The 56,709-nt window shown below is 62.1% G+C and carries 62 protein-coding genes (1 of these 62 cut by a window edge); 19 read left to right on the forward strand and 43 right to left on the reverse strand.

What is annotated here, in order from left to right; genetic code table 11:
• On the forward strand, positions 1-32 hold the 3' portion of the coding sequence (gene purE, locus VKS22_01850; GenBank protein HLW69342.1) for a 5-(carboxyamino)imidazole ribonucleotide mutase. It extends 460 nt beyond the left edge of the window; the window shows 32 of its 492 coding nt (coding positions 461-492); the start codon falls outside the window, past its left edge; the stop codon is at positions 30-32.
• Positions 33-105: 73 nt separating this feature from the next.
• Here purE and VKS22_01855 read toward each other — a convergent pair whose 3' ends face one another.
• The gene (locus VKS22_01855) at positions 106-1,008 is read right to left on the reverse strand and encodes an alpha/beta hydrolase (GenBank protein ID HLW69343.1); all 903 of its coding nucleotides are present in this window, start codon (positions 1,006-1,008) and stop codon (positions 106-108) included.
• A gap of 159 nt (positions 1,009-1,167) precedes the next feature.
• Here VKS22_01855 and VKS22_01860 point away from each other — a divergent pair, with 159 nt between their 5' ends.
• Positions 1,168-1,950 carry an SDR family NAD(P)-dependent oxidoreductase gene (locus VKS22_01860; protein HLW69344.1) on the forward strand — a complete coding sequence of 261 codons (783 nt, stop codon included), beginning with the start codon at positions 1,168-1,170 and terminating at the stop codon, positions 1,948-1,950.
• A gap of 3 nt (positions 1,951-1,953) precedes the next feature.
• On the forward strand, positions 1,954-2,445 hold the full coding sequence (locus VKS22_01865; protein HLW69345.1) for a PKD domain-containing protein: 492 nt from the start codon (positions 1,954-1,956) through the stop codon (positions 2,443-2,445).
• Between the two features lie 9 nt (positions 2,446-2,454).
• On the opposite strand, the gene VKS22_01870 is transcribed toward VKS22_01865, so the two are convergent.
• Positions 2,455-3,177: an SDR family NAD(P)-dependent oxidoreductase gene (locus tag VKS22_01870; protein ID HLW69346.1), complete on the reverse strand. Its 723-nt coding sequence runs from the start codon at positions 3,175-3,177 to the stop codon at positions 2,455-2,457.
• Between the two features lie 146 nt (positions 3,178-3,323).
• Between VKS22_01870 and VKS22_01875 the strand changes: the two genes are divergently transcribed.
• Together VKS22_01875 and VKS22_01880 are read left to right on the forward strand one after the other, a co-directional pair.
• On the forward strand, positions 3,324-4,553 hold the full coding sequence (locus VKS22_01875) for an MFS transporter (protein ID HLW69347.1): 1,230 nt from the start codon (positions 3,324-3,326) through the stop codon (positions 4,551-4,553).
• A 5-nt stretch (positions 4,554-4,558) separates the two neighbouring features.
• On the forward strand, positions 4,559-4,966 hold the full coding sequence (locus tag VKS22_01880) for a CopD family protein (GenBank protein HLW69348.1): 408 nt from the start codon (positions 4,559-4,561) through the stop codon (positions 4,964-4,966).
• A 3-nt stretch (positions 4,967-4,969) separates the two neighbouring features.
• On the opposite strand, the gene VKS22_01885 is transcribed toward VKS22_01880, so the two are convergent.
• Entirely contained in the window at positions 4,970-6,157 is a 1,188-nt protein-coding gene (locus VKS22_01885) for an alanine--glyoxylate aminotransferase family protein (GenBank protein ID HLW69349.1), read from the reverse strand.
• Between the two features lie 164 nt (positions 6,158-6,321).
• On the opposite strand from VKS22_01885, the gene VKS22_01890 reads away from it, so the two are divergent.
• From VKS22_01890 to hemB, 5 genes are read left to right on the forward strand one after another with little or no spacing between them, the layout of a single operon-like run.
• The gene (locus VKS22_01890) at positions 6,322-7,770 is read left to right on the forward strand and encodes an FAD-linked oxidase C-terminal domain-containing protein (GenBank protein ID HLW69350.1); all 1,449 of its coding nucleotides are present in this window, start codon (positions 6,322-6,324) and stop codon (positions 7,768-7,770) included.
• Between the two features lie 9 nt (positions 7,771-7,779).
• Positions 7,780-9,036: an FAD-binding oxidoreductase gene (locus VKS22_01895; GenBank protein ID HLW69351.1), complete on the forward strand. Its 1,257-nt coding sequence runs from the start codon at positions 7,780-7,782 to the stop codon at positions 9,034-9,036.
• 10 nt (positions 9,037-9,046) lie between these two features.
• Positions 9,047-10,402: a heterodisulfide reductase-related iron-sulfur binding cluster gene (locus tag VKS22_01900; protein ID HLW69352.1), complete on the forward strand. Its 1,356-nt coding sequence runs from the start codon at positions 9,047-9,049 to the stop codon at positions 10,400-10,402.
• A gap of 52 nt (positions 10,403-10,454) precedes the next feature.
• The gene (cobA, locus tag VKS22_01905; GenBank protein ID HLW69353.1) at positions 10,455-12,023 is read left to right on the forward strand and encodes a uroporphyrinogen-III C-methyltransferase; all 1,569 of its coding nucleotides are present in this window, start codon (positions 10,455-10,457) and stop codon (positions 12,021-12,023) included.
• A gap of 38 nt (positions 12,024-12,061) precedes the next feature.
• Positions 12,062-13,033 carry a porphobilinogen synthase gene (hemB, locus tag VKS22_01910; protein HLW69354.1) on the forward strand — a complete coding sequence of 324 codons (972 nt, stop codon included), beginning with the start codon at positions 12,062-12,064 and terminating at the stop codon, positions 13,031-13,033.
• A gap of 51 nt (positions 13,034-13,084) precedes the next feature.
• Here the strand turns inward: hemB and VKS22_01915 are convergent, their stop codons facing one another.
• The 4 genes from VKS22_01915 to VKS22_01930 form a co-directional block, all read right to left on the reverse strand.
• A complete protein-coding gene (locus VKS22_01915; protein ID HLW69355.1) occupies positions 13,085-13,315 on the reverse strand; it encodes a hypothetical protein in 231 nt (76 codons plus the stop codon).
• A gap of 74 nt (positions 13,316-13,389) precedes the next feature.
• On the reverse strand, positions 13,390-14,172 hold the full coding sequence (locus VKS22_01920) for a hypothetical protein (protein ID HLW69356.1): 783 nt from the start codon (positions 14,170-14,172) through the stop codon (positions 13,390-13,392).
• 80 nt (positions 14,173-14,252) lie between these two features.
• Positions 14,253-14,603 carry an Hpt domain-containing protein gene (locus VKS22_01925; GenBank protein ID HLW69357.1) on the reverse strand — a complete coding sequence of 117 codons (351 nt, stop codon included), beginning with the start codon at positions 14,601-14,603 and terminating at the stop codon, positions 14,253-14,255.
• A 45-nt stretch (positions 14,604-14,648) separates the two neighbouring features.
• Positions 14,649-15,038, reverse strand: a complete 390-nt coding sequence (locus tag VKS22_01930) for a response regulator (GenBank protein ID HLW69358.1) — start codon at positions 15,036-15,038, stop codon at positions 14,649-14,651.
• A gap of 312 nt (positions 15,039-15,350) precedes the next feature.
• On the opposite strand from VKS22_01930, the gene VKS22_01935 reads away from it, so the two are divergent.
• From VKS22_01935 to VKS22_01960, 6 genes are all read left to right on the forward strand, one after another.
• A complete protein-coding gene (locus tag VKS22_01935) occupies positions 15,351-16,643 on the forward strand; it encodes a cellulose synthase operon protein YhjQ/BcsQ (protein HLW69359.1) in 1,293 nt (430 codons plus the stop codon).
• 16 nt (positions 16,644-16,659) lie between these two features.
• Positions 16,660-18,018 carry a CpaF family protein gene (locus tag VKS22_01940; GenBank protein ID HLW69360.1) on the forward strand — a complete coding sequence of 453 codons (1,359 nt, stop codon included), beginning with the start codon at positions 16,660-16,662 and terminating at the stop codon, positions 18,016-18,018.
• A gap of 192 nt (positions 18,019-18,210) precedes the next feature.
• Positions 18,211-19,140, forward strand: a complete 930-nt coding sequence (locus VKS22_01945; protein HLW69361.1) for a type II secretion system F family protein — start codon at positions 18,211-18,213, stop codon at positions 19,138-19,140.
• A gap of 85 nt (positions 19,141-19,225) precedes the next feature.
• Entirely contained in the window at positions 19,226-20,167 is a 942-nt protein-coding gene (locus VKS22_01950) for a type II secretion system F family protein (GenBank protein HLW69362.1), read from the forward strand.
• Between the two features lie 244 nt (positions 20,168-20,411).
• A complete protein-coding gene (locus VKS22_01955; protein ID HLW69363.1) occupies positions 20,412-21,623 on the forward strand; it encodes an aspartate aminotransferase family protein in 1,212 nt (403 codons plus the stop codon).
• Positions 21,624-21,628: 5 nt separating this feature from the next.
• Positions 21,629-22,741, forward strand: coding sequence for a HAMP domain-containing sensor histidine kinase (locus tag VKS22_01960; GenBank protein HLW69364.1), 1,113 nt, complete (start codon positions 21,629-21,631; stop codon positions 22,739-22,741).
• A 183-nt stretch (positions 22,742-22,924) separates the two neighbouring features.
• Here VKS22_01960 and VKS22_01965 read toward each other — a convergent pair whose 3' ends face one another.
• From VKS22_01965 to VKS22_02110, 30 genes are all read right to left on the reverse strand, one after another.
• Entirely contained in the window at positions 22,925-23,161 is a 237-nt protein-coding gene (locus VKS22_01965; GenBank protein HLW69365.1) for a hypothetical protein, read from the reverse strand.
• A gap of 17 nt (positions 23,162-23,178) precedes the next feature.
• Positions 23,179-23,781 carry a hypothetical protein gene (locus VKS22_01970; protein HLW69366.1) on the reverse strand — a complete coding sequence of 201 codons (603 nt, stop codon included), beginning with the start codon at positions 23,779-23,781 and terminating at the stop codon, positions 23,179-23,181.
• A gap of 13 nt (positions 23,782-23,794) precedes the next feature.
• Positions 23,795-24,421: a hypothetical protein gene (locus VKS22_01975; protein HLW69367.1), complete on the reverse strand. Its 627-nt coding sequence runs from the start codon at positions 24,419-24,421 to the stop codon at positions 23,795-23,797.
• A gap of 128 nt (positions 24,422-24,549) precedes the next feature.
• Entirely contained in the window at positions 24,550-25,383 is an 834-nt protein-coding gene (locus tag VKS22_01980; protein HLW69368.1) for a phage tail protein, read from the reverse strand.
• A 5-nt stretch (positions 25,384-25,388) separates the two neighbouring features.
• Positions 25,389-26,558 (reverse strand): baseplate J/gp47 family protein, encoded by a 1,170-nt coding sequence (locus VKS22_01985; protein ID HLW69369.1) that lies wholly within the window; start codon positions 26,556-26,558, stop codon positions 25,389-25,391.
• Positions 26,559-26,623: 65 nt separating this feature from the next.
• Positions 26,624-27,091 carry a GPW/gp25 family protein gene (locus VKS22_01990; protein HLW69370.1) on the reverse strand — a complete coding sequence of 156 codons (468 nt, stop codon included), beginning with the start codon at positions 27,089-27,091 and terminating at the stop codon, positions 26,624-26,626.
• A 39-nt stretch (positions 27,092-27,130) separates the two neighbouring features.
• On the reverse strand, positions 27,131-27,700 hold the full coding sequence (locus tag VKS22_01995; protein HLW69371.1) for a phage baseplate assembly protein V: 570 nt from the start codon (positions 27,698-27,700) through the stop codon (positions 27,131-27,133).
• Positions 27,701-27,708: 8 nt separating this feature from the next.
• Positions 27,709-28,737: a contractile injection system protein, VgrG/Pvc8 family gene (locus tag VKS22_02000; GenBank protein ID HLW69372.1), complete on the reverse strand. Its 1,029-nt coding sequence runs from the start codon at positions 28,735-28,737 to the stop codon at positions 27,709-27,711.
• A 284-nt stretch (positions 28,738-29,021) separates the two neighbouring features.
• Positions 29,022-29,678, reverse strand: coding sequence for a phage tail protein (locus VKS22_02005; protein ID HLW69373.1), 657 nt, complete (start codon positions 29,676-29,678; stop codon positions 29,022-29,024).
• Positions 29,679-29,732: 54 nt separating this feature from the next.
• Positions 29,733-30,209 carry a hypothetical protein gene (locus tag VKS22_02010; GenBank protein ID HLW69374.1) on the reverse strand — a complete coding sequence of 159 codons (477 nt, stop codon included), beginning with the start codon at positions 30,207-30,209 and terminating at the stop codon, positions 29,733-29,735.
• Between the two features lie 1,193 nt (positions 30,210-31,402).
• A complete protein-coding gene (locus VKS22_02015) occupies positions 31,403-31,699 on the reverse strand; it encodes a hypothetical protein (protein ID HLW69375.1) in 297 nt (98 codons plus the stop codon).
• A gap of 148 nt (positions 31,700-31,847) precedes the next feature.
• Positions 31,848-32,366: a phage major tail tube protein gene (locus VKS22_02020; protein ID HLW69376.1), complete on the reverse strand. Its 519-nt coding sequence runs from the start codon at positions 32,364-32,366 to the stop codon at positions 31,848-31,850.
• 61 nt (positions 32,367-32,427) lie between these two features.
• Complete coding sequence (locus tag VKS22_02025; protein HLW69377.1) at positions 32,428-34,182, reverse strand: phage tail sheath subtilisin-like domain-containing protein; 1,755 nt, start codon at positions 34,180-34,182, stop codon at positions 32,428-32,430.
• 78 nt (positions 34,183-34,260) lie between these two features.
• Complete coding sequence (locus tag VKS22_02030; protein HLW69378.1) at positions 34,261-35,088, reverse strand: Gp37 family protein; 828 nt, start codon at positions 35,086-35,088, stop codon at positions 34,261-34,263.
• A gap of 12 nt (positions 35,089-35,100) precedes the next feature.
• On the reverse strand, positions 35,101-35,559 hold the full coding sequence (locus VKS22_02035; protein HLW69379.1) for a DUF1320 domain-containing protein: 459 nt from the start codon (positions 35,557-35,559) through the stop codon (positions 35,101-35,103).
• Between the two features lie 88 nt (positions 35,560-35,647).
• Entirely contained in the window at positions 35,648-36,604 is a 957-nt protein-coding gene (locus VKS22_02040; GenBank protein ID HLW69380.1) for a Mu-like prophage major head subunit gpT family protein, read from the reverse strand.
• A 31-nt stretch (positions 36,605-36,635) separates the two neighbouring features.
• Positions 36,636-37,334: a hypothetical protein gene (locus tag VKS22_02045; protein ID HLW69381.1), complete on the reverse strand. Its 699-nt coding sequence runs from the start codon at positions 37,332-37,334 to the stop codon at positions 36,636-36,638.
• A gap of 83 nt (positions 37,335-37,417) precedes the next feature.
• Positions 37,418-38,551: a phage protease gene (locus tag VKS22_02050; protein ID HLW69382.1), complete on the reverse strand. Its 1,134-nt coding sequence runs from the start codon at positions 38,549-38,551 to the stop codon at positions 37,418-37,420.
• A gap of 71 nt (positions 38,552-38,622) precedes the next feature.
• Positions 38,623-40,026: a DUF935 domain-containing protein gene (locus VKS22_02055; protein HLW69383.1), complete on the reverse strand. Its 1,404-nt coding sequence runs from the start codon at positions 40,024-40,026 to the stop codon at positions 38,623-38,625.
• Between the two features lie 191 nt (positions 40,027-40,217).
• Positions 40,218-41,774 (reverse strand): hypothetical protein, encoded by a 1,557-nt coding sequence (locus VKS22_02060; protein HLW69384.1) that lies wholly within the window; start codon positions 41,772-41,774, stop codon positions 40,218-40,220.
• Between the two features lie 59 nt (positions 41,775-41,833).
• Positions 41,834-42,388: a phage protein Gp27 family protein gene (locus VKS22_02065; protein ID HLW69385.1), complete on the reverse strand. Its 555-nt coding sequence runs from the start codon at positions 42,386-42,388 to the stop codon at positions 41,834-41,836.
• A 2-nt stretch (positions 42,389-42,390) separates the two neighbouring features.
• Positions 42,391-42,708, reverse strand: a complete 318-nt coding sequence (locus tag VKS22_02070) for a hypothetical protein (protein ID HLW69386.1) — start codon at positions 42,706-42,708, stop codon at positions 42,391-42,393.
• Positions 42,705-43,058, reverse strand: coding sequence for a hypothetical protein (locus VKS22_02075; protein HLW69387.1), 354 nt, complete (start codon positions 43,056-43,058; stop codon positions 42,705-42,707). The genes VKS22_02070 and VKS22_02075 overlap by 4 nt, the downstream gene beginning before the upstream one ends.
• 245 nt (positions 43,059-43,303) lie before the next feature.
• Positions 43,304-43,540 (reverse strand): hypothetical protein, encoded by a 237-nt coding sequence (locus VKS22_02080; protein HLW69388.1) that lies wholly within the window; start codon positions 43,538-43,540, stop codon positions 43,304-43,306.
• A gap of 27 nt (positions 43,541-43,567) precedes the next feature.
• Positions 43,568-43,891 (reverse strand): hypothetical protein, encoded by a 324-nt coding sequence (locus tag VKS22_02085; GenBank protein HLW69389.1) that lies wholly within the window; start codon positions 43,889-43,891, stop codon positions 43,568-43,570.
• Complete coding sequence (locus VKS22_02090) at positions 43,885-44,283, reverse strand: hypothetical protein (GenBank protein HLW69390.1); 399 nt, start codon at positions 44,281-44,283, stop codon at positions 43,885-43,887. Before VKS22_02090 ends, VKS22_02085 begins: the two co-directional genes overlap by 7 nt.
• A gap of 51 nt (positions 44,284-44,334) precedes the next feature.
• Positions 44,335-44,649 carry a hypothetical protein gene (locus tag VKS22_02095; protein HLW69391.1) on the reverse strand — a complete coding sequence of 105 codons (315 nt, stop codon included), beginning with the start codon at positions 44,647-44,649 and terminating at the stop codon, positions 44,335-44,337.
• Between the two features lie 68 nt (positions 44,650-44,717).
• Positions 44,718-45,269 carry a glycosyl hydrolase 108 family protein gene (locus VKS22_02100; protein HLW69392.1) on the reverse strand — a complete coding sequence of 184 codons (552 nt, stop codon included), beginning with the start codon at positions 45,267-45,269 and terminating at the stop codon, positions 44,718-44,720.
• A 24-nt stretch (positions 45,270-45,293) separates the two neighbouring features.
• Complete coding sequence (locus tag VKS22_02105) at positions 45,294-45,776, reverse strand: hypothetical protein (GenBank protein HLW69393.1); 483 nt, start codon at positions 45,774-45,776, stop codon at positions 45,294-45,296.
• Between the two features lies 1 nt (position 45,777).
• Positions 45,778-46,155, reverse strand: coding sequence for a helix-turn-helix domain-containing protein (locus VKS22_02110; GenBank protein ID HLW69394.1), 378 nt, complete (start codon positions 46,153-46,155; stop codon positions 45,778-45,780).
• Between the two features lie 128 nt (positions 46,156-46,283).
• On the opposite strand from VKS22_02110, the gene VKS22_02115 reads away from it, so the two are divergent.
• The 3 genes from VKS22_02115 to VKS22_02125 all read left to right on the forward strand — a co-directional run bounded on the left by VKS22_02115 (position 46,284) and on the right by VKS22_02125 (position 50,216).
• Complete coding sequence (locus VKS22_02115) at positions 46,284-46,955, forward strand: S24 family peptidase (protein ID HLW69395.1); 672 nt, start codon at positions 46,284-46,286, stop codon at positions 46,953-46,955.
• Between the two features lie 255 nt (positions 46,956-47,210).
• Positions 47,211-48,116, forward strand: coding sequence for a bifunctional 5,10-methylenetetrahydrofolate dehydrogenase/5,10-methenyltetrahydrofolate cyclohydrolase (locus tag VKS22_02120; GenBank protein ID HLW69396.1), 906 nt, complete (start codon positions 47,211-47,213; stop codon positions 48,114-48,116).
• Between the two features lie 3 nt (positions 48,117-48,119).
• The gene (locus VKS22_02125; protein ID HLW69397.1) at positions 48,120-50,216 is read left to right on the forward strand and encodes an APC family permease; all 2,097 of its coding nucleotides are present in this window, start codon (positions 48,120-48,122) and stop codon (positions 50,214-50,216) included.
• A 274-nt stretch (positions 50,217-50,490) separates the two neighbouring features.
• Here VKS22_02125 and VKS22_02130 read toward each other — a convergent pair whose 3' ends face one another.
• The 6 genes from VKS22_02130 to dnaE form a co-directional block, all read right to left on the reverse strand.
• The gene (locus VKS22_02130) at positions 50,491-50,703 is read right to left on the reverse strand and encodes a hypothetical protein (protein HLW69398.1); all 213 of its coding nucleotides are present in this window, start codon (positions 50,701-50,703) and stop codon (positions 50,491-50,493) included.
• 64 nt (positions 50,704-50,767) lie between these two features.
• Complete coding sequence (locus VKS22_02135; GenBank protein HLW69399.1) at positions 50,768-51,337, reverse strand: HNH endonuclease; 570 nt, start codon at positions 51,335-51,337, stop codon at positions 50,768-50,770.
• Positions 51,330-51,455: a hypothetical protein gene (locus tag VKS22_02140; protein ID HLW69400.1), complete on the reverse strand. Its 126-nt coding sequence runs from the start codon at positions 51,453-51,455 to the stop codon at positions 51,330-51,332. Before VKS22_02140 ends, VKS22_02135 begins: the two co-directional genes overlap by 8 nt.
• A 55-nt stretch (positions 51,456-51,510) precedes the next feature.
• Positions 51,511-52,347, reverse strand: coding sequence for a DUF3883 domain-containing protein (locus VKS22_02145; protein HLW69401.1), 837 nt, complete (start codon positions 52,345-52,347; stop codon positions 51,511-51,513).
• Complete coding sequence (locus VKS22_02150) at positions 52,340-52,849, reverse strand: DNA cytosine methyltransferase (protein ID HLW69402.1); 510 nt, start codon at positions 52,847-52,849, stop codon at positions 52,340-52,342. The genes VKS22_02145 and VKS22_02150 overlap by 8 nt, the downstream gene beginning before the upstream one ends.
• 224 nt (positions 52,850-53,073) lie before the next feature.
• Positions 53,074-56,580 carry a DNA polymerase III subunit alpha gene (dnaE, locus tag VKS22_02155; protein HLW69403.1) on the reverse strand — a complete coding sequence of 1,169 codons (3,507 nt, stop codon included), beginning with the start codon at positions 56,578-56,580 and terminating at the stop codon, positions 53,074-53,076.
• Positions 56,581-56,709: the final 129 nt, after the last annotated feature.

The following is a 56,709-nucleotide window of genomic DNA, read 5'->3' on the forward strand; positions in this document are numbered from 1 at the left end:
AGGAGGTGCTGGCGACCAAGCTGCCCGAGTGATTTTCGTCAGCCGGGCCTGAAACCGACTTGTCTAGCGTTTGACCTGGTTCGCGGGACTTCCTTCGCGAAGGACTCAGGACAGGCTGCTGGCGCGGCTCGGCGTCGATTCGTCCAGTATCTCGACAAACTCGATAATTGCCGCGGCAGTAGCCGCCGGGTTGTCGAGCGGGACGTGATGATGGGCGTCGGGAATCTGTTTGAAGCGGGAGCCTGGAATCCGCCGATGCATGGTGCGTGCAACCCGCGCAGTCAAGAGGGTGCTATGCTCGCCGCGCAGAATCAAAGTCGGTACGCGGATATTTTTCAGCGGAAAGCGCAGATGACGTTTCCATCCGGGGAGCATTTTGCGAGTTTTCGGATCGAAACGAAACGCCCAGTTGCCGTTCGGCAATCGCTCAGCGCCTTTGAGCGCGAGGTCGGCCAGTCGCTCGCGCGAGAGATTATCGCCGGGCGGCGACAGGCGAAATCTGCGGACCAGCTCTTCCGGGGTGCGAAACTCCGGACGCCCAAGATGCTGTTTACGCCACTTCCATCGCCACTTGAGGCGCGTGAGCAGTGGCGGACCGCCGTGCGGAGAATCGACCAGGATCAGAGCGATGACCAATTCCGGGCAATCGGCAGTGACGCGCTGGGCGACCTCGCCACCCATCGAATGGCCGACGAGCACGACCGGCCGGCCGAGGTGATCGCGGAGGAACGCCTTGACGTCACTGATGTGATTGCCGGCGCCGTAAACCTCTGTCCATGTGCTGAGGCCATGACCGCGCAGGTCGAGAGCAAGCACCCGCCCGTAACGATTGAGCTGCGGCGCCACGTGATCCCACCAGTGCGCATGGGCCGAGCCACCGTGGCACAGGACGAAGATGCGGTCCGCGGCGTCGCCACCCCAATCGAAGTAATGCAGACGCAGGCCGTTGAGTTGGGCGTAGCGGCTGATCGGCGCCGCTGCGGCGGTAGCCGCGGGTTCTTGAGGCATGAGGAGATAGCCTAATCGAGCGGCGACTCCGCGCAAACCAGAAAGTGACGGACCCCCTGGCGCACTGAGTTTCACACAGCAAAGCGATCGTGCTAACAAATTGCGCACGCCTCGCACGAAGACCGGCGAGAGCATTTGTCGACTCAGGGAGTTAGATCAATGAGTCTGAGACTTGACAGTAAGAACGCGCTGATCACCGGCGGCGCCAGCGGGATCGGCCGCGCCAGCGCAATCCGCTTTGCCCAGGAGGGCGCTAACGTCTGTATCGCGGACCGGCAGACGTCGGCGGCGGAGGAGACCGCAGCAGAGGTCCGCAAGCTCGGGCGCAAGGCCTACGCGGTCCAAGTCGACGTCAGCAATCCGGGGCAGACTCAGGCGATGGTTGATCTGGCCGCGAAGGAACTCGGCGGAATCGATATCGTGCTGGCAGCCGCCGGGGTTTCCGCGGCAAATTACGGCGAGGGTAAGGTGAAGCCGAAGTTCCTGAATGAGCTGCCGTTCGAGGAGTGGCGCAAGGTGCTGGCGATCAATCTAGACGGCGTCTTTCTCACCTGCCAGGCGGTTGCGCGTAAAATGATCGAGCAGGGACGCGGCGGTCGCATCATTGCGATCTCGTCGGGCGCGGCCAAAGTTCCATTGAAGGGTTCCGGAGATTACTGCGTAAGCAAGGCCGGGGTCTGGATGCTGATGAAGTGCATGGCGCTGGAGTTGGGGCGCTACAAAATCACCGCGAATGCGATCGGACCCGGAGTGATCGATACGCCGATGACCAAGGATTTGCAGGCGGCCGGCAAAGCCGACCGCGTGGTGCGTCAAGTGCCATTGGGCCGGATTGGTCGGCCCGAGGATGTGGCGAATACCGCGCTGTTTCTGGCAAGCGAGGAAGGCAGTTACTTCAGCGGCTCGATCCTTCATCCCGATGGCGGGATCATCATGCAGTAAGCGATGCCTCGTACGCTGATTAATGCGATAAAATTGCAGCGGTTGCGGATCATCGTCGGCGTCGGCGCGATTATGCTGCTCGGTCTGGGACGGATGCCCTGCGCCTCAGCACAGGAGTCTGACTCTAATGGCGGCGGAAACGGCCCCGCAGCTATGAGCTCGTCTGCGTCCGATCAGCCCGACGATAACCCCGCGCCGATGGCCAAAGTTCCTATTCTTCAGCCGATCACGGGTTCCATGATGGTCTCGCCGCCCTACGGCAACGCACCCCTAAAGGTGGGATTTTTTGTGCTGGCCAATGACCCGGAGGACGTCGGGTTCCTGACCTACCAGTGGAACTTCGGCGACGGCACCGTCTCGTCACTGCCACCCGAACTTTACATTTTTCATACCTATGCAAATCCGGGAAATTACGTCTGCTCGCTGGTGATCAAAACCGCTGATGGACGGTCACAGACCTTCTTCCAGGGCGTCATCGTGAAGGCCGTCAGTTGAGGCCGCCGCTCAGAATTTTTCCTTGAACGGTCGGACTTCGAGCTCCATCGTCCAGGCGCTGCGATCCTGATGGGCGAGATGCCAGTAGGTCTCCGCAATCGCGTCGGGCTTGAGCATGTCCTCATCCTTCATCTGCGGATAGCGCTCGCGCACGCGCGGAATCGCGATCGCGCCATCGACATTGATCCAGACGACGTGGATGCCGCGCGGTCCGAGGTCGCGCGCCAAGGACTGCGCCAGCCCGCGCATCGCGAACTTGGCTGGACCGAAAGAGACCGATTTCGCACCAGCTTTGACGCCCGCGGTCGCGCCCGTAAAGAGCATCGCACCGGCGCCCCGCTTGATCATCGCGGGCGCCACTTCTTTCGCGCAGAGAAAAGCGCCGAAGGCGTTGACCCGCCAATCAGCCTCGTATTGCGCGGGCGTTATTTCGGCGATAGTGCCCCACGTGCCGCTGCCGGCGTTGTAAAGCAGCAGGTCAGGGTCGCCCAGGCGCTCGCGAATAGTGGCGAAGGCTGCGGCCACCGCCGAGGCGTCTCCGACATCCGCCGGAGCCTCCAGCGCGTCACCGCCGGCCGCACGAAGCTCGTCGCCAAGGCTGCGCAGATAATCGCCGTTGCGCGCGATCAGCGCGATCGCGTAGTCACTCGCGAAACGTCGCGCGAGTGATGCGCCGGTACCGGCGCCGACTCCCACCACTACCGCCACTTTGGATTTTTTGCTTTGCGCCATCGGTTCGTTCACCTCACTAATGCTGCTGATCCATACACTCTAGCGTATCGATCCGGCCAGCGGCATGAGCGCTGCGCCGCCAGCGGCTTGACTGCCACGACGGCATAGGATTTTGTTTCAACCGCGTTAGTTTGAAGCGCCCTCACATGTCAGTTCCGGAATTTCTCGAATCTGCCCGATCGGCGTCGGTGCGCCCGCGTGCACCGACGGCGGTGCTGTTTGCGACAGTCTTTGTCGATTTGCTCGGCTTCGGCATCGTGATCCCTTTCCTGCCGATGTATGCCGCCCGGATGGGAATTGGGGCCTTCAAGATCGGAATGATTCTGTCGATCTATTCGCTGATGCAGTTTCTGGCGGCGCCGATTCTGGGCCGCATCTCCGACCGCGTCGGCCGCCGCCCGATCATCATGCTGGGCCTGCTCGGTTCGTCGGTCAGCTATCTCATCTATGGCTTCGCCAATTCATTCGTCTGGCTGCTCCTTTCACGCGGCGTGCATGGCGCCTGCGCGGCGACGGTTTCGACCGCGCAGGCCTATGTGGCGGATACAACTACCGAGACCGAGCGCACTCATGGGATGGGGATGATCGGCGCCGCTTTCGGCCTGGGCTTCGTGCTGGGGCCGGCGATCGGCGGGCTGCTGGGCCATTCGAGTCTGCGCGTGCCGGCTTTCGTCGCCGCGGCGATCACTTTCGCTAACCTGATTTTTGCCGCAACGTCGCTGCCGGAATCACATCGAAGCACCGGGGCCGAGCCGTTTCACTGGAGCCATCTGGCGCAGCCGCTGATGATTTTGCCGCGTCAGCTCGCGCGTCATCGGCTGGCGCGATTTTTCCTAATCGCTTTCCTCGCGACGTTTGCGATGGCGATCTTTGAAACCACCTTCGCCCTGATAGCACCGCTGCTGTATGGCTATCACGCAGCCGGGGTTGGTGGCCTGTTTGCCTTCGCAGGAGTAGTTCAGGCGGTTACGCAAGGGTATCTGCTGGGAAAACTGGTCAAGTTGGTCGGCGAGAAACGCCTGATTCGCGTGGGGTTGCTGCTGTTTGCGATCGGCATGGCGCCGCTGGCGAGCTTTCGCTCGTCCGCAATGTTGCTCGTGCTGCTCGCCCTGCTGGCGCTCGGCTACGGCTTTGCGAACCCGGCGATCGCGAGCCTTATCTCGAAGCGCTCGGGACGCCATCTGCAAGGCGAGGTGCTGGGTGTGAACCAGTCGGCGCTGGCGCTGGCGCGGATCGTCGGTCCGATCGTGGCGGGGATCCTCTACGATACGAGCGGGCCGCTATCCGCCTACATCGGCGGCGCGTTGGCCGCGATTATCGCGCTCGTAATTGCCGGCGGCATCGACCCCGCCGCATCGGGAGAAGCGTTACGCTAACCAAGATTCTCGTTCTTCATCTATTCGGCGTCGTCTTCTGGGTCGGCAGCCTGCTCGTGGTCAGCAGCCTGATGGCGCGCGTAGCCGACGAAGTCGGTGCGGCGCGCGAAGCGCTGATCGTCGCGGCGCGACGGCTGCTCGGGGTCGGCGCGACAATCGGCGCCGCCGTCACGATCCTCTTTGGCATCGGCGCGATCATGACGGAGCCGATCGTGCTCACAGAGGGCTGGCTGCACGCCAAGCTGCTACTGGTATTGATCATGCTCGGATGCCACTTCAGGCTGTACCGCCGCGTCGTCGCACTCGAAAGCGCGCCGGGCTCGGCGACCCGCCGCGAATTCTCGATCCTCCACGGCGTGGTCAGCCTGCTGTTGCTGCTGATTCTCGCGCTGGTCTTGATACGGCCGTTTTGAAGTTCATGATGCTGCGCGATATGCGCGATCGGCCGCGGCGAGCGCTGCGCCGCCTGCCAGCTCCATCCCCTGCCTTTTAAGGATCGTCTCGAGCGCGCTCAAAACCAGCGTCACGTTCTGGCGGCGCGACGACTCACTCATCAGGCCGATGCGCCAGACTTTGCCCTTGAAAGGCCCCAGCCCGGCGCCGACTTCGATGTTGAACAGGCGCAGCAGGTCGCCGCGCACTTGCGCGTCGTCGATGCCGTTGGGCACGCGCACCGCGGTCAGTTGCGGCAGGCGGTGACCAACCTGAGCGGCGAGCTCGAGACCCATCGCAACGACTCCCGCCTTGAGCGCATTCGAGTTCACCAGGTGGCGTTTGAAGCGCGCTTCGAGCCCCTCCTCCGCGATAAGGCGTAAGGCTTCGTGCAGCGCGTAATTCATCGTGATCGGCGCGGTGTGATGATAGACGCGGTCGGCGCCCCAATAGCGCTCGATGGCGGCGAGATCGAAATACCAGGAACGGCACTTGCTGCGCCGCTCACGCACAGCCTGCATCGCGCGGCTGCTGAAGGTTACAGGCGCGAGTCCCGGCGGCGCGCCGATGCCTTTTTGCGTGCAGCTATAGCAGGCGTCAACCTGCCAGCGATCGATCTCGACCGGGACACATCCGAGCGAGGTGACGGCGTCCATCAGAAAAAGCGCGCCGTGGCGATGCGATATCCCGCCCAACTCAGCGACCGGCTGATAGACCCCGGTCGAAGTCTCGGCATGGACCACGACGAGTAATTTCGGCTTGCGCGCCGCCTTGAGCGCCGCTTCAAGACGCTCCGGCTCGACGATGCGGCCCCATTCCGCCTCGACTCGGGTGACCTTGGCGCCGAGGCGGCCGGCCGCGTCGGCCGCGCGCTCGCCAAAGACCCCGTTGACCCCGACGATCACTTCATCGCCGTCTTCGATCAGGTTGACGAGCGCCGTCTCCATCCCGGCCGAGCCAGTACCCGAGACTGGAAAAGTGATGTCGTTGGCGGTCTGGAAAGTCTCGCGCAGGAGAGTCTTGATCTCTTCCATGATTTTGACGAAGTCCGGATCGAGATGACCGACCACCGGCGACAGCAGCGCTTTCATCACGCGCGGATGAATATTCGAGGGGCCGGGGCCGAGCAGGATGCGCGCGGCCGGATTAAGTTCAGGAATGGAAATCGGCACAGATTACATCTCCCTTGTCGAGCGCTGCGAAGCGGCCGCGTGACGAATCATCCGCCAACGCGCTCAACGTCCGCCGCGTTATTATTCCCGCTCAAGGCCTGAAGGCAAAGCACCGACTACCTGGCTGGCCGGGCTTCCCCTGGTTCATGCTAGAGTGGCCGCCGATGCAGATGGAACGGCACAGCCCCATCACACCCGATGTCGTCGCCGGCTTGCGGGAAATCCTCGGCGCCGACGGAATCGTTTCGCGCCCGAGCGAACTCAAGGTCTACGAGTGCGACGGCTGGACGATGGAGAAGAGCATCCCGGAGCTGCTGCTGCGGCCCCGTTCGACTGCCGACGTCAGCGCTGTGCTGCGCATCCTGGACCGTCACGGAATCGCTTTCGTGCCGCGCGGCGCCGGCACCGGATTGTCGGGCGGCTGCCTGCCGCTCGACGCGCCAATCATGATTTGCACCTCGCGCATGAATCGCATCCTCGAGATTGATCTGGCCAATCGGCGCATCGAGGTCGAAAGCGGCGTAGTCAACCTCAACGTCACCAACGCAGTGAAGGCGGCGGGCTATTTTTACGCACCCGACCCGTCGTCGCAGGCGGCGTGCACGATCGGGGGCAATATCGCGGAGAATTCGGGCGGGCCGCACACGCTCAAATACGGCGTCACGACCAATCACGTCCTCGGCCTCGAACTGGTCCTGCCCGACGGCGAAATCGTCGAGCTCGGCGGTCCAGCGGAGGAACTCTGCGGCTACGATCTGGTCGGCACCGTGGTCGGCGCAGAGGGCACCGTGGGCATCGTCACGCGGGCGACGCTGCGGCTCTCGCGCGCACCTGAGGCGCATTGCACGATGCTCGCCGTATTCGACGAGGTCGCGGCCGCCACGCACGCGGTCTCGGCGGTTATCGCGCACGGGATCATTCCGGGCGCAATCGAGATGATGGACCGGCTGATCATCCGCGCGGTCGAGGAAGCATTCGCGGTGGGGCTGCCAACCGATGCCGGCGCGGTCCTGATTATCGAACTCGACGGGCTCGCTGCGGGAATCGAGGAGCACGCGGTGCAGGTGCGCGAACTGATGCGGGCCGGCGGCGCGCGCGAGGTCCGCCTGGCGCGCGACGAGCACGAGCGCACGATGCTGTGGAAAGCGCGCAAGCGCGCGTTCGGCGCGGTCGGACGGCTCGCGCCCAACTATGCGACGCACGACGGCGTGGTGCCGCGCACCCGCCTGCCGGAGATTCTCGAGCGGATCGTCGCGATCAGCGCGCGCCATCAGCTCAAGATCGGCAACGTCTTCCACGCCGGCGACGGCAACATTCATCCGATCGTGCTTTACGACGAGCGTGATTCGGATCAGGTTCGGCGCGTGATCGCAGCCGGCCATGATATTCTCGCAGCCTGTATCGAGCTGGGCGGTAGCCTTACGGGCGAGCACGGAATCGGCGTCGAGAAGATCCATGAGATGCCGATGCTGTTCTCGCCAGACGATCTACTGGTGATGAGTGAATTGCGCCGAGTCTTCGATCCCGCTGAACGCTCCAATCCGAACAAAGTGATCCCGCGTCCGGGCGGATGCGTTGAAGTCGCCATGCCGCGGCGTCAAGTTGCCCTCTGAACCGATCCGATGCCGCCTCCTGACGCCTCCCGTCTCGCCACTGACTTTGCCGCGTTGATCGGCGCCGATCGCGTGCGCCTCGCCCAGGAGCGGGAAGCTGCGGCCGCTGAGATCGTCGTCGAACCTGAAAACACGGAAGAGATTGCCGAGATTGTCCGCAGATGCGAGCGCGACCGCATCGCGCTCGCGCCGGTCGGTGCGATGCGTACGCAGAGCTTCATAAGCCGCGTGCCAGTGGGCGTGTCGCTGACGCGCATGAACCGGGTCGTCGCCTACGAACCCAACGATATGACCGTCGTCGCCGAGGCGGGCGTAACGCTGGGCAGCTTCAACCAGATGGCCGCGCAGCGTGGACAGCGCTTACCCGCCGATCCGCCGGCGCCGGAGTTGACGACCTTAGGCTCGCTGATTGCGGGCGCGAAGGCCGGCCCGCTGCGTCTGAGCGAGGGCACGATTCGCGATCTCTTGATCGGCATCCGCTTCGTCGGGCACGGCGGGCGGATGGTTCACGCGGGCGGCCGGGTCGTCAAAAATGTCGCCGGCTATGACCTGATGAAGTTGCTGACCGGTTCGTTCGGCACACTCGGGATCATCACCGAGGCAGCGTGCAAAACCCGCCCCATTCCGCCCGACTATCATCTCGCGGTCGCAGGCTTCCCTACGCTCGACGCAGCTTTCGAAGCCGCGCAAAAGTCTGAACGCGCCGCTGCGCTGTTTCATTGCGAGGTGCTCAGTCGCGAGCGCGCGGGAGAGTTTTCCGAGGATGGCAAATTCGCCCTGCTCGCTGGCTTCGGCGGAATCCGTCCCGAGGTTGAGCATCAGCGGACAGCTCTGTTGACGACGCTCGGTCCCGCTACGCGAATCTGCGAAGGCGCCGAAGCGGACGCTGCCTATCGATCACTGCGTGATCGGGAGCCGGAGCCCGGCGCTATCGCGGCACAGATCGCTGTACCGCCCGCTGAACTGGCGCAGTGCCTGGAGGCTTGTGGGAGTGAGTTCCGCGCACATGCATTGAACGGCGTCGCGCAGCTCTGGAGCGCAGCCGAGGACTTCGAGCGCGAGCGCGGTTTCGTCGCGAAATGGCGTGCTATCGCGCATGGCGCGCGCGGCCATCTGCGCCTGATCGCGGCGCCTGCGAACCTGCGCCGAGAGCTCGCGATCTTCGACGCGCCGCCCCCTCCGGCGCTGGCGCTCATGCGGCGGCTCAAAGCCGCTTTCGATCCGCACAACGTCTTCAATCCGAATTGCTTCGTCGGCGGGCTCTGAGAGCATCAAGATGGCATCCGCGCCAAATCCGTCATCAGCGCCGCGACTAGAAACCCTTAATCCGATGCAGCGTCCGATCAAAGACGTCGTGGACTATGAATTGCTCTTTGACTGCGTGCATTGCGGCCTGTGCCTCGAGGCCTGCCCGACCTACGTGTTGACGCGCGCCGAAATGGATTCGCCGCGCGGCCGCATCTACTTGATGAAGGCGCTGGCGGAGGGAGCTCTCGAACTCGACGCCGACGCCGTGCGCCATCTCGACCTCTGCCTGGAGTGCCGCGGCTGCGAAACGGCGTGTCCCTCCGGCGTCCGCTATGGACGTTTGATCGAGAAGGCGCGGGTTTACGTCGAGCGCAATTGGCGTCGCAGTTTGTTCGAGCGCCTGCGCAATCGCGCGATCGGCGCGGTTTTCCCCTACCCCGGCCGGCTGCGGCTCCTGCTCACACCACTGAAGCTGATCGAACGCGCGGGCTTGCGTCCTCTGCTGCAGCGCTTCGCACCGGCCGGGCTGAGAAACTGGATCGAATTGTTGCCCGCGCTCAATCCAGCCAACGCGCCGGTTTTTCCGGCGATCGCACCCGCGCCAGTACCCGCCGGCACGATCAGCAAGTCTGTCGTCGTTCACCATGGCTGCGTCGCGCAAGTGCTGACGCCATCGGAGAATCGCAACAGCGAGGCGGCGCTGCGCGCGGCCGGCTATCGCGTCGCACAGCTTAGGCAGACGGTCTGCTGCGGCGCGCTCGACATCCACAACGGTAATCGCGCCCGAGCGTTGGAATTCGCGCGAATCAATGTTCGCGAATTCAAGCGCTCCGGCGCGGACGCAATCATCTCGGCGGCCTCGGGATGCTCGGCAGTGATCGCGAGCTATGGCGAATGGCTCAAGCATGACGCGGAACTAGCCGGCGCCGCACAGGAGATGGCATCACGCGTCGCCGATCTGAGCTCGCTCATGCTTGACGGCTCCAAAGTCTTCACGCGGGAGTTTCCCGCGACCGTCACGTATCACGACTCCTGTCATCTGGCGCATGGCCTTGGAGTCCGCGAGGCTCCGCGCACGTTGCTGCGGTCGATTCCCGGGGTGCGGCTGATCGAGCTTCCCGAAGCGGACCTCTGCTGCGGGTCGGCGGGCAGCTACAACCTGACCGAACCGGCAATGGCGCAGGCGCTGGCGCGGCGCAAGGCCGACAATATCCTCGCTACCGGCGCGGACTATGTAATTTTGTCGAATCCCGGATGTGAGTTTCAGATCGCAGCTGAGTTAAATCGGCGCGGCGCCAAGGTCCGCGTCATCCATCTGGCCGATTTTCTGGCGCTCGCCGCGGCAGGCGCCGAGCCGAGTACGCCTGCCACCCTTACGGAGTGATCTCGCGCGGCGCGCGCGCGGCAGTCATGCTTGAGGCCAGGAAAGCACGATTATGGCTGAATCGCGCGGCAGGGCTTACGGAAGAGTCTATCTGATCGGCGCCGGGCCGGGCGCGCCGGATCTCATCACAATGCGCGGGGCGCGCCTCCTCGGCGCGGCCGAGGTCGTCGTCTACGACAGTCTGGTTTCGCTGGAGTTGCTGAAACTTGCGCCGGCCGAAGCCGAGCGCATTCACGCCGGCAAGCGCGGCGGCAATGAACATAGCGCCGATCAGAACGCGATCAACGCGATCCTGATCGAACGCGCGCGTCAAGGCAAAAAGGTGGTTCGCCTCAAGGGCGGCGACCCGTTTATTTTTGGCCGCGGCGGCGAGGAGGCCGAGGCTCTCGCTGACGCCGGCATCGCGTTCGAGATTGTTCCCGGCGTCACCTCCGCGATCGCGGTGCCCGCCTTCGCCGGCATCCCGGTCACGCATCGCGACTACGGTTCGTTCGTGGTCATCGTGACCGGCCATGAGGAGCCAGCGCGCGATCGTGCTGAGGCGATTCCCTGGCGCGAAGCTATACCCTGGGATGACCTCGCACGCGCCGTCAGCCGGCGCGGGACGCTCGTCATCCTGATGGCGGCGGCGCGGATGCGCGCGACGCTCGCCCGCCTGTCGGCGGCCGGCCTTCCCGAATCGACCCCGGCTGCGGCGATTCAATGGGGCGCGACCGCCGCTCAGCGCACCGTCCTCGCCACCCTCGCGACCCTCGCCGGCGAAGCTGAGCGCGAGCAACTCGTCGCTCCCGCGGTGGTCGTGGTCGGCGAATGCGCACGGCTGCGCGAAGATCTGGCTTGGTTCGAGCGAATGCCGCTCTTTGGCCGGCGGATCGTCGTAACGCGCGCGGCCGCGAAGGCGACGCGCTTCGCCGCCCACCTGCGCGCGCTCGGCGCCGACGCGATCGAGTTTCCGACGATCGCATCCGCGCCGCCTTCGAGCTATCAACAACTCGATCAGGCGCTCGCCGACGCCAGCTCCTTCGACTGGATTATTTTCACCAGCGCGACCGGGGTTAACGCCTTTGTCGAGCGGATGCGCACACTGGGCCTCGATCTGCGCGCGCTGGGAAAAAGCGCTCTCGCCGCGATCGGTCCGGCCACCGCGGCGCGGCTGCGCCATCACGCGCTTAAGGTCGCCGCGATGCCCTCCGAGTATCGCGCCGAGGCGCTCATCGACGCGATCGGCGTCGAGCGCATCGGCGGCGCGCGTTTCCTGATTCCTCGCGCCGAGGTCGCCCGCGAAATTCTCCCCGAGCTTTTGCTGCGCCACGGCGCGCATGAGGTCGTCGTCGCCCCGGCTTATCGCACGGTGGCGCCGCCCGCCGCCGACTCGGCCGCGCTGCGCGAGCGCCTAGCCGCGGGTGCGATCGATCTTGTGACCTTCACCAGCTCCAGCACGGTGACGAATTTTGTGGCGCTGATCGGCGACCTGAGCCCGCTGCCGAAGGCCGCCGCGATCGGCCCGATCACCGCCGCCACCGCTCGCGCCTGCGGCTTCGACGTCATAGCCAGTCCTGCGACCTACACCGTCGCGGAGCTCACCAACGCGATTGTCGCCTGCTTCAAACACCCCGTATAATCTCCCTTAAGCGCAGCCTGCTGCGCAGGTGATCCGCGATGGCATTTCCGATTAATCGGCCGCGACGGCTCCGCCGCACCGAGACTCTCCGCCGGATGGTGCGCGAGATCCGCCTGGCGCCTGACGATCTGATCCAGCCCTACTTCGTCTGCCCAGGCCGCGACGTGCGCAAGCCGATCGCCGCGATGCCCGGCGTCGCCCAGCTCTCAGTCGATAACGTCGTCCGCGAGGCGCGCGAAGCTTGGTCAGCCGGCATTCCTGCGATCATTCTATTCGGCATCCCGACCCGCAAAGACGCCGTGGGCAGCGAAGCCTGGAACGACGACGGCGAGGTCCAGCGCGCGACTCGCGAAATCAAGGAGCAGGTTCCCGGGCTTGCCGTCATCACCGACGTCTGCATGTGCGAGTACACCGATCATGGCCACTGCGGCGCCGTCGCCGGCAACGACGTCGACAACGACGCGACGCTCGATCTGTTGGTGCGTGAGGCGCTGTCTCACGCGCGCGCCGGCGCCGACATGGTCGCCCCGTCAGACATGATGGACGGACGCGTCGGCGCGATCCGCGCCGCTCTCGACGCCGAGGGCTTTAGCCACCTCCCGATCATGGCCTACTCGGCCAAGTTCGCGTCGGCCTTTTACGGTCCGTTTCGCGAAGCCGCCGAGTCCGCGCCGCAGTTCGGCGATCGCCGTTCTTATCAGATGGATCCGCCCAACGGTGACGAGGCGATGCGCGAAATCGCGCTCGATCTCGACGAAGGCGCGGACATCGTGATGGTCAAGCCGGCGCTGGCTTATCTCGATCTGATCTGGCGGGCGAAGCACGAATTTCAGGTTCCGGTCGCGGCATACAATGTCTCGGGCGAATACGCCATGATCCGCGCGGCGGGCCTCAACGGCTGGCTCGACGAAGAACGCGCCACGCTCGAGGTTCTTACTTCGATCAAGCGCGCCGGTGCCGACCTGATCCTCACCTACTTCGCGACCAATGTTGCCCGCCGCCTGCGCTGATCGACGATCCTGAGGTTGGCGGGTCCAAAGCAGGCGCGCCGCGCATCGAAGTTAGTCGATAACCTTCAAGTCGCGCAGGCGCGGCGCGATCTCGCGGTCAAAGCGCTCGAGGTCGCCGTAGTAATCCTCCAGGCACATCAGAGCGCCCTCGATCCCGAGGTCATAGGTCCAGTCGTCCAGCACCCGCTTGCGCGTGCTGATTGAAGCCGTATAGCTGCAGTTTGGCATGAACAGCCCAAGCTGCAGCGGCAGCCGCCCCTCGGTTAACCTCCGTGATGACACCCAAAACCTCGCCGCCAGAAATTACCACCAGCGGGACGTGGTCTCAACGGCGGGTGCTCCCGACTACCTACTACTCAATCCGCCCGATTTCGCTGCGGCCCGAGCGGTTGGATGTGCGCCTCGTAGTAGGGTCGCATCGCACGCAACGCGCGCCCCTGATGGTATTTAAGCTCCTCGTCGGGGTAGCGATGCTGCGGACCGAGCACGCAGGCCGCACGCGCATGACATCGCGGCGCGCACTCCGCCTCGCGCTCAACCCGCCAGGTTAGGCACGCTGGGATATTCCACCCGTCCGCCGGGCCAATGGCCCCCGCCGGACAGGCTGGAATGCAACTTCGCGCTCTACACGTCGGACATGGATCGAAACCACTCGCCTCGCCGGGCGCATCGATCTCACGGTCGATCAAAATCGCCGCGCGAAATGCGATCCATGGCCCGTATTCAGGATTCACCACAACGCCCAGCAGGCTCGGCCCGGCAATCCCGGCGAGCCTGCCCAGTTCCATGAAGTTCAGTGCCGGCCCGTCGGCGACGAAAGGATAAACCGTAGTCGCGTGAATACTCGCCGCGGCGAGCGTCGGGACGATTCGGCTTTCTACCGTGACACGAGCGAAGTCGTCGAGTGGATTTGCACGCGCCTCCCAGCCCGGATGAGCGGCTCTGTGTGCCTTGAAGGCCCGCCAGAAATCGCCACCGCCGTTGGCGACCACGACGATCGCACGCGCTGCCGGATCAATCGCGCCGGCGCGCAGGGCGAGCGCCGCCTGCGTGTCGTAGCGCGCGATCGGAATCGCGGCGATCAGATTCAGTCCGAATGGCGCGGCTGCCGCTTTGACCGCTTCGAGGATTTCAGCCACATCGTCAACTTTACATCGCAGCCTTCCATCGAGCGATGGTCGGCCGACAGCGCTTGGCTTATGGACCTAATCCCGACTGTTCAGACTCGCGAACCGCGCGCACTCTCTTCGCAGAGCGCCGCGATCACGCGATTCGCTTCGGCCTCCAGAGGCCCGAGGAGCCGTGCAACGTCCTCGAGCCGGCGGCCTCGCGCTGCATCTTCCATCGCGGCCGCCGTGGCGCTCAGCACCTGCGCGCCGAGCGTAGCCGCGCTGCTCTTGAGGGTATGCGCCGCGCGCTCGGCCTCCGCGCAATTACCCGCGTCAGCACTACCGGCCAGCGTCGCCAGTCGCTTGGGCGTCTCGCTGACGAACAGTGCGATCAGATCCTCCAAGAGCTCGTCACCCTCGCTGCGAAGGTCAGCGATAACTTCAGCATCCAGTATTTGCATAACCTGATTTTGCGGGTGAGTCTCGCCGGCGCATAGGGACACCGCTTACGCTACGTTGCGGTGAAATACGCGCACCAGCTTCTGCCGCACCGGCTCGAAAGAAAATCGATTAAACGGCTTGACCACGTAGGCGAGCGCCCCCTCCGTGAGAAAGGAATCGCGGATTTTGCCGAACGGTACCGCACTCACCACGACCACCGCCAGTTCCGGGCTGGCCGTGCGCATCTCGTGAAACAGTCGCAAGCTATCGTAACCGCCGACTTCCGGCATCATGACGTCAAGCGTTACCAAATCGGGCTTGAACTCGTGAAACTGCTCCAGCGCCTGCGCCGCGTTCTCCGCCTCGCCCATCACCTTGCAGCCGAAATTCGTCAGATGATGCCGAATCACCCGCCGGGCGAAGGGTGAGTCATCGATGATGAGGGCTTTTACCACGCGAAATCTCTCCCCGTCAGTTGAGCGCCAATGGCCAACAAGCCGTTCAGTCTTGGCCCTCAGCGCATTCGAGCAATTATCGGGCCTCGCTCGCGCTCTCGTGAAGCAAATCAGAAAAAATCCCGAAACGTTCGGAACTCTGCGCTTCGCTTGGTTTCTGCGCGCTCGCGACTGGTATGGATGATGCACCCTCCGCAAGCGGCCATTCTGCGTCGAGTTGATCTGGGCACCCGCGCACCAACGGATGTTTCACAAAGCGTCAACGAGCGGGCATCGGCAAATCGAATGTCTCGTTTTGAATCTCGGGGGTCTATGAGTTTTTCAGCGAATGAGATGATTGCGCAGCCGCTCCACGGCCGCTCCAACGCCTTGACGGTGGCGGTTAGCGGTGCCGCCGCGGCCAGCCGAGAACAAATTCTCGAGGCGCTGGCGCGCGTCACCGAGCCGCGGGTCGCGATCGTCACGGCCAACACCGAGCCCCCGGACGAACCGGCGGAAATGGTGATAATATCCCTCGGCGAAGATGAGGAAACCTGGTCGCTGCAAATCCAGGACCTCGCCCGCGCCGACGGTTCGCAGCCAGCCGTGATTGCAGCTATCGGCGAACGTTCGGGCGACGCCGTGCGCAAGGCGCTGCGCGCCGGCGCCGACGATGTGTTCTTTCTACCTGCGGAACCTGTCGATCTTTCCCGCTGCTTGGTCCGGGTCGGCGAGACGCGCCGCCGCGCCGACGGACGGCGCGCGACGATTTGCGCCCTGACCAGTGTCGCCGGCGGGGCCGGCGTCAGCAGCCTTACCGCGGCGCTCGGCTTCGCACTGATGCGCCTCGGCCATCAGCGCGTCGCGCTGGTTGATCTCGGGTTGCAGTGTGGCGCGCTCGCCGCCCTCCTCGACCTCAACCCCGAGCACACCCTCAGTGAACTAGTCGACCCGACGACGACGGTCGATTCGATTCGGCTCGAGGCCTCGCTCACCGCTCATCCGTCAGGACTCTACCTGTTGGCCGCGCCCAAACGTGTCGAAGAGAGCGAAATGGTTTCGGTCAATAGCGTCGCCGCGTTCCTCGATCTGATGCGCCAGCTATTCGATTTTATCCTCATAGATTGCGGCCATCACATGAGCGAAACCCTGGTCGCTGCGTGGGAACGCTCCAGCCGCCTGCTCTACGTCGTCGAACAGTCCGTTACCAGCGTGCGGCCGGCGCAACGCTTTCTCGAGATGTTCGGCCGTCTGGCGTTGACCGGACTCGAGCCCGAGTTCATCCTCAATCGCTACGCCGCGGCGAATCCCTTTTCGATCGAGAAGATTGAAGCCGCCTTGCGCAGGCCACTCACCGCGCAGATTCCGCGCGACGACGCCGCCTTTTTGCAGTTTCAGATCGAAAGCGCCGACCTCGCCGGTATCGCCGGCAAGTCGGGCGGCCGCGATGCCGTCGATAACCTCGCACGCAAGCTCTGCGGGATGCCCGCGCTGCCCCTCGCCGGCTCATCCTCCTTCCTCTTCTCGCGTCTGCGTTCGGCCTTCAAATCGACGCGCCAACCCGTACCGGTCGCCCATCCCGTCGAGCATCACGAGCGCGAGGGCGCGCTCGGCACGAGCCTTTGAGCGGTAGCCACGGGCCATGGGACTCCTCGATCGCCTGCAATCGCCGGGGGAATTACGCGCTGGCAATCAGCCCTCGCTCTACGCGGAGGCGCGCGGCAATAGCGGCGCGGCGGGCGCCGGCTTCCTCGGCGAATTACGGGTTCGCGTTCAGGCGCGACTGGTGGAAAGGATCGACGCCACCAAACTCGAGGAGGTCGGCTATGGCGGCCTGCTCGAACGCATCGGCGAGGTCATCAATGAACTGATCGCCGAAGACAAGATTCTCCTGACTGCCGCCGACCGCGACCGCCTCATCGACTCCATCACCAACGACATGCTCGGCCTTGGGCCGCTCGAACCCCTGCTGCAGGACAATAGTATCTCCGACATCCTGGTCAACGGCTGCGGTGACGTCTGGGTCGAACGCGGCGGCCGCCTCTCACGTACCGAGGTCAGGTTTCGCGACGATCATCATCTGATGGGCATCATCAACCGGATCGTCTCGCGCGTCGGCCGCCGGATCGACGAAGCCTCACCGATGGTTGACGCCCGCCTACCCGACGGTTCGCGCGTTAACGCGATCATTCCGCCGCTTGCGCTCGACGGCCCGGGCCTGAGCATCCGGCGTTTCGGCGGCCACTCGATCCATATCGGGGATTTGGTGCGCAGCAAGGCTCTCACTCACGAGATGGCGGATTTCCTCCAGCAGGCGGTCGCCGCCCGCCTCAACGTCGTCGTCTGCGGCGGCACCGGCAGCGGCAAGACCACCCTGCTGAACTGCATCTCAACCTTTATCCCGCCCGACCAGAGAATCATCACGCTCGAAGACGCCGCCGAGCTCGCGCTTCAGCAGCCGCACGTCTTCCGGCTCGAAACCCGCCCGCCCAACGTCGAAGGCAAGGGCGAGATCACCATGCGCGACCTCTTTCGCAACACCCTCCGGATGCGTCCGGATCGCGTGATCGTTGGTGAAGTGCGCGGCGGCGAAGTGCTCGACATGCTCCAGGCGATGACCACCGGTCATGACGGCTCGATGACCACGCTGCACGCCAATAGCCCGCGCGACGCCCTCAGCCGCCTCGAATTGATGATGCTGCTGGCGGGCGTCGCGCTGCCGGAAAGGGCGATGCGCCAATATATCGCCGGCTCCCTGCACCTCATCGTCCACGCCGCGCGTCTCGCCGACGGCTCGCGCAAAGTGATGCGCATTACCGAGATCACCGGTCTCGAAGGCAGCACCGTCCTGACCCAGGACCTCTTCGAGTTCGTCCAGAGCGGCGTCGCTCCCAACGGCAAGGTCATCGGTCAGTTCCGCACCACCTCGGCGCGCTCCAACTATGCGGCCAAAATCGAAGCGCTCGGCCTCAATCATGAGTCTTCCTCGTCTACCTCATAACCACTAACTACGGCAACGCTGTAATCCCAGTCAGTTTTCTAGCTATTGAGAGTCGCGCTCCGAATGACAGAAGAACGACACAAAGATAAATGCCGCTTCTGTCTCATTGGCATCGCAAGATACGCTACTAAGTAACCACTAGAATTAATGAAGCGCTTAAACCTGACAATTGAAATAGCTAGTCAGTAAAGAATGGAAATCCTCGTATCAAGTTCGCTCTGCGTCCTCCTGCTCGTTCTCGGTCTCGGCCGCTACTGGAACCGGCGCATCGAGCATCAGCGCGCGGCGCGCAACGCGGGCCAACGTCTCTCGGGAACGACGATACTGATAACGCCCGCGGGCCGCGACGCGCCCGCGCGCGTCGTCCGCGAGCCGAACCGTCTGATGCGCGCGCTCGCGCGGCAACTCGACGGCGCCGGGCTTACGCTCGAACCGTGGGCTTTACTGCTCGCGATCCTCGTGCTTTTCGCCGCCGGTACTGCCATCGCCTGGATGCGGCTGCCACTGGATTTCGCTGCCGCGTGTGGCGCCGCGCTAGCCACATCGCCTCTCGTTTACCTCAGGTTTAGGCGCGGCCGGCGCCTGAAAACTCTCAGCCGCCAGCTCCCCTATGTGCTCGAAATGCTGAAGTCCGCGCTCGGCGCCGGCCACACCCTGATGCGCGGCCTGCAGATGGCCGCCGACAATACCGCCCCGCCGCTGGCTCCCGAGCTCGCGATGCTGGTCGAGCAGGTCCAGCTTGGGATGCGCCTGCCGCTCGCCTTCGAAGTGATGTTCCACCGTATCCCGATTGAAGAACTGAGCTTTCTCGCTGCCGCGGTCGGCGTTCAGGAAGAGACCGGCAGCAGCCTCTCGGAGATCATCGATCGCGTCACACAAAGTATTCGTAGTCGCCAGCGTTTGGCCGACCAGATCAGGACCCTGACCTCGCAATCCCGCTTGAGCGCGATGATTGTATCGGCCCTGCCCGCAGTGATTCTCGCAGCTTTTTCACTCCTGCGGCCGGACTACGTCAACATTCTCTTTACCGATCCGCTGGGCAACCGGCTGCTCGAGATCGCAGTCGTGCTGGACGTTGTAGCGCTTTTGATCATGCGCCGCATCGCACAAGTAGATTTTTAGTCAGACCGAGGTTCAGACAAGTAGAGTGTTAGGCAAATAGATTGTCAGGATTTCAGCCAAGTGCGGAAATGAGGAGTTCACCCTGGTGACCGGAGCGCTACCTTTGGCATTGACGGTCTTCGTGCTCGCCGTGGCCGGCGCCGCCGGAATTTACCATGCGCTCTACGGCACAGCGCGCGTTAGCCACGAACGCCTGATGCCGACGCCCGCGCCTTCAACCCGCGCCGCCGCCTCCCGCGGAGCGGCCAACCGCGTGGCCGCGCGCCTCGCCACGATGGCGGGCGCCAACCGCCGCCTTGGCGAGATGACCCGGCAAAGCCGCCAGAGCGGAGGCCTCAAGCCGACCACCAAACGCTTGGCCGTCGCGCTTGGCCAAGCCGGTTACTATAGCTTGCGCGCCGTCGTCATGTTTCGCCTGATCCAAATCGCCTCCCTCGTTGCGATGGTCTTGCTCGGTGCCTGCGTCGGCCTGTTCTACGGCCGCCTCGTTATATCGGTTGCACTCCTGGGCCTGATCGGTTACGCCGCGCCGCGCTACATCCTTGGCCGGATCGGCCGCCGTCGCCTCGTCCGGCTCGGCCGTGAATTACCGGCGATCCTCGACCTCCTCATGGTTTGCCTGGAAGCCGGACTCGGCCTCGTTGAATCGCTGCGTCTGGTCGGGCACCAGTCCGAGCGTCACGGTGGCGTCCTCGGCGCTGAACTCGCCATCACCGCCGGCGAGGTCACGACCGGCGTCTCGCTGACCGACAGCCTGCGCAACCTCGGCGCGCGCGTCGGCACTGACGAACTGAAATCACTCACCGCACTCCTCGTGCAAAGCCATCAGATGGGCAGCCGTCTCGGACCCGCGCTGCGCGCCAGCGCCGAACAGCTCGCCACCCGCCGCCGTATGCAAGCCGAGGAGATGGCGCAAAAAAGTGCGATCAAGATGCTCGTACCGCTGGTCGTCTTCATCCTGCCCGCCATGATGATGGTCGTGCTCGGTCCGGCGATCATCCAACTGATGGGCGTACTCGGCCACTAGAGGAGACCTGTGCACAGGCCCAGAATGTCATCCTGAGCCGGCGAGCAGCGCGAGCCGTGTCGAAGGATCTACGCGAAGCGATTCCAAAAGAATTCACTTGTGCAGAGCTTCCCTAGGTGCCGCGCAGCCGGCGGCGCGACTTGCTCAGTATGACTTTTTGATTTTCGTCCATCGCTCTGAAGAGTATACTGCCGTGCCGAACTCTTAGAGCCTCGAACCACAGCCGCATGGACCTTGACCCGCGATGAGCCGGGCGCGTGACGATTTTCTAACCCACCTAGCGCACACCTCCGACGCGCCGATCGGCCTCGAAGTCGAACGCGCCGAAGGCTCGTGGCTCTATCGCCGCGACGGCCGCCGCTATCTCGATCTGATTGCGGGAATCGGCGTCTCCGCCCTCGGTCACGGTCACCCCGAGATCCTCGAAGCCCTCGCCCGTCAATCACGCCGCCATCTGCACGTGATGGTCTATGGCGAATACGTGCTCGAGAGCCAGGCCGCATTGGCCGCGCGTCTCGCCGGACTGCTTCCCCCCAACCTTTCGCGAGTGTATTTCACCAACAGCGGCGCAGAGGCCATCGAGGGCGCACTGAAGACGGCGCGCAAATTCACCGGACGCGCGGGCTTCGTCGCTTTCGACGGGGCTTATCACGGCGACACGATGGGCGCGCTGGCGCTCGCGGGCAATCCGGCCTTTCGCGCCCCCTTTGGCGCGTTGCCGGGACCGGTGCGCCATCTGCCCTTCGACGATGAGAACGCCTTGGCAGAAATCGACGATCGGGTTGCAGCCGTGATCGTCGAGCCGGTCCAGGCCGAGGGCGGCGTCAGGATTCCGACCCGTAGTTTTATCGAGGCCTTGCGACGGCGATGCCATCGGACTGGCGCCCTGCTGATTTTCGACGAAGTCCTGACCGGTCTCGGCCGCATTGGGCGGCTCTTTGCTCTCGATCATTTCGGCGTCGTTCCGGATCTGCTCGTGCTGGCCAAGGCGCTCGGCGGCGGCCTGCCGCTCGGCGCCTTCTGCGGCCGCGACGACCTCCTCGGCACGCTCGCGCATGACCCTCCGCTCGGCCACATCACGACCTTCGGCGGCCATCCGCTCTCCTGCGCGACCGGGCTCGCCATGCTCGACGTGATCGTCCGGGAACGGCTCTGGGAGCGGGCGGCGATCGTGGGCGCTCAATTCGTCGAGGATCTGCGACTGCGGCTCACGCGGAGCGTTACTGAAATCCGCGGAATCGGATTGCTGATCGGGATCGAGTTTGACGATTCGACGTTGGCGCGCCGCTTCGTCGCCGAGAGTCTCGGCCGCGGCGTCGTCATCAACTGGACGCTCAATGCCGATCACGTGGTGCGGCTCGCGCCGCCGCTGACCATCGCTGCCGCTGAAATGGATTTCGCCGTCAGCGCGATGGAGCGCGCGCTCGACGCCGCAAATGGCTTGAAAACCGGGTAGCCGCCGTGGCAGCGGATGACCGCGAGTTCTCCCCGGCGATCACATCAGCGGACGCGCCCGCCCACGCATCGATCACCGCCCGTCAGGTCGCCGCCTTCCGCGCTCACTGGCGCTTATGGCTGCTGCTCGCCTGCATCGCAATTGTCGCATTGATGGTCTTGGCGGGGGCCGCCACCCATAATCCGGACGCGGGCTACTTGGCGCTTCTGCTTTGTCCTATGGCCGCCGCGGCTCTCGTCGTCTGGGGCTGGCGTTGTCAGTTGCTGCTCAACTTCTTCTGCCTGCTGATCTACGCAATCTCCGGGCTCGCGGTCCCAAGCGGATCACGCTTCGCGGTTACTCACGCGCTCGCGATGCTCACCGCCCTCACGCTCGCGCAATTCACCGCGGTCTTTTCCGATCGCTACCGGCGTCGCCTCGAAGGCCGGCTTGAACAGTTGGCCACTGCCGCAGAGCTTCGCGATACCCAGGTGGCGACGATGACTCACGACCTCCGCAACCCGCTGGCTACGCTGGTCGGTCTGATGACGCTGCTCGTCGAGGACGATGACGGTGAGAAAGATCGAGCTGACCTGCTCGCGCGCATCTGGTCAACGACCGCTTCGATGGATTTGCTCGTCAAGAATCTGCTCGACCTCTACATGCTCGACGAACAGCAAATTCACGCCAATCGCCGCATCATCGACGCCGACGCGATTGTCAAAGAGACTGCCGAGCGCTATGCCTTCGAGGCGCGACTGCGCGAAGTCGAGCTCGCGATCGAGCTTGGCGGGGTGCATCAGGCGCATCTCGATCCGCTGCATCTCGAACGTATCGTCGCCAATCTGATCACCGGTGCAGTGCGCCGCACCACCGCGGGCGCCGTACGTATCCGGACCTCGCAACATGACGGATGGTTGCTCATCGAGGTCAGCGACTGCGGCCCGCCCCCGCCGATCGATCAGATCTTCGAGCGGCCCGGCCTCGGCGAAAACGGCGCGCGCTCCGAAGCCTTGGGCCGTTACATCGCCCGCTCCCTGGTCGAAGCCGACGGCGGAACCATCCGCGCACGCAGCGGCGACGGCTGCGGTCTCACTGTGATTGCCCAGCTACCGTCCGCCACCCCGCCGCCTCAGTGACCTCTGCGCAAGCGGGATTCCAGGCAAGAGAAGATAAACGATCCGGGATTTTTCGCTGTGACAGCTTCGCTCAGGATGACAGGAAGTTGTGTATCCGCGGCGCAATCCCTCAGAATGACCTTCCTACTTTCACCAGCCCACTTTTGTCATTCTGATCGCACGACCACCGCCTCTCCTTGATCACTACAGCGCCGGTGTCTGCCCTAGCGAATAGACTGCGTACAATACCAACGTTGAAGCGGCCGCGTCCGGATTGTCCGGGGTCGGCAGCGTCAGCGGCACATCCCAGCTCGCCGGCAAACCCAAGGCTGCACGCGTAAGGGGCGTCAGTGCGATGATCGCGGCTACCGGCGCCGGCAACCCTACCGTGTTGCGCGGAAGATAGACCAATGAAAAAATCCCGCCATTCGCATCGACCATTAATCCAGCTCCTGTAGCTAAAAGCCCACCGCGATCCAGTAAAAGCCGGTGAGACCGGCCTTCGTTCCGCTCGCCACCGCGACCGTGCCGCTGCCATCCCAGTCGGAGAAAAAGCTGATTGAATTTCTGCCCAGCGGCGTTACCGTCTCGAGCGCCAACGCCGAATTTATCAGTGCCCCATCGCCCGCCGTATTGTTCGTAGCGTAAAACCCGCCCGCCCACTCATTGGCGTTGCTGAAAGCGCTCGGCAGCGTCACGGTGAAGACCGCGTTCTCGACGCCACCTCCGGCCAACCCGGCAAATGAATAAAATCCCCATTGGATTATCATTTGTATCTGCCCGCGGCTGACGTCGGCAAAGGGCACGGCAATATAGCCATTCTGACCCATCGAGCCGCTGAACAGCGCCTCGAAGGCCTGTAGAAGCCCGATATTCGCTATATTTGTGTCCTGCCGTCCCTTTATGTACGAGGTCCGATTAGCCAACTGCTGATGAGGCTGATTACTCAGACCGATTCCGCCGAAACCCGCGCCGACCGCCGCTCCCTCCACCGCATCGGTCTGCTGAATCTCATAAATCTCATTCGCACTGAACTCCGGACTATCGATTAATGTCGCCATCGCCGCGCACCGCCTAGAAGGTTAGCGTCCACGTTCCTGAATAGTTGCCCGCGCCCGTGTACCCGAAGGCCGGCACGCTCACGTGCGCGATCAGTGGTCCCGGCGCCTGATGAAACGCCACCAATGTCCAGGTCACGCTGCCGTCCGTCGTCGTCCCGTTCAGCGTCGTTGACCATCCGGGCGCAGCGCCACCCGTCGTCCCGCTGATCGTGCAGCGCTGCACATTACCGTCACCATCCACCAGCAGGTTGCCCACCACCTTGGCCGCTCCCGCCGTCCATGACGGATTTGAACTCCCCTGCACGGCGGGCAATGCCACATTTGCCGAGTTCGCAAACAATCCCAGTTCCTGAATCGTCACGCCGTTCGCGCCGTAATCGGTCGTCAGCAATGAGTAGTTGAACTCAACGCTCCCACTGGATGGAAAGGTGTGCGCCCCGACGCCGTTATAGTAAGCCGGGGCCGCCGCTAGTCCGGTGTCGGTTACCGCCGGGGCCGTTGCCCCCGAGCCGAAGCCCACCGCACTGACGTACTGTCCGGAGGTGATTCCAGCCACCAGGTTCGCCAACGCCGGCAGCCCGGCATTGACGAAGATGTTGCTGCACTCCCAGATGATCCGTCGCCGCTCATATAAACGCACTATTCCTGTTGGCCGCATAACTTTCCTCGATTCCCTCGCATATCTGCGACACGCGCCGCACTGCTATCTCACTAAGCGATGCCCGACTGCTGCCGGCAATCGCTCATCGCCTTCCTGTTTCTCCACGCTTAGCCATTCGCCGAGATTGCCGCGCCCTGCACCACGACTCCCGAGTCCGCAACCACAGGCTCATTCGCCCCATAAGTAATTCCGGCATGATAGAAGTGTTTGGCGTAGGTCGGCATTATCGACTTGCTGTCGGCGACCGGCCATGCCATCGCGCTAATCTGATCCGTCGGCGCAGGCGCGTTGTCATTCTGCTTGAAAATGCTCACGACGGTATCCAGCGGGACCGGCGTGAAATCCTTCACTCCCGCCAGATTCAACCAGAGCGAATCCAAATACGCCCGCACAGGCTTGAAGAAATTCACCGCCGCGATAATCCGGGCCGGATCACCCGCGCCCACCGGCTGATTAATCTGATTGATTACGACGCGAAAGACCGCCCAGCCCTCGCTCGTCGGATATTGCGATCCGCCCCAGCTCGCCTGCCCTTCCTGCAGCGTAACCTCATTCCAGCCAAGCGCCGCCAATGCAGTCTTTATCGCGTAGGGTGTCCCTCGTGTTCGATGAAGTGGAATCGCCGCGCCGAGCAGCGTGCGCAACGACGTATAATCCGATACTCCCGCCGCATCCGCGGTTGAACTCAGTGTATCGATGTCAGTCAGCGAGTCGATATCCGTCAGCGCATCGATTGATTCACCACTGCTCGATCCCAGTTGCCATTGCGGCGCCAGCATGTCGAACTGCCACGCCAGCAACAGCAAACTGCTGTCAGGCGCCGAGTCCAGCCGATACACGAGCGTCGGGCTCAGATCGAGCGCTCCCAGCCGCTGCGTCAGTTGCAACAGCGCCTGGCCACGCACGTCATTGATCGACGGTTGAACGGTTAGGGATGCCATCGGCTTCAGCTATGGATTGGCCCGGTTGCCTGCGACAAAGCAATTGACGTGCAATTCGCCCACTGTCCGGCCGATAGCGGCGTATATGACGGCGAAGTGAGCGTAACCTCATACACCCCTGACACCGATACTGCCTCGATTATCTGACTCGGCACGATGTCCCGCTGAATCCGCGAGGCCAGCGCTACTGCAAACGCTTGCACCGCGGCGCTAGCGGCCGCCATAGTCGCCACCGGATCAGCGTCAGTGTACAGCGTTAGCGTCCCAGCAATCTTATAATCAACTTCCGCCACCGGCAGCACATTAACCGTGTCAGTCAGCGGTCTTACGCTGTCGGCGCTCAGCGCGCTGAGCACGTTGCTTAGTAGAGTCCCGCCCGCTATGCCGGCATTGTTCGGCGCTGGCGCGGGTTGAGTATTGATCGGGCCTGTCAGTACAAACACTGTCACCTGGCCCGGCGCTGGGGAAACGACTTGTGCGTCGATTATCGCGGGGTCGGCCCCTAGCGCGAAAAATCGATACGCCCCCTCCGGACCTGCCACGCTGAATTCGTTCGGCGCCGCCTGAATCCGCGTCCGCAAGTGATCGTCAGTCTCCGGCGCCGAGCCTCCGCTACTGACGGCAGTGTTGGCGACCGACGCGATTAGCACGCTCGGATTCAGCTGGATGCTGATTTGCCCGGCCAAATACCCATTCGCGCCCGAACCAGTCGCTGTCGCCGTCGCCGCGACGTTGCCGCTCGATTGGCCGGCCGCGATCGTCATTGCCTGGTCAGTCGTAAATGTATACTGTCCGTCCGAGCTTCCCACCGGCGTACCCGCTGGCACCGTGTAGGATACCGGTAGCGTTGCCGCTAGCGTAAATTGCAGCGTCGTCACCGCGCTCTGCGCCGTCAGACGCGTGACGCCCAACAATTGACCCAGGTAATCGATCATCGGAAACGTTGCGTAGGCCAGCAGATTCTGTTGCCCCGCATACTGTATCGCGTTGCGCACCAGCGACTCGCGATACGCGTATAGATTGATCAGCAGACGCTCCACCTGCGCCGGCTGTAATGTCCGGCCCGCTGCCGTCTCGAACTCGGCAATCATGTCCGCCAAGATCAAGTTGGGATCGAGGCCGTCGGCATCGTTGACGAACACCGGCGGCGGTAGGGTTGGAATAGCCGCTCCCATCAGAGCCTGCTCCTCTTATCGATTGTTTCTGCGTCCACGATGCCTACAACTCATCGCGCGCCTGTTTAAAAACCTTGCGCCGCGGGAATTATGTTTACTTGGGTCACCTGTGGCGCGTTGGTAATGCTTCCCGCGCTTCCCTGCGCGCCCAGTTTTAGTCGCCAGGTTGCAGCCACACTTAAATGAGCGCCTGATTGCGTCGACCCGCCGACCACTGGCGCCACGGTTACCCCAATCAACTCAATTCGGGGCTCCCAGCGGATGATCGCTTCAGTTACCTCCCGCACAATCGCCGCAGTGGCTACGTTGATTGGATAATCCACATATTTCCATAAATCGATGGCGAATGTCGGGCGTAATGGGTCTGATCCCTTCGGTGTCGTTAGAATTATCTGGACGCACTGATTAACATCCTGCAGCGCCTGAACGACGTTTCCGATCCCGGCGCCCGCTGCGCCGCCCGCGGTCGAGTCCAGCATCAAGGACCAGTCCGCCGAAGTGATATCCCCGAGAGTAATTGCGCCGGCGGGCATTTATCGAGCTGCTCCTGGTTGCATACTCTTCAATCTCACCTATTCGGACAGTACTTTCACGCTCGCGCTGGTTATCGTTCCCGTCCCGGCAGGACAGGTCACCGAATCCCCCAGGCGCGCCACGCCTCTTAGTGGTGCGGTCCCTAGATTAATCAACCTCTGGGCAACCACGTTAACGTTGCCTGCGGCGTCGATGTTGATCTCCGCGCCGCTCGCCGTTACGTTTACAGTACCCCCTGAAGGAAGCGTGATCGCCAACGCGTGCTGCGAACGATCATACTCGAAGGCCGCCCCGTCCTTGGCGCTCCAATGCAATTTGTCCGCGGTCATGCCTGGCGGTGGGGTATCCACCGTCGAATAGATCGCGCCCAGAACCGCCCCGTCTTCATCAAATTCATCCATCAAGCACACGACCTGCTCTCCGATGTCCGGAAGGAAATAGCCCTTATCACTTTGGCTCTTTAACACCATCACAGGCAGCCACCAGCTCTGCATTTGGTCGCGATCCGGAAACGTCACTCGCACGCGGCATCCCGCAGCATCCTGCGCCTGCACTATTCCAACGCGAAACGCGCTCATGTTGAGCCCCTCTCGGCCGTCCTTCGCCACTCTCGAATTCACCCCGTCGACGCGACAGAACTGCGTAACTGTCTCGCGGACACCTCGGTTGTATAGCCACTCGACCGGGTCAACCGATGGCGCGCCAACTCGATAAGGTAGTTTCCGTCGTTCACGCCAAACCCCGTAAGGGTGATTACGTTCCCGGCAACCAACGTCGTCGACCCTGGCGCTTTCAACCTCGCAGTCCGCTGCTTCGCGTTCATATCGTGCAACACGCTCTGTGCTTTGAGAAGTGCCTGTTCGATGGTCTCGCAACGCGCGACCATCTTGACTGTGTCGCCGGTCGGCGCTTGCATCGCTGACGTTACGCTTTGCGTTATCAGTTCCTTGGTGTACGGCTGCTGATAACTCACCTGTGCATCTTTGAAAATTTCATGTGTCTTGTTCGTAAAGCCGAATGTCAACAAGTCCGAGCGCCCTAATACCATCGCGGGCGTACTGCTTTCTAAAGTAGAGATCGCGTAAAATACCATTTGCGTTCCGCGTACCGTGAACTCATAACCTTGGGCTTTGGCGAGACGTCGCAAAAACTCCAGATCCGTCTCTTGTCTCTGCGTTATGCGCTCGAACGCAACGTTGAGCGAATTATCGGCCCCAATTACACTTAGGGAGTACTTGCTGGCGATCGTAGCCGCTATCTCGGGCAGCGTTTGGTCTTCGTATCCAAGGCTGTTCCGCGTGCGCGTCGCCGGCGTGATCCAGGCTTCCAAACAGCGCATGTAAACACTGTCCGGCGGGCCGCTGAGCTCCACTTCATCTACCTCGAAGTCCCCGCAGGGCAGCAGGACGTCCCGTTCGTATCCTAGGAGCAGGGTCAACCGATCACCCAGTTGCGGAGACCACGGTCCTTGCCACAACTTTTGGTGATCCTCGAGCGTGACTTCAATCTCGCTCGCCGCGCCTTCTAACCGGTCTTCATAGGTAATTCCGGTGACCATCGACGAAATGTCCGCCGTGATGTTGACGCCTTGATAGGTTAATACCCATTGCGGCGCTCTTACCGCATACCCGAGTGCAGCGCTCATTCAAGTTCTCTAGCCAGGAGACCGTTGCATTCTGCCGCCTAGCCGCATCACAATGCGGGCTTCCAGGGCGGCAAATTCGCGGTCTGAGCTTGGCTTACCTGCAGAAGTGGAATTGCCAGAATTATTCCGGAATCAAAGACTGCGGATATTGGGACTTGCGGATTCGCCATAATTATCGAAGTGTACAATGTTGGGTCGCCGTAATATGCCCACGCCAGCAAATCCCACCGCTCACCCGCGAGGGTCGTGTGGCTTATGTACTGCGATGCCATTTGACCTGACTTCTAGGTTGCTGCGCGCACAATTGCGCTCGCAAGAATGTCCGACGGCATACTCTGGGAAATCACGGGAGCAGTGCTCGGATTAGCCAACAATGGTGACACCCCAACTGTTGCGAACGAAGGAGCTAGGTAGGCAGTAGCGGTGGTAGGGCTTTGTGAGGACACTCCGGAAGGCATGCTGTAGCCAATTGCGCCGGTTACGCCTCCCACCGGAGCGGGCACTACTGCGATTGGCGCGAACGAGGGTAACGGCAGCAAAGTCGGGTTCAGCTCGCTGGTGAGTGCCCACTGTTTCAGATCCACTCGAACAGTGGCTGACAACATGTCGCCCTGATCACTCATTTGCTTTGCAACTATTTCGAGTGTGGTAATTACGAAATACCCTCGGTGATCACCGTTGCCAAACACTAAAGCACGCGCCTGATGGTCGGCCGCCGCGGTTTCCAGAGCCGCGATCTGCACCGTCGGATTGCTGAATGAGGTATGAAACAGCATCTCGAGACTGATTGCTTCGAGCCCGTACCCAATCCATTGCAGTCTCGGCAAATCTTCAATTACCCGCTGCTCGACATAGTTCCAGTGTTGCGCGCGCACCAACCTATTTGGTGCAGTCAGCGTCGCAAATACGATTTCGCCTAACACTGCGAGCATGACACCCATTCACCTCTTGAAGGCTTTGCTTCGCGCGTGCTCATTGAGCTTATTCACGTCGCCTTAAAAGCTTGAGCGGTTTTGTTTCGCCGCTTCGCGCCTGAGCAGATCACTCAGTTCGTACGCATGCTCGCTCATTATTCTTAAGATTCGCTGCTCAAGTCCGCCGGAGCTTTCGTCACTGTGGACGACCACCGTGGGCGAGTAATTGACGATTTGGCCTTCAGCGGCCGCGACTTTTCCGCCCCGGTCGGCTCGTGCTGCACCTCTGATTTCCTCGACCGATCCTCGGGATCTCGTTAACGGAACAGTCGCCATCGCAGCTTTACGTAATGTCACCACAGTGTTGGTTAAGGTATGGCCTTTCTTATCATGGCCGACCGTGCCGTTCGACGACGACGAGGGTTGCGCCAAAGAAACGAGCGGTACACTTATCGACTTTAATTCGAGTACTCGGTTCCGCGCTAGCGCGACCAAGGAGCGCAATGTCGGCCCTCGGCCATTTTGCATCACGAGGCCGAGTTGCGACGTTTGAGTCATCGTCGTTGCTTGATCGTCGCGGCCGCCAAGAGCGCGCGCCCCAGTCAACCTCTTTAGTCGGGCAACCTTCACAGATAGCGAGGCAGAAGTGGGTGTTTTCAGCTCGAGAACGCTCCCTCCAGGTCGCGTTGTGGAGTCGCGGCTATTGCGAGTGTTCAGCCTGCTCAAGACTGCACGAATTCCGCGATTCATTGTTCCGGCAACTGAGTGCAGCGGTCGCCGGATCGCTGCGAGGGTCGCGATCGATGTCTGCAGCGATCGCATTCCCGCTTGAGCAATACTTTCGTTGTCTACTGCGAGCGGCACGAGTAGAGCATTTAAGTTTCGTGTGTCTAGGGTGAGCCCGACGCTATTCGCCACACGCGTGTTTGAAGCGGGGTTGGACGCTAGACTCTGATCACTGCTGCCGTGTGACGCATCTGTTCGGGCTGAGAACAACCAGCGTCTCAACCAGTTCATTCGTGCTCCCGCGCCTTTGCCGGCACTGGCTTTAAGCTGAGCAATCATTGACAGCTTGCCTGAAGGATTGAGTCTAGGCCCGGGTTTGGCTTGCTCTCGAGCAAACGCAGAGTCGGGCTCGTTTGTGCCAACTGCGGCGAACGGAATAACTAGCTTCCAAAAGGCCCGCGACCCGCGGACCGCTGCCTGGGTCCTCTCTAACACCCGACTCGTACGAGTCAGCTGCGCTTCAAGCCTCCCCATTCGCGGTTGGTCCCTCTCTATAGAGTCAAAGCTCATGCTGGCGTACTCTCTTCTCGGCCATCGAACGGCTTCGCATTCTTTGTCAGCCGGAACACCCGGTCTTTTTTAGTTCGCGAAACGACCGACGTGTGGCGCCGTGATCGGATGCCTTAAGCCTTTGTCATTCGCCTCAGCGGATGCTTCTTCACTGTCTTCGCTAGTTGTCATTTCTGCGAAGCCTAGGTCACTCGAAGATCCACTTCCTTGTGCTTGCCCGCGCAAACAACTTGAGCATTGCATATAGTCGATGTCGACATTGAGGTTCCTTTGAACGGAATGTGCTTGATTGTTCGAGTTTGCTCGCTCTCACCTTCAGTCTCTTTCTGCCGAGCGATCCAACTCTCGGCCGCGCTCGGCGATCTGCCACCAATAAGCTGCCTCGGTGAGACTCATTTTCTTCAACTCCGCGAGACAAAATCCAAATGCGATTAATTCTGCGATTGCTTCTGCGCTCAGGAGGCTGCGCTGGACGCTCCTGGCGCCGCCGGAAAATTTGCGCTCCGCTCTCCCTCCATCACCGCGGACTGCAATACGAGGCCGTCCTCAGCCGACAGCTCCAGCACATCTTCGTATACAACACGCTTGCCATCGAGCACTATTACTTCCGCGATTAGGGCCGTTGCGATGATCATTGGTTCGCTGCTGAAACCCGTGGTCCGATGCGCCTGCAGCAGATCTCGCACCTTCGCTTCACGCAGCGTCGCGCTGCGCCCGCTCGGCAGTGTTATGGTTTTTGTCTCCTCGTTCATTGCTTACTTCCTCCCTCATACTTGACTTCTTTGACGCTGAATCCACGCCCGCTACAATGCGGTCGGAGTTCATCCAATCCGCGTTGTTGTCGCGTTTGGGACAACCCGCGTTTCGACGGGACTTTTGTGCTCTGGAGCCCGCGCGTCGTCATCCGCCCAGATTAGTACGGAACTGAGCCAGTTGATCGACTCCATTGACGACGTAAATGTTCGCTAGCACGTCGTACAAATGAATCTGGGAGCCTGCGATGTATAATTCAGAGTGATAGACGCTGATTGTTGAACTGACGTCCAGGTTCTCGTGGGCGCGGAATAGTAAACCGCCAGCATCTTTAAAGACTCCGGTCATCAGGTACACAACCGGCAGTTCGGCCGTACGTCCCTGGCTCGTATACTGCTCGAGGCTGCCCCTAACCTGGAACAAGTGCGACGTAAATGGACTATCAGCCGCTGTGAGCACTTCTGGGTAAAGTGATGCCCACTTGATTCTAGACTCTAGCTTGTCCACTCCCGCCCAGAATTCCGCCATTCCGGCCATGCCCAACGCCTTGTGATCAACCATCTTATGGCGCGGCTGACCGAGCGCAATTTCCTCGGCGCGGCCAAGCAGGCCCACACCGTCCATGTAGATGTTGGCATTAGTGAGTCGATTGACTGATACATCCATGCGTCGGTTCCTCGGTCTTTGCTACTTTAGTTGGCTGTTCACTCGGGAGCGTCCCGCTCTTCTACGCAGTTAGCGAAGTTGCGCTCTGGGCGCTCGTCGTTCCCAGTTGGCTCAGCAGCGTCGAGTCAATGTAAACGTTAAACGTGATACGCTCCGCCGGCGGTGGGGGCATAACGTCGATATCGAAAACTAGCTGCCCGGCCGCGATAGCGCTTGGCGGATTTTCCGCTGGGTTGTACGTCGCCGAGCCGGCAACCAATGCTCCGCGCTGGATCAGCGTCCTGATGAAAGAATTCACGCTCGCAAGAATCGCCGTTATTAATGCGTTGCTGATCGGCTGATCGATGAACTGCAGCATCGATAATTCGACCGATTCTTCCAGCACGTCCATCGTCCGCCGAACACTGATGAAATTGTCCGGCGTCGTTATCGTCGGGTAGCCTGCGCTGCGGTTTCCCCACACCCGCAAGCCGGTGCCAAAAGCATTAAAAACCGTCAGAATGCCGGCCGCGTTGAGATTATTGACGTCCGACGCCGCATCCAAAATTGAGGCGTAGAGCGTTACATCCGGTCCCAGTATGCCATTCACCTGCATGTTCGACGCTGACCACCAGTAGCCTTGTGCCAAATCCCTTGCCGCAATTGCGCCGGCCACCCATGACGAATAGGGACCGACCGCATTTGCGTTCGCCTGGGTTTGTACTGGCAGTGCGTTATTGAGAGTCACGCCGGTCGGCACAATCCCGGTGTCGAAAAACTGCTCTTGCGGGTAACACAGAACAACCCGTGTCGAGCTCGTATCGAAGGCGTTGCCGGCAACCCCACGGTTCGCAATCGCCGTCGCCACCGTCGTACTCGGCGGTGAATCGACTAAGGCCACACCCCTTATAGTTCCCGCAATCGTCGTCAGCGCGGACGCCACGTCGGCGTTTTGCGCAAAGCCGGGTGCGATGAGCACTTTCGGAAAGAATCCCATAGTGCCGTAGGTCGTGAGCCAGCCCTGCATGCCGCTGTAAGTACCCGCGGCCACAGATCCGATAATGTTCGCGTCTTGCACTTTGGTCGGATCTGCATAGCTGAACGAAGTAATCACGCTTCCCAGTGCCGGAATCGTGCTACCAACGTTGAGCGTAATGACGCCATTAACCGGATCGAGAGTGTAATCGGTCTTGGCCGAGTAAGCCGTGCCGGAATAATAACTATAGCTCGCGAGTACCGCCTGCGTGTTCCCGATCGCGCCGCCGGCGATTACGCTGATGCTTCCGGTCCGCGCGTCGAGGCTGAAGTCTGTCCCCTGCACATAGGTGTGGCCCGCCGGATTGCTGGTCAGCACCAGCGACGACGCCTGCACTTCGCCATGCGTCAGCTGCACAGTCGCCGGCGTTCCGGCGAACGTGTGCGTCTCACCGCTGACGGCCGCAGTGGTCGTCGGCAGCACGCTTAGGTTGTTTATCCCCATGTGCGCGAGGTTGACCGCACCTGCCGCGCTGAATGTCTGCGATGATACCACGTCACTGAAATGCAGTGCCGGATTGAACACGTTTATCGTAATTACCTGACCCGCACCCTGAGCTTGAATCGCCGCGAGCGCGTACGGAATCGTGTAGCCTTGCACCAACGGCCCGAAGTTGGCGGCATCTAGCGCCGAACTCACCAGGACGGGCGAATTCAGCGCCGGCGCAATGGCCGGCGCCGCCACCGCCCACGTCGGCGCGGTCCCTACCAGCCCGATCACAGATGACTTCACTACCGTGATCGGCACCGGACCGGTCGTCGTCTCAATTACCTCAACTCCATGAAGAAAAGATGCCGCCATTTTATTCTCACCGTCTTGATAACCGCCATTGAATAGCGGCTAGTATGCTAACTCCAGCCTTTAGTTTCTGGCTCGTTGTTAATTGGTCGGCGCCGTCGGCGACTGTCCGCCCGTGGCAACCGCGATTACGACTTCCGCATAACTGTAACCCACACTGACCGTCGCTTCCGGAGGAATGGAGCCTGTGGGCAGCCAGACGACGATTCCGTTTACGCTGTCAACCGTGTAGTCCGTGCCAAGTGTGTATGGCGCGCCGGTCGGCGCCGCCGACACGATGACTTCTGAGATATTTGCATTGCCGAGCTTAATCTCGCCGGCGGCGTTGAAGACGAGCTGAGCCGCAGCGACGACTCGGAGGGTCTGACCTCCTTGCTCCTGCGTCACTGCTTCAATCAGCAATGGGAAGTTGTCGATTGTAGACGGCTCAACGGCTGCGGTCGTGAACGCGAAGATGCTTTCGTAAATCCATACACCACCCTCTTTGTCGCGTTCTAGAAACTGATCTTTCAAGGGATACATTTTAGTGCATCCCCCAATCTGAAATCCGGTGAGCGCGCCTCGAATCGCTTCCAGCAGCGCGTACGCACCCGGACTCGGCCCCCCTGCGTCGCCTCCATAACTCCAGCCCAGATCGCGCATCATTAATCTCACCGCGAACCGCAGCGTGCGTTTTTGCACCACCGCTGCCGTGTCGATTAAGTCGCCATAGGCGGCGCCGTCGTAGCGTACCAGCGCCGCGCCGACTCGATGGGTTAATCGATAGCTCTCGGGACGATCAGGGTAGTGCGCGATCTCAATCGAGTTAATCTGGCTGCCTAATTGGCTGACGATCGCGTTTTCCAACGTCGCGATATCCAGTGGCGTCGGCGGTATAAAAGAAATTCCCGCCCACGCCGTATCGAGCATTACCGCCATTGCCTAGTAACCCTTTAGTGATCCGCGATCGAAAACCCGCTGTGGTAAGACCCCTGACGAATCGCCGCCGGCCTGGGTCAGTACCGCGTCCTGCGCCTGCGGCGGCTCGACGTTGTCCGCCGAGAGCCCTAGTGTCACCTCGCCGCGCGCAACCTGGACTAAGAGCGCCACCGCATCCTCGTACCGTTTTCGCGCGTCCGCTATATCGTGAAGTGGTCGGAGGCCTTGCAGCCGATACATCGCGATGTCGCAGGTCAGCCGGTTAAGCACTGCCGGTGGATCACTAAGCGGCAACAGGAAGCGGCTTTCCAGGTAACCGTCGATCTCCGCGCTGGCGTCATCAACGACCTGCTGTAATGCCGTTGTGTTTACCACCGTCTGCGTAGGATCCTCATTGGTCAATTGCACGAGATCCCGGTTCGGATAGCGTGCGATCATGTCATTTGGAGTTGCGTAAACCACTCGGATTTCCTGCTGCGATTGCTTCTGTGATGCGCCAGCACGGCCTTCGGTTAGGCAAGTCCTGCCTGACGCTTTTAATCGTTTTCGATCAGACCAGATACTCGCTGACGATCAGTTGGGCGCTGCCTTTCCAGATGTTGGAAGTTGGCACTGTCGCGCTATTTCCGGTGCCCACCATGAACTCCGAGTGCAGCAACTGCCGCGCGACCTCTTCGAGCGCAGGCGGCACTAGCAGGAACGCGCTCGTTGGATCCGTCAGCGCGCCAAACGGATTGCCACCGTCGGTCTTGATCGACCGCATCGCCGCCCGTGCCGCCCCGTAGTTCGCGGGCACGCTCAAATCGGTATTGCTCGCGTATGCCAACTGCCACAATCCGACTCCAGTATTGGCCCGCCCGTCGACTCCAAAGCGAAACTCCCGCCGATTGAATACCGATTCGTCGGTCAGCGTGTTCATGCGCGTCATCGTGTACTCGCGTCGCAGCTGAAAGATAAACGGCCGCAGCGCTCGCGACGCGTCCAGCAAAAACCACCAAGGCCCCGAACCGCTGGAATTGATATTGCCGGCAGTCGTGTCGCGCACATCGCCAGCCGCGCTCAGCGGTCCCACGGGATGCGTCCCGGAGAAGAAGGGCTGGCCATCAAAGCTCAGTACGCTGCCCGGCGTGTTCACCGCGTTCTTAATCATCGTAAACAAAAGAACGTCAGGATGAACTTTCGTGTCCCACCCCAGTTGTTCGATGATCGGCTCGTAAACGCCGTAGTTATCGTCCTCAAGATCGTTACGATCGATACTGATCGTGTCTTCGAAATTCCGGTTCACGATCGTATAGGTGTGCGTCTCCAGCGCCTGCACCACGCGGCTGCCGAGCCACTCACGAAACTTGGTGGTCCGGCCCAGCCATGGATAAGTGGTCTGGCGCGACGTCGAGCGCACAACCGTCGCGATCTTTTCGTAATAAGACGGCGGTTTCTCGAAACCGCGCTGAAAAATGACGTCAAAGCCGGTGAATAACGCCGTAAGGTTCGCTGCTGTGATTTCCATGGGTACCTGCCCTTGAGAGAAACTCGCTTACTTAGACCGCCGCCGCAGACTGATGCCAGAAATCGACCCAGACCTGCCCGCTGGGATCGATGTTTACGATTCTTCCGGCGACGCTCCGGCTTGCCGGGCCCCAGTTGTAGTCGACGAAGATCGTTGACGCCGCGGCGATGGCCCCGCCGCTTACAAGCATCAGGAGTCCAGCCTGATAATCGATCACGTAGTCAATCCCCTCGCTGTAAACCGTTCCGCCGGCCGACGTACTGTGCACTTTCACTTTCGCAATATTCTCGTGACCCAGCACCGAAATCTGCGGGACCGCAGTCGGCGGCAGGGTCACCGATTGCGCGACTACTGCCGTTGCTGCGCTGCCATCACTGAGCGAGACCGAATTGTCATCAACTGCAAAGGCCATCATTCCGATCTGCGGCGCCGCGATTGAGCCGTCATTGACCGCGTACATGAACACACCGCGCCGCGCGACAATTGAGATCGCGCCCGCCGCCCCTGGATTGTTGACAGCGTCCTGGCCGGGAAGGCCGTTGAATACCATCTCAGTACGCCCGATTAGCTTGAGCCCGGCGATGCTGGACGCGGGCACCGCGTAACCGTTGGCATCGAGCGCCGCCATGCTGCCAAGATAGATCGTCGTGTTCGCTTCGACCGGGTAGACTTGCATCCGCCCGCCGTCAGCAGCTTCAGGAGTATTGCGTGAATTAGTCAGTGCCGCCATTGTTCCACCGTGTGAGATCAGATTTGTTGTTCGCCGCAATTGCCAGCGTCGCTAACCAAGTAGTTCAGTTTCGCACTTGAAGATTACAACAGGCCGGCCTCAGGAAGCGCTCTCGCCGTCTTGCGCCGAGCATAGTCAGTAGCCCGCAGCCCCAGGCGCGTACAGATTGCCAACTCCACCGCGCTGAGCGCCTCGACGCCTGCCTCGCTCGACAGCTGGCTCCCGCCTCGGTTAGCACGGCTTCGCGGTTCGCTCTCAAGCTCGAGCGTTCCCAATGCAAGCGCCGGCTGTCGCGCGACAAACTGCGCGAAGCCCTCGGCATCCGCGGCGCAATACTCGATCGCCCATTCGCGCTGCGCCGGCACGATCTTCCCCGCTCGCATCGCCCCCTCCACCGCCCGCTCGCTCACTTCACGGGCCCGCTCTGCCCGCAGAGCGGTTAGTTCGCGCGCCGCCTTCTGATAATGTTCGGCGGTAACGTGTTGCACGCGATCGAGTGTTTCGCGGCCCGTCGCTTTGTTGACCGCCTGATTCTTTTCGCTCTGAGCTTCCATCAGTTGTTGCGCAGCTTCGACGATGTCCTCCGCCGTCGCTTCGGCTTCCAGTCCCAGAACCTCGCGGAGAACCCCAAGCAGCTCATCCATCGGCATATCCGCCCCACTTTCGGTCCCATCGGGCGCTCCGGCTTCGCCTCGTCCGCGGGCCTCCACCCGCGCCCGCGCTGCAATCGCTCGCAAATACAGATTGGGATTGTTCGTCAGCGCTGCACGCAACAGCCGCGCCACCACCCCCTCTGCGTCATGCTCGAACACCGGCGAAACGTAGCGATACTCCCGCGTCGCCAGCGCCGCCGCGCCATGTTGCGTCCACTCGACACGAGCCCACAGCGCCCCATTGCGCTCCGCCAACTCTTTGATCCAACCAGCCGCCGGCGCTGGCCGCCCCTCCGGCGCGCCGAGGTCGGTCGCGTGGTCGTAATCGATCGGCAGCCCGGCCTCCATCTGCAGCGCTTGTGTCGCCGCGATCACCTTCGGCACGTCCTCCAGACGATACGGTCCGCGCCCATCACGCCCGCTGAACCGTCCGGCGGGAATCAGCTCAATCCACGCCGGCTGCGTCTCGTCTGCCGACGACGCGCATACACCAACGCGCGTCGCATCAACACGCTCTATGCTCTCGACTGTCGCGTTCATCACTCGGCGATTCTCCCAGTTCATTCGCGATTCTACTAGGGTGAAATGTTTCACCAGGGCTCTAACTCTACTACTTAGTAAGGGCGGGACACTGACTATACACTCGACGCCGTGCTGTCGCCGTGCTCCGCGCTCAAGCCGGCCGGCCGCAAGACCGGATCATTCGCCACTGCCGCCGCCAGCCCGAGCTTCTCGAGCACCGCCTTCTGGCTGACGCGCAGCCCGCGATCGGCCAGTTCCGCCACGATATCCGCGAACACCTTGACGTCCTGATCGTCCGGCAGCGCGAGTTCCAGCTGTGGATAGCGCCGCTGCGGTCCCGCATTCAGGTCGATCAGCGGCCGCAGAAGATCCCGCGTCAGCGTCGCTCCCAGCCGCTGGGCATCCGCGCCCAGGATGTCCCGCCGCACCATCTGATGAACCTGCGCGGCCGCCCGCGACCCGCCGCCGCGCGGCAGTTCGGTCGTCAGCGTCTGACCCAGCACCGCTTTGCTCAGTTGCCGATCTATATACTCAGTGAAGCGCTCATATAGATCAGTGCTGCCCGATTGCCGCGCTTGCGTAAACTCGATTATCATCGAATCCGGAATTATGGCGGCCGCGTCGGTCCCGATATTGCCGACCGCCTGCAGCAGCGCGCTCTTGTCGTTCTCAGTCGCGCCCGCACCGTACTTGCCGAGCCGCAGCGGCTGCCCGAAGACCTCCGCGAACGTCACCCAGTCCTTCAGCACGTAATTCTTGAACAGGTAAGCCCAGGCTGCTGCCCGCGCCAGACCTCCGCGAATCGGCAGGCCGCTCTTGGCTTGTCCGTAATGCACCACGAACTTGAAGGGCGCCAGCGGCGCCGTCAGCGGCTGTGCCCCGATGCCCCCAGCGTTGCGCGCGACCCGGCCCGCAGGCAGGAGCCGCGCGTCCACATGTGTATAGCCACTGTCCGTAGTTTGCGGTATCGATTGACCCTCGCCTTGCAGAGTGCGCACCAGTAGTTCGCGTCCCGAGATCCAGTCGAACAAAAACCAGCGCGGATCCCGCCACAACAGCCGCGTCGGATACCATTCGGCGCCCGCGGTATCCCAGATGATCTCAGTCGCGGAAAAGCCTTTGCCGATGGCGTCGAGCATGTCGAACAGGGCCTCGCGCAGATTCAAGGTGCCCTGCAGCAGAAACTCACTCGCCATCGCCGCCAGCCGCACATCCGCCGCCGAATTCGACGCCGGCCTGATTACTACATCCAATTGCGCCACGGCCTGCTTGCGCGTCCCCAGCACCGCGAGGTAGTGGAGATCCTTCTCCTCCATCTCCTCTGCCAGCTCCAGGTACAGAAACGGATCGCCGAATTCAGCCTGACGCAGCAGTCCGGTCAGCTTCTCCGGAGTCAGCCCGGCCGCCGGATGCATTACTGAATATATATTTCGCACGCCGGCCAGAGTCGGACCGGCCTGCTCTTCGCGTAGCTGCCTGGTTTCGACCTCGCGGCCGTAGGCATCATACAGGCTCATGACATCACCATTTCGAGGTCTTGCCCGATACCACCATTAGCGCGTTTAACCACCTGTTAACGCTTTTCTGAAAACAATTTGTTTCGACCGCGCTTATACAGACTAATCCGTTATTTCGATCTGACTATTGCCTGGAAGAGCTTGAAAGCGCCGCCCCGGCGGAGAGAAACGCCCTTAGCTTTGCGGCGAATTCACCACGCCCCCGCGAGCGTTCGCAGGCGGCCGCCGCGCCGCAGCGCCGACAGCTCGTCACCGGCAGCCGTTCCATCCCAGAGGTCCGTTCTTTGTTCCGACCGGTGGGCGCGCGCCGCGGCGCGATACTCATACGCCGCCGGCGTCACCGTGCTGGCCCAATGCGCAAGCGCCGCCGCGATCGCGCTGTCGCCGTGCCGCCGACCGCCGTCCGTGTCATGTCCCCGTCGTTCCGGCGCCCGCGCAATCCCGCGCTCGAACACCAGCGCCCGATGGTCTTCGAGAATTGCTGCATCGCGCGGCAAGTCGATCAAGTCGTCCTCAAACGCCGCTTTGTAACGCGGCATATTGTCGCGATACCACTCGGCCGTCAGCATCACCTGCTGAATTTTTGCGCCATAGCGCTGCATCGCCCGTTCGGCCAGAAACTGGCCATTCCCCCGCGCATCCATCGCCCCCGCGGTAAAGCACGGCAGCCGGTCGACCACGTAGAAGAAAATCTCTTCCTGTTGGGTGAACGGTATGTTGCGCAGCTCGACCACAAACGGCGTATGCCGCCGCAGGCGCTCGCTCAGTTGCAGCGGCCAGATCACCGTCAGATCACCCGAGCGCCCGAAGTCCTCCCCAACAAAGCTCAGCGCGTCCGCACGCAACCCTGCGAGAGCCGGCGCAATCTGCTCGGCGCAAAAATCCGCCGCCGCCCGCTGACGCTCCTTTTCCGGCCGCTGCGCGAATTCTGCCGGCATCGCCCAGCGCGCCACCGGCGCCCCCGGCCGCATCCGCGCTTCGATCAGCGCCGACGGCAGAAACGCCCCGCCGCTGGCCCGCGGCACGCAGTCCAACTCCTCCTCGGCGTCCTCGCCGTACTGCGCGAATACCTCCTCGCGCCACGCCGCCTCCGCCGCGGCGCTCCACGGCCGGCCGTTTTTCGCGCAAATCCGATGAAACAGCCCGTCGCCGATCGCGTCCTCTATAGTCACTCGATGCAGTGAGTAGTGTTTGCGCCCGGCCCGAATCTCATTAACCAGTTCGTTGAACGGATTCGCCGCCCCGTTATGCGTCGAGATCACCCGCACCTGCCCGCCCCACAGCGTAAACGCCAGCGCCGCCTTCAGCAGCCCGCGCAAATCGTCGTGAAACGCTGCCTCGTCGATCACCGCACGTCCCTGCTTGCCACGCAGGCTCGACGGCCGCGACGACAGTGCGACGATCTTCCGTCCCGAGCTGAAGCGCACCCGGTACGCCACGATGTCGCGCCGCCCATCACCCACCGCCACCTCTTCCACCGCCCGCGCCGCCTTGTCCATCTGCCGCGCCCACACCGCCGCGGCCTCAACGAACTCGAGCGCCATCTCCTTGTTGTAACCCAGGTACCAGGTGTCCACGCCGTCGCGCCCCGCCGCACTGAGCACGCTGTCCGCCGCCTCAGTCCACGTCAGTCCCACCCGCCGCGACTTTTCTGCCACCTTGACCGGCGCGCGGTCGGCCAGCCAGCGCATTTGGTAGGGCAGCAGAATCGACTTCATGCCCTTCGCTATTTCGCTGACTACCGCCACTGGCTATTACTCACTGTTCTAAGCGCCGCGGAATCCGGAGCGTCAGTTGGTCTCTCGACTCACTTCGTAACTTCCAGCAACGCGTTGCGGATCGCCTCGGTCGTCTCCGGCGTCAGCCCCCCACCGTCCTTAGCCACCGCTTCTACCAGCTTCGCTTCGGCCTTCACCGCCCTCGCCTTGAGCAGGACCCGCCACTCTTCAACCGACTTGCGATGCATGATCGTCGCGCGGCTCATCTGCGCCACGCTCGTTGCCAGTGCGCCCAGGTTGATCTGCTTGGCCTTCGCCGGCGTCAGTTCGATCAGCACGGCGAACAGTTGTTGTTGCACCAGCCGCAGCATCGCTTCTGTGATCTGGCAGTCGTCGTCCGGCGCCGCCTCGAGCAACGCCCGCGCCTGCGCCGTCGCCCGCTCCAGCGCCGCCATCTTGCCCTCTAGTTGGTTGCCGTATTTCTGCACCGATTGGCGGCTGATGATGCAGCCCTGGGTTCTTAGCCACGCGCTCAGCTCGGTGTAGCCGCTGAAGTTGCGCTCGACCAGCCGCCGGTCCAGCTCGGCCCGCAGCTCCGGCGCCAGGGTTCTTAAGATTCCTCGTGAAGACATAACCTGCGGCACTCTCACCAGTAGCGCTTCGGCCGCGCCACGCCGGGCGGCGCCGGCGCCGTATACTCAACCAGGTCAACGCCGTCCGCGGTCAGCTTCGCGTACCAGCTCCCGTCGTCTTCCTGCCCCACCTCGGCCAGCTTGAGATCGCTCAAATAGTCCAGCTCGCGCCGCACGCCGGCCGGCCCCAGCCCCAGTCGCAGATCGTCCAGCACCCGCAGGATGATCTCCTCGCCCACTCCGATCGGCCGCCCGGCGTCCAGAATCCGCAAAATCCGCCACCGCGCTTCTTCCCGCTGCCTTTGTCCCATGTCCATAGCTCGTTTACTCATTTCAGCGCCTCTTCCGCGCCGCCCATCCCGCCGCGCTCATATAGCCTTTCGCGCAGTTCTGAGATTTCCATCCGCATCTCTGCACGCAACGCATCGAGCTTCGCCTCGAGCGTATTACTGAACCTAATCCAGTCCTCGCGCCGCACGTAATCCACCGGCAATTGCGCCTTCAGCTTCAGCAACTCGCGCTCGACCGCGTGCGAAAACTCACTCCCGTCGCGGCTCAGCGTCGCGAGTCGATTACCCATTTCCCTCCCGTACTGACCCAGCAGCCAGCGCAACGCCGCCAGGTTAAGCCCGATTAGGGTCACAAAGGCCAGCGCGAAGGTCGCAATCGCATCCCAGTTCAATGACTATTCTCCCAAGACCCAGTCCAGTGTCATCTCTCATTCATCCCGGTAGCAACAGGTCAACCCGTGCTGTCATCGAGCGCGGTGAGCAACGCGAACGCAGTCGAAAGCCTGCCCTGAGCGTAGCCGAAGGGGACCCCGAACAGCTTCGCGCCAGCGAAGCCGGTACTGGTTCCTGCGGGCGCGCCTCCGCGCGATTCGATTTGTTCAATGAATTTCTAACTCGTGACACTGGATTCCGCGCCTCAGTGCTCCGTCGGCTCTGTCGACTCCTTGAGCTTGACTGCGGCCGACATCGCCAGGAGCACCGTCGCCAGCCCAGCCCCATATGCCGCCGCATCCGTCGCGTTAAAATGCCCGTGGCCGAATACCGCCGCCGCCCAAAACACCACGTAGGCGCCGGCCCCCAGGACGCCCACAATCCGCGCGGCGTCATAGGTTATGTTGTCCTTGCCGGTCAGGGCATCCTTCAGCCATTTCATAGTATTCGCGTCCGCTTACCCAATTGACTATTTATGTGCCTGCGTCGCCGCCTGGCCTTGTACCGGCGCCGGCGGCGCCGCGCAGCCCGCAATTAGCGTGTCGCGCTCGCGCACCGCCCCCTTGAGGATTATGACCGTCGCCGCGTAACTCCGGAGCGTCTCCGCCGGGCTTGAGCCCGTGCGCAACGCGCCGATCGGCAGGACCGGCCGCGCCGGCGGCGGCGCCGCGCAATAGACCGGTCGATCGACCGGGATGCGCACCTCGACCGGCTCGGCGGGCGGCAGAAATGGCGGGGCGGACGCGCAGCCTGCAAGCTGGATCAGGATCAGCGGGAGGAGGCGCCTTACCATCGTCCCAGCTCCGGTCCCTGCGCGTCGCCCCATGCAATAGCTCCCATGCAGCCGTCAGGCACAGTTGTGCGGCTGAGCGCCGCCGCTTGCGCCGCCGCCTGCTGCTCAATTTGCGCCCCGCTGCGCGCCGCCGCCACCGCCCGCGCCGCCGCCGCTTGCGTCGCCGCCGCCGCGCGCGCCGTCAAATCTGTTAACGCGGCGTTCTGATGCTCGACCGCGGCTTTCATCGCCTGATTCGTCGCGCTCAATCCGGCCAGCTCGGCCTCCAGCGCAACGCTTTGCCTCCGCGCCGCGTCGCGCTGATGCACCAGCAGGGCGCGATAACCCACTAGCGCCCCGACCAGTGCGATCAGCGCCAGCGGCTTCCACATGCTGCCTATTAGCAACGGCATTGCGACATCGCCTCTTTCCTGCTCAGCCTTCGGCCTGCCTGCCGCGGCCTTCTACTTGCCCGCCGTGATTGCGGCATTGTGCTCGACCGCCGCCGCCACCGTCGCCGCCCCATGATCGTCCACCGCCGCCGCGTGCTTGCTGATCGCCCCGGCCAACTGCTCGATCGCGGCCGCATGATGATCCGTCGCCGCCGCGTGCGCGTTGCCCCTTCCGCTCCCGACCGTATGCTCGAGCCGTCCGAGCCGCGTTTCGAGGCTTTTCAGCAAGGCCGCCGCCTCCGCCTCAAGCTTGCGCCCATACAGCGTCCCCAGCATGAAGCCGCCCAGCGCCGTCACTACGTAACCGCCGATTTCTGCGTAATCCATCTCGCTCTCCTGTAAGCGTTTCTTCAAATGGGCCCGCGCGCCGCGCCGCAGGTAGTTTCGTCACTGATTTATTCGTAGGCCCGTCGCAGCCACCCGGCCAGAAACCGTTCACGCTCCGCCGCCTCCCGGCTGCGCCCAGCCGCGATCTCGCGATAGACTCCCGCCGCCTCCGAACGCAGCGCCGCCAGCAACGCCTCGCCATCCACCGCGGCCGCCGCCGCCCGCGTCGCCGGCCCCAGGACGCCGTCCTCCCCCACCTCGTGCCCGCAGGCCCGCAACGCCCGCTGAACACACCGCGCCGCCGGCTCCGGCCCCAAATTCACCGCCAAATTGAAAAGTTTGCTGCCAATCGCCGCCGGCAGCGCACTGTAGTCGTAGCGCGCCCACCAGTCGCGATAATAAATCGCCGCTGCCGCCGTGCGTGTCAGGCCTGCAATATCCACTTCCGGATACTGCCGCTGGCTGATTCCATACTTGGTCTCGCCGCCGCCATCCGCCGGATCGTCAACCAGCCCGCCCTCATCCCCCAGCACCTGCTCCAGCGCTGCAACAAACGCCGGCGGATAGCTAGTCGCGAGCCCGCTATCTATCTCTCCCGTCGATGACGCTGCTTCACTCACAGTTCGGCAACCTACGCGCAATCGTCAGTCCGCATAAGGGTGAAATGTTTCAGCCCCAGCTGCCCGGACAGTCACCCGGTCGGACCCCGGCTGGTCCTCGGCGGACGCCCCGTCGCGTTCACGCGCGGCCCGCTTGAGCGCCGCGCGCCCAGCCGCCCGTTGCTCCGCCAATACCTGAAACACCCGCCGCCGCGTGCAACCCGCCTCCAGCGCGATCGCATCGATACTCAGCCCGCGCCGCCGCAACTCGTGAATCCGCGCGCGCCGCGACGGCGGCCGCGGCACCTCCACACGATCGCCCCCAAACGTCCGCACCAGTTGCGCCGCCGCCACCGCGCCGATTACCCGGTTCAGCTCCTCCGCCGACGCCGTGCTCAACGGCACGTACAGCCGCGCACCGCCAAACGCCTCAACCAGCTTGCGCGTCGCCTCCTCGCCCACCGCCTCGCGCAGATCCTCGAACAGCGAAGTGCGCCGCTCAGCCCCGTGTCCCGTGCTGCCGATCACCTCAAACCTCCTTGCCGATGTTCGCCGCGCGCGCCGCGCGCAGTCCACACGCCAATCCCTCCACCAGCCGCGCAAACGTCACATCCGCCGCCTGCCGTTGCACGACCGCCCTACACGCATGCATCACGCTCGAATGATCACGCGCGAATGCCAGCCCGATCCGTGGAAACGACGCCCATCTGGCGTGTCGTGTACCGCGATAGGCGCCTTGCGCGCCGCGTTCGCCCGACAAATCCCGGCATAGATACATCGCTACCTGCCGCGCCGTCGCCACCGGCCGCCGCCGGCTGCGCGATAACAGCTCCGCCCGCGTCAGTTGAAAGGCCTGCGCCACCTGTTGCTGAATATCGTCAATTAAGCCGAAATCTCGGGTCCCCATAACTTTTTCTACTTTAGTGAAAGACACCGTTATGCCATACTTAAGGCTCAACTACAGTGTATGAACTTTATCCGTGATAACTCGCGTTGCGTTGTGGATGGGTAAATATATCCCATAGTAGGAGAATTATGTCAACAGACGTAGAGAATGAATTTCGCCGACGCCTCCGCCTGATCATGCAGCAATTCGGCTCAGTGGCTGACTTGGCCAAGGCCGTCGGGGTCTCGGACAACGCAATTTACAAATGGGTCTCAGGACGTGGGCAGCCCAGCATGACGAGTCTAGTCAGCCTTGCTCAGGCCGCCGGAGTTTCGGTTGAATGGCTCGCCACGGGCCATGGCGGCTCAACCAAAGATCAGATGGACATCGCGAAAACCCGCAACGTCTCCGCCCCTGCCGTCGTCTCCCTGCCGCGCGAGGTCGTCGCTCTCGCCGAATCAGTTTCCCAGCTCAGAAGCACCCAAATCGTTGATTACTTGAGCTTTCAGGCCGAATGGTTGCGACGGCAACTCGGAGTCGAGCCCACACAGGTCGCTTTGATCGAAGCGCTCGGCGACGCGATGGCGCCCACGATCGATGAGGGCGACCTTTGCCTGATCGACTTGCGCAGCCCGCGTGTCAGGTATGACGGGCTCTATGCGCTGTACGACGGAGTCGATCTTTCAATCAAACGTCTGCAGCGCGAGCCCGACGGGACGATCACCATTCGCAGCGACAACCCGGCCTATAGCTCGCAGCGGGTGGGCGCCGAAGAAGTCGTGCTGGCCGGGCGCGTCCTGTGGATTGGCGGCAAAGCCTAGCCGTCGATTAACTTTGCGGCGATGGCCCTGAAGATTCCGCTGGTGACAGCGCTTAAACGATCTCGGTTGAGGTTGCCCGACCTGACGCTACGTCGATCCGAATGGCGAAGCTTGACCCTCACATCATCCACGCCTAGCTTAACGAGAGCCGTCGAGGCTTAACGCTGCCCCGCCGCCTTTGTTCGCAGTGCTCACCGCCGGTAAGCTGTCGCCAAGGCCGCTGCATCAAAATCCAATGTCCGTAGTCCAAATCTGATGTCTGCTATAATCATGGACGGCCGCATACTGAGCGCGCGCCTCCAGCCGCAGTTGCGCGCTCATGCGGATGAAATCGTCAAGCACTGCGGCATAACCCCAACCCTTGGTGCAATTTGGGCGGGCGATGATGCGGCGTCGATCCAGTACGTGCGCAACAAGCGACGGATGGCTGAGGACCTTGGCTTCTCGACCGAGATCATAACGATGCCCGCGGCGGCCGCAACCACCGAAAATCTGCTCGCCACCATCCAACGCTTCAACGATGATCCGCGGATCACCGGCATCCTTTTGCAGTTGCCGCTGCCCGCACGCGTCGACACCTTTCGCCTCTTCGACGCGATCGCTCCAGCAAAAGACGTCGACGCCGTCGGCGCGAGCAGTCTCAGCGGCTTCTACCGCGGCGAGTGGGGTCGCTTCATTCCTTGTACACCGCGCGGCGTGCTGACGCTGCTCGAACATCACGCCGTGCCGGTCGACGGGATGCGCGCGGCGGTAATTGGCCGCAGCGATATCGCGGGCAAGCCGCTCGCGCTCATCCTAGGCGGTCGTCTCATGAATGCCACCGTCACCTGGTGCCATCGCCATACGCTGAATCTCGCCGAAATCTGTCGCGACGCCGACCTTCTGGTCTCTTGCGCAGGCGCCGACCTCGGCCCCGATCGTTTCCTCGTTGACGCCGGCATGGTAAAGCCGGGCGCCTGCGTCATCGATGTTGGCTTTCGCCGTATCGCCCCCGGACGCTTTGCCGGCGACGTCGATTTCGCCGCGGTCAGCCAGGTCGCAAAATGGATCACCCCGAATCCTGGCGGCACTGGCCCGATGACGGTCGTCGCCCTCATGCAGAATCTCATCGACGCGGCGCGCTATCGCCTCGGCCTTGAACGCGCCCACTACACAGTGTGAAGCATGGACCCTCGAACCGACGTTACAAGCCATAGCGACTCCGCCCAGACGGCTACCGCCGCGAGCGAGAAACGCACGCTCTCGGCAATCCTGATTGGACCGGCGCGCGACGTCCGTGACCCGCACGTCTTTCACAGCCTCTCGCTGGTGGCCTTCCTGGCCTGGGTTGGGCTGGGCTCCGACGGACTAAGCTCGTCGTGCTACGGTCCGGAAGAAGCCTTTCTCGCGCTGGGGCCGCACAAGTATCTCGCGGTCTTTCTCGCGATGCTCACCGCGCTCACCGTCTTCATCATCTCAGCCTCCTACTCGCAAACCATCGACGAATTCCCCTCCGGCGGCGGTGGTTATCTGGTCGCAACCAAATTGCTGGGCCCGCGCGCCGGCCTCACCTCAGGCGCCGCTCTGGTAATCGACTACGTCCTCACCATCTCGATTTCGATCGCGAGCGGGGCCGACGCCATCTTCAGCTTCCTGCCCGTCGGATGGCTCCCCTACAAATTTTGGATCTGCGTCTTCGTCGTCATCATTCTAATCGGGATGAATCTGCGCGGTGTCAAAGAGTCGGTCTTGATCCTGCTGCCGATTTTCATTGCTTTCGTGATTACGCACGTCTGGCTGATAGCTTATGCGCTGATCGTTAAAGCTCCCGTGCTGCCACATGTCACTGCCGACGCGATGCATCAGGTGCGCGAAGGCATCCACGGCATCGGCTTCGTCGCCCTCGCGATCATCTTCCTGCGCGCCTACAGCCTCGGCGGCGGCACCTACACCGGTATCGAGGCGGTCAGCAACGGCCTGCCCATCCTGCGCGAGCCGCGCACCGTCACCGGCAAGCACACCATGATCTATATGTCGATCTCGCTGGCCTTCGTCGCTGGCGGGATCCTGTTTGGATATATGCTCTATGATGTCGGCCCGGTGCACGGCGAGACCCTCAACGCTGTGCTCTTTGAGCGGATGGCCACGCATTGGCATCTCGGCCGCCTCGCGGTCGGCCGCCCGATCATCACCTTCACGCTGCTCACCGAAGGCGCTCTGCTCTTCGTCGCCGCGCAGACCGGTTTCGTCGATGGTCCCCGCGTGCTCGCCACGATGGCGACTGATCGCTGGCTGCCGCGGCGTTTTTCCAACTTGAGCGCCCGGTTGGTGACGCAGGACGGCGTGCTCGCGATCGGCCTGGCGGCTGGCGTCATCCTGGTCGGCACCCACGCCAACGTCGATCTGCTGGTGGTGCTCTACGCGATCAACGTCTTCGTCACCTTCACGCTCTCGCAGCTCGGGATGACGGTGCATTGGTGGACGGCGCGCAAGACCGAGCCGCACTGGATGCATAAAATTGCTATCAACGGCATTGGCTGCGCCTTCACCGGCCTCATTCTGATTCTCACCGTGACCCTCAAATTCAACCAGGGCGGGTGGGTTACGATCGTGATGACCGGCGGGCTGATCGCGGTCTGCTACGCCGTGCGGATGCACTATGACCGCGTGCGCAAGGCCATCGCCCAACTCGAAGCCGACATCCTGCCGGAAATCTTCGCCGCCGACGAAAAACCGCCCGCCGAGCGCGACCCCAACGCGCCCACCGCGGTCATCCTGGTTAATGGTTTCAACGGCCTTGGGCTCGCGACTTTGACGACGATTCAGCGGCTGTTCGGTGCGCAGTTCCGCAATGTCGTTTTTCTCGGCGTCGCAGAGGTTGACTCGTCGCAGCTCAAGGGACCAGAGGAGGTCAAGGACCTCGAGCAGCATCTCGCCGACGACTTGGTCGAGTATTGCCGCTTCGCCGCCGACCTCGGCTTCTATCCCGAACTGCGCGCCGGCATTGGTCCTGACGTCGTGATCGAGCTCAACCGTCTCGCGCTTGGAGTTGCGCGCGAGTTCCCGCACTCGGTCTTTTTTGCCGGCAAACTGGTCTTCACCGGCGAGCTCGACGGCTATATCAGCCGCTTCCTGCACAATCACACGGCGCTCGAATTGCAGAACCGCCTGCAGGCCAACGGCCTCAGCCTGGTCATCCTGCCGGTGCGCGTGATGGCCTCCCACCCCCCGCCCAAAGTCGCCCTCGCAACTCCCTCCCCCGCCCCCGCAATCAACGCCTAACCGATACGCAGTGTCGTTAGGTGGATTCGTCCCTAATAGGCAAATTGTGTCATCCTGAGCGAGCGGTACGCTGATCGAAACCTGGATTCTGTACACGAGTCCAAATCGCACTCGCTAAACTGCGACCTCACTCCTCCTCGTTGGTATTATCGAAGAAAGAGGCTAAGCCGTTCGGCCAAACGCTCTTCGTCTTTAGTCTGACATTCCCATATTACCAGCGCCCGCCAACCCCTGTCTTTTGACGGCGGTAAGCTGTTCGGCGTCTCTGCTCTTGTTACGTGCCAACTTTCGCCGCCAAAACACGACATTCGATTGCAGCGCACTTGCCCGCGCCCAACCCTTGTGGCGATGCCAAAAACAGCCGTGGACAAAAATTACGCAGCGACGGGAACGGGAAAACGAGATCCGGTGTTCTCAGCAGGCTGCGATCATGCAGCTTGTAACGATAGCCCATGCTGCGGGTCAGGTGTCGAACAATCAGCTCCACCTGGTGTCTTTGGCGTGCACCGCCCGCATATTAGCGCTGCGACGTTTGCGCGAGATCTTATCCGTCATTCACTTCCGAATTTCTTGCGAAGCCACTCATGCACGGCACGCTGTTCAACGATACCCGCTCGTCCTAATTGAGACAGAAGCCAGATCGCAGTGGGCTTTTCGGTGGTGATGTTCTTCGCGCCCTGATTGCAGGTCGAACACAACGCGCGAAGATTTGAAAGTTCATTTTTCCCGCCCAAGCTTTTGTCTTTGATATGGCCGAGATGCAAGCGGACCGTCCGCCCGGTTGCCGGGTCGATGTCACCGGGAGTAAGACCGCACATTTGGCAAGTGAAACCATTGCGATCGAGGACTTCAGCGCGGAGTTTTGCCGAGATGCCGCGCGCAAATCCCACCAAAGCTTTTGCCGGAGGCTTTTCCTTGAGGAGATACTGACCCGGCGTGAGCTCGACAGAATCATTGTGGGTGAGGATGGGCCAGCCTTGCTCGCGCAATTCGCGCACGCGCCGGGCCCATTCGCTGACGTCTGTTCCCGCGGCGTCGCGAAGCTGAATGGAACTGATAACTTGTCCAATGTGCGCGAGCAGGAATCGCCTAATTCGCTCTTTTGAGCCCGGTTTACGCACCCCGGCGCGCCTTTGCCGCTTCCCGTCCGTCGAGGGCGAGATAACCCAGTAGTTGTTGGCCCATAAACCGGGTATAGACCGGTGGAATTGACTCGTTGATTTCATTCTTGATCATCATCCCAATTTGCGCTGGCAGAGAAGGGTAAGGGCACGTCATACCTTTCCAGCGGTTTTCAGAAGGATGCGCGCCAAGTGTCGGGGCTGAGATTAACCGCATTCTCCAACGGCGGGGCGATAGTAAAGATGCGGCGTTCTGTAGCGAAGAGGTGAACACGATAGATGCGCCAGTCGGCGGGGCGCTCATTTGCCAAATCGCGCTCGTTGCGGGTCAGGAAAAAAGGCGTCCGTGCTGATCCATTCGTGGTCTTAACTTCCAGCAGGCGATCACGGCCGCCAGGATCGAACGACAGAACATCATAACCTGCGCCGTCGCCGTCTTCAGCTGCAGTCCAGCGGATCCGGCTGGCGAGGTCTGGACGGCCGGCTTCTGTAAGCCGCTGCCGCTCTATCGCGAGAACAAATTCTTCGCCCGCGCGGCCGAGGGAACGGTTGCGGTGGTCCCGCTCGACAGCATCGAATTTGCGGATGAGACGGCGGAGTGGTCCCGGCTTCGTTTCATCGGCGGATGTGAGCGCGGGCGGATCGACAAAGATTCGGGCAGGGGACGGGGTAACCACCAGCGGTAAAGCTGGGAGTGGCTCAAGAATCGCCGCGTGGTTCGTCAGGTAGCGGTCGATCGCGGCGAAGATGGCGTTCTGATAATTCCTCTTGGGCTTGTAGCCTGGAATCCAAGGCATGCCTAATTCATCGAGCACGGCCGAGATGTTCTGGTGCTTGAATTCAACAGAGCGGTGGGTTCTGCCAATCCGGGCCATGAGGGCTTGGTTATGGCTCGATTTAACATATGGTTGTCCGGAGAGTTCAGCAGCGAGCATGTCGAAGTAATCCGCTACGATGGCGTCCAATTCGTCATCATGCCAATGCGTGCCGACTTTCGCTTCGTCAGCCATGCCGCGAATAAGAAGGACCAGCCGGACTGTAGAAGTGGGTCTGGCTGGACGTTCCGTGGTTTTGCGAAAGAAACCGCGTCACAGCTTTCATCGCGGCGCGTGAATCCTTAAGTTCACATTCCCATATGACGGCACATTTCCAGCCCTGCCGTTTCCGGGCAGCCTGAGCCATGGTGTCGCACTGGCAGTAGGGAAGTCCGGTGCAAACAAGCATCGTTCGAACCGGTTCAATCAGTCGCGGCCACGCGTGACCGTTGCCGTCTCGCTTCACAAGGTCCGAGTAGGATTGACACGGTGGAGATGCGTGAACCGCGTCGAAGGATGCGATAAATTCCGGATTGAGCGCGAGAGCGTCAGCTTGAATGAACTCGAACGGATAGTTGGATTGGGGCTCAATATCCACGCCCACAATCTCGAAACCGGCTCTGCTATACCCGACGCCTGCGCCGCCCGCGCAACAGAATAAATCGAGAAGTCTGAACTTCCGTCCGCCCTCCTTCATCAAAATCGGCTCCCTTGCACCTGACCGTCAGGAATCTTAGCCATTGGCTCACGATAACGGAACCGCTTGCTTTCTGCGCTCCGAAGCTTTGCGCGCGTTCCAGCGGAAATCAAATTCCGCAACGTAGCTATGGGGGTGTTTTCGGCTGACCTTATGGAAAGTGTCATAGATGTCACGCTTTGTACTTACACGTGGCATCCCTAATTCAGCGGAAATTTACGCTGTCACCGCAGTTGCACCGAGTCTGCGGAAAGCAGCTCACTGATTTCGGCGACGAACGCCTCGGTCGGGGCAATGCGGTAGTCGTCGCCGAGGAGAAACACCGCCTCGTTGCCGTCATCCAGCCCCAGATGAAGATAGGTGATCGACTGGCCGCGATAGCGGCGGAGTAAATCCTTCAGGCGCTCGAGGTCGCCGTTGACCAATTGCGCGCGTGGCGCGCGGATGCGGACTTCGCGCACGGCCTCGGTCAGCGCGAGATTGAGTGGGACCAATTCATCCAGAATAAGCTGCGCGCGCTCGTCGCCGACATCGAGCTTGCCCTTGGCCACTACCGGCTCGTTGCCGCTGATGATCGCTTCGTACTTCTGGTAGGCCTCGGGCCAGACGATACACTCCGCCACGCCCTCGCGATCTTCGAGCGAGAAAGTCGCGTAGCGCTTGCCCGCCTTGTTATTCTTGAGCTTGACCGCCTGCACCACACCTGCGAGTTGCACTTTGCTGCCGTCAGGCGCGTTGGGGAGATCGGCGGTTGTCAGTTTGCCGAGGCGGCGCAGCTCGCGTTCGTATTTGTCGAGCGGATGAGCGGTGATGTAAAAACCCAGCGTCTCTTTTTCGTACTCAAGCAGCTCCTTCTGCGGCCATTCCGCCACCGCAGCGCGCGGCATTAGCGCGGGCGGCTCGTTGCTCTTGCCGAAGAGACTGATCTGATTCTTGACAGCGTCGTCCTGCGCCCGCTGGGCGAGCTTCAAGGCATCGTCCACCTGGGCGGCGAGCGCCGCCCGTGCGATCCCGATGAAATCCAGCGCGCCGCATTTGATCAGGGCTTCGAGCACGCGCCGATTCAGCAGTTGTGCGCCGACCCGCAGACAGAAGTCCGCGAGCGACTTGAATTCGCCGCCGCCGCGCTCGCGCACCGCGATAATCTCCTCGCCCGACTTGGCGCCGACGCCCCGAATCGCACCGAGACCGAACCGGATCGCCTCGCCGCTGACGGTGAATTTCACACGGCTCTGATTAACGTCGGGCGGCAGCACCCGAACCCGCATCTCGCGCAGCGCAGCGATATTTTTGTAGGTCTTGTCGGTCTCGTCCATGTCGAGCGACATCAGCGCCGCCATGAACTCGCGCGGGAAATGGGCCTTGAGATAGGCCGTCGTGTACGAGGTCAGCGCATAGGCCGCGGCGTGCGAGCGGTTGAAGCCGTAGGATGCGAAGGTCGCGATCTTCTCGAAGATTGCGATCGCCTGGGCTTTATCGACGCCATTCTTCACCGCGCCCGCGATAAAATGCTCGCGCTCCTTTTCCATCACGGCGATCGACTTCTTGCCCATCGCGGCGCGCAGAATGTCGGCTTCCTCCAGCGTGTAGCCGGCCAACGCCTGCGCCGCGCGCATCACCTGCTCCTGGTAGATGATCACGCCGTAGGTGTCGCGCAGCACCGGCTCAAGCAGCGGATGGTCGTACTCGACCGGCTCCTTGCCCTGCTTGCGCCGGATGAAGGGATCGACCATGCCGGCGTCGAGCGTGCCGGGGCGAAAGAGCGAAATCGCCGCGATCACGTCCTCGAAACACGAGGGTTTGAGGTCGCTGAGAAAGCGCCGCATGCCGGAGCCTTCGAGCTGAAACACCCCGACCGTGTCGCCGCGCGCGATTAGTTTGTAACTCTCGGCGTCGTCGAGATTGAGGCGGTTCAGATCGGGCGGCACGGCGCCGCCGGCCGCGATCAGATCCAGCGTGTCCTTGATCAGGGTCAGATTCTTGAGCGCGAGGAAATCGAACTTGATCAGGCCGATCTCCTCGACGCCCTTCATGGAGTATTGCGTGATCGCGATCGGATTCTCGTGACGTTCCTTGTCCACGTACAGCGGCACGAGGTCGCGCAGCGGCGCGTCGGCAATCACGACCCCGGCCGCGTGGCGCGAGGCGTGGCGCAGCAGCCCTTCGAGCTTGAAGGCGTAATCAAACAGGTCGCGATACTTTTCGCGCTCGGCCTTGAGCCGCGGCTCCATCTCGAGGGCGTCGGCCAGCGGAAAATCGCGACCCTGCTTGGGCGCCGGATAGAGCTTGACGATACGATCGGTCTCCGCGAACGACAGCCCGAGCACGCGCCCGACGTCGCGAATCGCCTGCTTACCCTTGATCGTTCCGAACGTGATGATCTGCGCGACGCGATCGTCGCCATACTTCTTGCGCACGTAGGCCAGCACTTCGTCGCGCCGCTCGAAGCAGAAATCCACGTCGATATCCGGCATTGAGCGGCGCCCCGGATTGAGCCAGCGCTCGAACAACAGCTTGTGCTCGATCGGATCGACTTCCGTGATACGCAGGGCATATGAGACCAGGCTGCCGACGACCGAGCCGCGGCCGGGTCCGACCGGAATTCCGAGCCCGCGCGCATAATCGATGAAGTCGGCGACGATCAGCATATAGCCGGAGAAGCCCATCTCGCGGATTACCGGCAATTCGCGATCGATCCGCTCTGCGTAGGCGGCGTCCTCGAACTCACCGCGCCGCGCATGCAACTCCGCAAGACGCTCCGCCAAACCGGAGCGCACGCGCTCTTCGAGTAGCGCATCGAGATCGTTACTGAGCGCAGGCGCCGTAGGCGCCGCCACCTCGGCGTCCGCATCGCGATAGTTGGGATCGAAGATTGGAAAGTGAAACTTGCCGAATTCGAACTCGAAATCGACCTGATTCGCGATCGCCACGGTGTTGCGAATCTCTTCCGAATCGGCGCCAAACGCCGCGATCATCTCTTCGGGCGTCTTGACGTAGAGCTCGTCGGTGTCGAAGCGCCAGCGGCTTTCGTCGGCGAGGGTCTTGCCGGTCTGGATACACAGCAGGACCTCGTGCGCTTTGGCGTCGTCGCGATGGAGATAATGACAATCGTTGGTGGCGACCAGCGGAATCCCGGCCGTGCGGCCGATCTCGCGCAACGCCTCATTGAGCGGGCCGTGCAAAGCGTTATCCTGCAATTCGAGATAGAAACGACCCGGGAAAGTACGTGCGTACCATTCGGCGGCTTCGCGCGCCTTGTCGAGCCGGCCGCCGCGAAGGGCGCGTGCGACTTCCCCGCTCAGACATCCCGAGAGCACGATCAGCCCTTCGGAATTTTCCGCCAGAATTTCCTTGTCGATGCGCGGCTTGTAGTAGAGCCCTTCCTGGTAAGCCGCCGTCAGCAGGCGACACAGATTCCGATAGCCCGCGCGCGATTGCGCCAGCAAAATCAGATGGAAGTTGCTGCCACCTTCGACGTCGTCGCCGCGCTGCGTCTGTGAGCGATCGCTGCGTTTGCCCGGCGCGAGATAGGCCTCGCATCCGATAATCGGTTTGACGCCGTTCTGGCGCGCTTTTTGAAAAAATTCGACAGCGCCGAACATATTGCCATGATCAGTCATCGCGATCGCGGGCATCCCGGAGCTTTTGACGTGCTCGAAGAGCGGCGCGATCTTGTTGGCGCCGTCGAGCAGGCTGTACTGCGTATGCACGTGCAGATGTACGAAACTCATCTCCGAAACCTCCGACCCCGCTTCCGCCCCGACGTCTATGACGCGCGCACCCGCACCGGTCCCCGATGCCGTCATTGTAGCGCAGTGACCGCGGACGCGCGTGCGCGCGCCGCGTCTCCGCGCACAGGC

Source organism: Candidatus Binataceae bacterium, from assembly GCA_035308025.1.
Lineage (GTDB): Bacteria > Desulfobacterota > Binatia > Binatales > Binataceae > JAJPHI01.

Bases quoted from the DNA above. Each gene is read 5' to 3' on its own strand.
- VKS22_01855 (HLW69343.1), bottom strand. From the start codon at position 1,008: ATGCCTCAAGAACCCGCGGCTACCGCCGCAGCGGCGCCGATCAGCCGC.
- VKS22_01860 (HLW69344.1), top strand. From the start codon at position 1,168: ATGAGTCTGAGACTTGACAGTAAGAACGCGCTGATCACCGGCGGCGCC.
- VKS22_01865 (HLW69345.1), top strand. From the start codon at position 1,954: ATGCCTCGTACGCTGATTAATGCGATAAAATTGCAGCGGTTGCGGATC.
- VKS22_01870 (HLW69346.1), bottom strand. From the start codon at position 3,177: ATGGCGCAAAGCAAAAAATCCAAAGTGGCGGTAGTGGTGGGAGTCGGC.
- VKS22_01875 (HLW69347.1), top strand. From the start codon at position 3,324: ATGTCAGTTCCGGAATTTCTCGAATCTGCCCGATCGGCGTCGGTGCGC.
- VKS22_01890 (HLW69350.1), top strand. From the start codon at position 6,322: ATGCAGATGGAACGGCACAGCCCCATCACACCCGATGTCGTCGCCGGC.
- VKS22_01895 (HLW69351.1), top strand. From the start codon at position 7,780: ATGCCGCCTCCTGACGCCTCCCGTCTCGCCACTGACTTTGCCGCGTTG.
- VKS22_01900 (HLW69352.1), top strand. From the start codon at position 9,047: ATGGCATCCGCGCCAAATCCGTCATCAGCGCCGCGACTAGAAACCCTT.
- cobA (HLW69353.1), top strand. From the start codon at position 10,455: ATGGCTGAATCGCGCGGCAGGGCTTACGGAAGAGTCTATCTGATCGGC.
- hemB (HLW69354.1), top strand. From the start codon at position 12,062: ATGGCATTTCCGATTAATCGGCCGCGACGGCTCCGCCGCACCGAGACT.
- VKS22_01925 (HLW69357.1), bottom strand. From the start codon at position 14,603: ATGCAAATACTGGATGCTGAAGTTATCGCTGACCTTCGCAGCGAGGGT.
- VKS22_01935 (HLW69359.1), top strand. From the start codon at position 15,351: ATGAGTTTTTCAGCGAATGAGATGATTGCGCAGCCGCTCCACGGCCGC.
- VKS22_01940 (HLW69360.1), top strand. From the start codon at position 16,660: ATGGGACTCCTCGATCGCCTGCAATCGCCGGGGGAATTACGCGCTGGC.
- VKS22_01945 (HLW69361.1), top strand. From the start codon at position 18,211: ATGGAAATCCTCGTATCAAGTTCGCTCTGCGTCCTCCTGCTCGTTCTC.
- VKS22_01955 (HLW69363.1), top strand. From the start codon at position 20,412: ATGAGCCGGGCGCGTGACGATTTTCTAACCCACCTAGCGCACACCTCC.
- VKS22_01965 (HLW69365.1), bottom strand. From the start codon at position 23,161: ATGGTCGATGCGAATGGCGGGATTTTTTCATTGGTCTATCTTCCGCGC.
- VKS22_01970 (HLW69366.1), bottom strand. From the start codon at position 23,781: ATGGCGACATTAATCGATAGTCCGGAGTTCAGTGCGAATGAGATTTAT.
- VKS22_01980 (HLW69368.1), bottom strand. From the start codon at position 25,383: ATGGCATCCCTAACCGTTCAACCGTCGATCAATGACGTGCGTGGCCAG.
- VKS22_01985 (HLW69369.1), bottom strand. From the start codon at position 26,558: ATGGGAGCGGCTATTCCAACCCTACCGCCGCCGGTGTTCGTCAACGAT.
- VKS22_01990 (HLW69370.1), bottom strand. From the start codon at position 27,091: ATGCCCGCCGGCGCAATTACTCTCGGGGATATCACTTCGGCGGACTGG.
- VKS22_02000 (HLW69372.1), bottom strand. From the start codon at position 28,737: ATGAGCGCTGCACTCGGGTATGCGGTAAGAGCGCCGCAATGGGTATTA.
- VKS22_02005 (HLW69373.1), bottom strand. From the start codon at position 29,678: ATGGGTGTCATGCTCGCAGTGTTAGGCGAAATCGTATTTGCGACGCTG.
- VKS22_02010 (HLW69374.1), bottom strand. From the start codon at position 30,209: ATGACTCAAACGTCGCAACTCGGCCTCGTGATGCAAAATGGCCGAGGG.
- VKS22_02015 (HLW69375.1), bottom strand. From the start codon at position 31,699: ATGAACGAGGAGACAAAAACCATAACACTGCCGAGCGGGCGCAGCGCG.
- VKS22_02020 (HLW69376.1), bottom strand. From the start codon at position 32,366: ATGGATGTATCAGTCAATCGACTCACTAATGCCAACATCTACATGGAC.
- VKS22_02025 (HLW69377.1), bottom strand. From the start codon at position 34,182: ATGGCGGCATCTTTTCTTCATGGAGTTGAGGTAATTGAGACGACGACC.
- VKS22_02030 (HLW69378.1), bottom strand. From the start codon at position 35,088: ATGCTCGATACGGCGTGGGCGGGAATTTCTTTTATACCGCCGACGCCA.
- VKS22_02040 (HLW69380.1), bottom strand. From the start codon at position 36,604: ATGGAAATCACAGCAGCGAACCTTACGGCGTTATTCACCGGCTTTGAC.
- VKS22_02045 (HLW69381.1), bottom strand. From the start codon at position 37,334: ATGGCGGCACTGACTAATTCACGCAATACTCCTGAAGCTGCTGACGGC.
- VKS22_02050 (HLW69382.1), bottom strand. From the start codon at position 38,551: ATGAACTGGGAGAATCGCCGAGTGATGAACGCGACAGTCGAGAGCATA.
- VKS22_02055 (HLW69383.1), bottom strand. From the start codon at position 40,026: ATGAGCCTGTATGATGCCTACGGCCGCGAGGTCGAAACCAGGCAGCTA.
- VKS22_02070 (HLW69386.1), bottom strand. From the start codon at position 42,708: ATGAGTAAACGAGCTATGGACATGGGACAAAGGCAGCGGGAAGAAGCG.
- VKS22_02080 (HLW69388.1), bottom strand. From the start codon at position 43,540: ATGAAATGGCTGAAGGATGCCCTGACCGGCAAGGACAACATAACCTAT.
- VKS22_02085 (HLW69389.1), bottom strand. From the start codon at position 43,891: ATGGTAAGGCGCCTCCTCCCGCTGATCCTGATCCAGCTTGCAGGCTGC.
- VKS22_02090 (HLW69390.1), bottom strand. From the start codon at position 44,283: ATGCCGTTGCTAATAGGCAGCATGTGGAAGCCGCTGGCGCTGATCGCA.
- VKS22_02095 (HLW69391.1), bottom strand. From the start codon at position 44,649: ATGGATTACGCAGAAATCGGCGGTTACGTAGTGACGGCGCTGGGCGGC.
- VKS22_02110 (HLW69394.1), bottom strand. From the start codon at position 46,155: ATGGGGACCCGAGATTTCGGCTTAATTGACGATATTCAGCAACAGGTG.
- VKS22_02115 (HLW69395.1), top strand. From the start codon at position 46,284: ATGTCAACAGACGTAGAGAATGAATTTCGCCGACGCCTCCGCCTGATC.
- VKS22_02120 (HLW69396.1), top strand. From the start codon at position 47,211: ATGTCTGCTATAATCATGGACGGCCGCATACTGAGCGCGCGCCTCCAG.
- VKS22_02125 (HLW69397.1), top strand. From the start codon at position 48,120: ATGGACCCTCGAACCGACGTTACAAGCCATAGCGACTCCGCCCAGACG.
- VKS22_02140 (HLW69400.1), bottom strand. From the start codon at position 51,455: ATGATGATCAAGAATGAAATCAACGAGTCAATTCCACCGGTCTATACC.
- VKS22_02145 (HLW69401.1), bottom strand. From the start codon at position 52,347: ATGGCTGACGAAGCGAAAGTCGGCACGCATTGGCATGATGACGAATTG.
- VKS22_02150 (HLW69402.1), bottom strand. From the start codon at position 52,849: ATGAAGGAGGGCGGACGGAAGTTCAGACTTCTCGATTTATTCTGTTGC.
- dnaE (HLW69403.1), bottom strand. From the start codon at position 56,580: ATGAGTTTCGTACATCTGCACGTGCATACGCAGTACAGCCTGCTCGAC.